This is a genomic window from Streptomyces sp. NPDC029044, from assembly GCF_040637495.1.
In the GTDB taxonomy this organism is placed as follows: domain Bacteria; phylum Actinomycetota; class Actinomycetes; order Streptomycetales; family Streptomycetaceae; genus Streptomyces.
Genome location: NZ_JBEZWN010000004.1, coordinates 167,631 through 225,301, shown reverse-complemented (window position 1 = coordinate 225,301; position 57,671 = coordinate 167,631). Strand labels below are relative to the sequence as shown.

The window sequence follows — 57,671 nt, the reverse complement described above, 5'->3', positions numbered from 1 at the left end:
GAGGCGGGCCACGTACTGGCGGCGCAGGATCTCGGCGGCCGACAAATAGCAGCCCGGCGGGTGGATCTCGCCCGCGATCATCTGCCGCGGTTCCTGCAGGTAGTAGAGGTCGCGCGGGCCGCGGTCGACAAGGGTGAGGAGGTAGGCGTTGCCACTGGAGCGTCCGGCCCGGCCGACCCGCTGCACGTAGTTCGCGGGGCCCTTGGGCAGGGAGGCGAGCACCACTGCCGACAGGGCTCCGATGTCGATGCCGAGTTCGAGCGTGGGAGTGCAGGACAGCACATTGGGGTCGGTGTAGTGGGTGCCGCGCCGGAACTCGGCTTCGACGGTCTCCCGTTCCTTCCGCGTGAGGGCCCCGGTGTGCTCGGCGGTCACCACGGTGTAGGCACCGGTCTCCCGGTACAGGCGCCGGTAGTAGTCCTTGGTGTAGTCACGCAGGCGGGCCACCGACTCGCTGCCGGGCTCGGCGGCGCCTGCCAGCAGTTCTCCGGAGCACTGGTAGCGCGGGCAGGGCTGGCGGTGCCAGGCGTCCAGATGGTCGGGGTGGACTGTCTGCTGCCAGGAGCACACGGGGCAGCGCGCGTAGGCGTCGCCCACGATGTCGTCGGCGAGTTTGCGGACCCGGATGTGACCGGGCTGGAGGCCGTAGACCCGGGTCGCGCCGTCCCTGGCGGTGTGGACGCAGACAATGCCGGCCTCGGCCAGGCGGGGCAGCAGGACACGGACGAACTCGGCGGCCGCGTCGCGGGGCAGGCCCAGGCAGCGCGTGGTCCAGTCCTGGTACCAGTTCTGCGCCGAGCCGAGGGTGTCGAACTGTGTCCTGTCCTTGGCCCGGTCGAGGAGGAAGGCGGGTGCCGAGACACCGGGCGGGAAGGCGGGCATGCCCGACGGCCGTCCGCCCCATACCAGCCAGCGTCGCACTCCGGCCTCGTCGAGCCAGGGATCGAGCCAGCGGTGGCGTACGGCGCCCCGGATGCGCAGCCGCTCCAGGATGCCTCGGACGTAGCCGCGGAAGCGCTCCTCGTCCGGCACGGTGCCGTCCGCCAGGGCCACCAGGGCCGGGGTCCGCTGGAGCAGGTCCCGGACGGTCTCGGTGGCCTGCCCGGGATCGGGCAGGTCGACCTCGGCCGCGGCGGTGCGGGTCAGTTCCAGGGTGCGGCCCTGCCGGGAGCGCAGTCCGAATTCGAGTACGGCGGCGAGGGACAGCCGCTCGCCCACCAGCTCCCAGGTGGCGCGGCTGCCCTTGCTGCGGCCCGACAGGAGCAGGTCCACGCCGTGGATGTCGTGCAGGGCCGGGGGCGCGACGGCGGCGAGGACGTCACGGTCGACGACCTCGGCCAGGCAGTCCGCGACGATGTCGTTGAGCGGCCGCGCGGTGTCCTCGTCCAGTTGGTCGGCCAGCAGGGCGCGCAGGGAGAAGTCGTAGGCGCGGTTGGCGACGAAGCCCGCGCGGTGCGCGGCGTCCTGCACGGAGTCGTTGAACAGCAGCGTGCGCCGCTCCGGGCCGGGCGCCAGCTCGCCACCGGTGAACAGCTGGGTGATGGAGGCGGCGGCCAGGGGGGCGAGTCCCCGGCCGAGGAAGCGGATGGCGTTTCCGGTGGCGCAGTTGGGGCAGCGGTCGTCGGCGGCGGCCTGGTCGTTCATCAGGTCGACACGGACGAACGCGGCGTCCCTGAGCGCCTTGGCCGCGTGGACACCGTACGCGTCGGGCCGTTCGAAATCCTTGCCGGGGTCAATGGGCCGGATGCGGCCCTGTTCTCCGTCGAGAACGAAGACGGAGCCGCGCCGCCCCGTGTCCTCGGCGGGGTCGAAGGCGGACCGGTGGGCCTCGGCGACCGTGGCGGCGATCAGGGTGCGCACCAGCCGTTTGTCCCTGCTGAGGGACGCCTGGCGGATCTTCGCCGGGCTCATCTCCAGTTCGGCACGGTCGTGCTCGCGGGAGAGGGCGGCCCAGCCCGACCGCCCGCATTGCCGGCAGTGGACGGCGGGCAGGAAGACGTTCGCCGGCGGTACGGCGGAGTCGAGGGCCACCGCTGCCTCGGGCCCGTCGGCCACCGGGCCGTCGCCCGCGCGGGCGGCCGCGGCTTGTTCCTCCCGGGGCCGGTCCTCGTCCCAGCGGAACTCCGGCCTCGGTCCGATGCCGCGCAGCACGCGCGAGACCGACCGCACCCAGTGGTGGATTTCCACCGTCAGCAGCGGCCGTGGCCGTTCCTCCGTACTGTCGGGGCCCTGCGCGACGGAGAGCAGGGCGATGAACCGGGACAGGGCCTGCGCGGCCTCCTCGGGCTGCTGCTGGACGGCCATGCCCCAGTGGTAGGCATAACGCGGCAGCGCGTCCATGATCTCGGTGCGGGTCTTGGGCCGCCCGTCGAGGATCTCGAGGACGGCCGAGGTGAGTCGGTGGGTGCGCAGGATCTCCCCGAGTTCGACGGGGGTCGGCGGGCGGTCGCGGTGCTCGTCGGGCCGCCGGGTGAAGGCGTCCACGAGGCGGTCCATGGCGTCGGGATCGCGCAGAGGGTCGCCGAGGGTGATGACGTCCTGCGGGGCCGGGAAGGGCAGCGTGAAGTCCGACTTCCCGGCGAACTGCTGGACGGTCATCCGGTCCTCGCCGATCACCGAGTCCGGGCCGAACGGCGTGCCGAAGACCTGGGCCGCCACATCGAGGATGGTGCCGCCGCCCTCCGCCGACGGGAGGTGCAGGGCCCCTGTGGTGGCGGGAGCGCTTTCGCCGAGCGTCGCGGAGGTGGCGATGGGGCACACGTCGCCGAGCGGACGGCCGGGCCGTGCCTTGCCCGTCGCGGCACCGAGCCGTCGCATCAGCATGGCGACGTCCGTGCCCTGGGCGCCGTCGTAGGTGTGGAACTCGTCGACCACGACATAGGCGAGGGCTTCGTCCTGCCAGAGCGGGATGTCCTCGGCGCGCTGGAGCAGGAGGTCCAGCATCTTGTAGTTGGTGATGATGATGTCGGGGCGCCCGCCGCGGATGCGTGCCCGGTCCGTCTGCACGTGTGTGTAGCCGATGGCGGGCTCGTCGCCGATGTAGAGGGCGGCCGACACCTGGGCCAGGCGCGGGTCCTTGAGCTGCTCGTTGAGCCGTTGCGCCTGGTCGGTGGCGAGCGCGTTCATCGGGTACAGCAGGATCGCCTTGACGCCGTCCTGACCGGCCGCCCGCGCGCGGCGGCAGTGGTCGAGCACGGGCACCAGGAAGGACTCGGTCTTGCCCGATCCGGTGCCGGTGGTGATCAGGGTCGGCCGGGCGGGCCCGCGCAGCGTGGACAGCCGCTGCCAGGCCCTGGCCTGGTGCCGGTAGGGGTCGAAGCCTTCGGGCACCCATTCCAGAGCCGACTTCCAGGCGTTGCCGGCCGGTTTGAAGGGCGTACGGATCCGCAGGTACGGGCCGCGGAAGATGCCGTCCCGCTCGTGCCGCAGGAAGTCCTCCAGCGCACGCCGTTCACCTTCGTCCGCGAGGGCGAACGTGGTGGTCAGGTACTGCGTGAGGCTGTCCCCGACCTGTTCGGCGGCGAGAGTGGGGCGCACCCGGTGGCTCCTTGTCCTGAACGACGGCTGATACGAAGTCTCCTACATGGCTACGCCATCTCACCCGGCGCGAACCAGCAGGTCGGCCGGGATGCCCGCGACCGGCGGGGGCTCCCGGTCCCCCTCGTACCCGAGGTGGACCTCTTCCCGTGCGCGGGTGAGGAGTACGTAGTACGTCATCCGCAGCGCGGCCGCTCCCGGGTCGCCGCTGTCGGTGTGGACATCGGGCACGAAGACGCTGTCGAACTCCAGGCCCTTGGCGCTGGCCCGGGTGATGACACGGATTCCGGGTCGCCCGAGGTCGAGCGTGCGGTGCCGGCCCTCGGCGGCGGCGCCGACGTACACCTGGGAGCGCAGCCGGGGTGCGGCGCGCTCCAGGTGTTCGTGCAGGGTGAGTTGCTGTCGTGTCGTGCGCAGGATGACACCGATGGAGCGCTGTGGATGCCGTTCCGCGTGTGCGACGAGCTGGGCCACCAAGGCGCGCTGGTCGGCGTACCGCCACAACCGGGGAACCGGGCCGGTGCGGGACGGCGGGGGCGGCGGGGTGGCTCCGGTGTGGAAGCGGGCGGCGAGGGCCGCGACGGGCCGGGTCGTGCGGTGGCCGGTCGTGAGCTCGTGGCGGGCGCAGTCCCGCAACGCCGTGCTGATTTCGTCGAGGGTGGACTGGGTGTCGGTGATGCGCTGGCACTCGTCGGCGAAGACGGTGACGGGAACACCGAGCAGATGGCATAGCCGGTAGAAGGGGCGGGGCAGGTCCTGACCCTCGTCCACGACGAGGGCGAACGGCTCGGCCGGTTCCTCTGCCGCGGCGAGGGCGAACAGTTCGGACCAGTCGAACCAGTCCTCGGCCGCCTGCGGGGCTCCTTCGCCGTTGCGGGCCCGGTGCCAGGCCTGGATCCACGCGTGCACGGTGGAGATGTCGACGTCCCCGTGGGCCGCCAGTGTCTGGCGCAGCAGGTTGGACCGGGTGAGCAGATGGACCCGTACGCCGGTGAGGGCGAGCAGGCCGGCGCGCTGGGCGGCGAGCACGCTCTTGCCGGAACCCGGCGGCCCGGTGACGAGATGGTGCCCGTCGAACGGCAGGTCACGCAGCAGGTCCTGCTGTTGCTCACTGAGGTCCAGGTACGTCAGCGTCACCGGTCGTCGTCCTCGATCTCCCGGACTGCGAGCTCCCGGGCCGCCGTGATGACGTCCTCGAAGTAGCCGGGCACGCCCGCCCCGCCGACGAGCAGCACCCGGTCGAGCAGCGCGTTGCCGGTCTCGCAGCTGGTCTCGGGCAGCAGACAACAGGCGTGGCAGGCCGCGCGGTTGAGGTTCGCGTATCCCTGCCCTGTGTGCTCCGCGCACAGCGGGTCGGCAGAGCACCAGGCGGCGGCCTCGGTCAGCCGCAGCAGGGTCTCGGCGAGCCGTGGCGGCTCGCCCTGGCGGACGAGGCCGCCAAGGGTGCCCTCGGCGTCCCCGGCGGCGGTGTAGATGAGAACGCCCGCCTGTGTGCCGCCGCCGGACCGGGCGTACACGCGCTCGCGCAGGGAGGCGGTGGAGTACCCGGACTCGAAGGAGAGCTGCCGGACCAGCAAGTGGGCGAGGGTGTGCAACAGGACGAACCGGGGCAACAGTTTGGGACCGGTGAGGGCTTCGAGCCGGTCCTTCTGGAAGGCCCGGTCGAGGTCGTCCCGCATCCCGCGCACCCGGTCGCGTACGTCGCGGTCCCGCTCCCACTCGGCCAGTCGGCGCTCGTCCAGGGCGAGGAAGACTCCTTCGCCGAACACTTCGACGGCGGGCAGCCACCGGGCCCGCCGACCGGTGTCGACCGGAACGAATCTGGCGGTCGGGGTGACCCGGCTGAAGCCCTGGAGGGCACGCACCTCGCGGAGCCGGTCGGCCACGACCACGCGCGCGACCTTGTCCCGCAGGTCGACCCATGGCGCCTCGGTCTCGTCCTCCAGCCCGAGCCCGGCATCCCGGATGACGAAGTCCCGGGTGGGTTCCGGCGCGGGAGCGATGAAGGCGGCCCACTCGTCGCTGCTCAGGTCCGGGTACACCACCTGGTGGGGGCTTTCGCCGGGCCCGTCGGCCGGGGCACCGGTCTCCTCCGCAAGCAGGGCGTCGAGAAGGGCGTCGTCGGCTCCGGTGTCCTCCGTGATCATCGACCGGATGACCGAGGCGCGCGGGCCGTCGGGCGTCCTGCACAGGGCGAGCCACATTTCATGCCGGCCCACTTCTTCGGCGAGTTCGCCGTCCGTGGCGGACTGTTCGCTCTCCGGGATGTCGAGGGCCGAGTGGACGACGGGGTAGTAGAGGTTTCCGGCGGTGCGCTGGACGATCTGTACGGGCCCGGGGCAGTCCTTGGCCGCTTCGCTCCGCCGCTGCCACGGGTTACGGCCGGTGCACCGCATCCGCTTGGCCCCGAGGACGTCGAGCAGATCCCGGGACGCGGCACGGCAGCCGTCGGCCGTGCACGCCACCGACAGGGCTTCCAGACCGGTCGCCCGTTCCTCGAAACGGAACCGCAAGTGGTCCCGGTCGGGGCAGGACTCCCGCTGTTCCGGGGTGAGTTCGGAGTGCGCCCAGTACCACCAGTCGACGTCACCGAGATGGCCGGACGGGCAGATCTGGACGAACCGCATCGGGGTGAGCTGCCGCTGTGGCGAGCAGTTGCGGCAGCGTGGCGGCTGTCCCGGCCGCTCGTCGGCCACCCTCCAGTGGGTCATCCGTCGGCACGCCGGACAGAACAGCCAGGCGGGGAAGCGGATGTACGGCGGTCCGGCGGCGTCCGGGATGTCCCAGGCGTCGTGCGGAGCGGGCGGCGCCGCCCGGAATCCGCTGACGCCGAGACGCGCGGCGAGCCGGGGCGAGGAGACGGGCTGATGGGCTCGGGGCCAGTCGCCGATGCCCGCGGCGACGAAGGACTCGCCCTGGACATCGAGGACGGCTCCGGTACCGAAGGGCACCACGGTCTGTGCCTGGCGCACCCGGCGGCGGCTCATGCGTCGGCTCCCTTCACGACGACCTGGCATTCCCGGTCGACGTTGCGCATGGAATGCGGGGTCTCCCACAGGCCCCCGCCGCGGTCGAAGTCGCGCAGCAGGTTGTGCTGGCCCTTGCCCTGGGTGCGGTAGTGCAGGCGCTTGCCGTCGCTCTGCGCCTCCCGCGCCGCCTCCTGCCAGTCCTGGAACAGCCGGAAGAGGTCGTCGCGGACCCCGGGCGCCGCCTCCGGGTCGCTGCGCCAGACCCACTCCACCAGCCGTTCCGCCTGGGTACTCACGTCGGCGACCCGGTCGAGGACGTCACCGGCCGCGTCCTCGGCACTGAGCCCGAGGCCGTGCCGGACGAGCACCACGAGGGCCGCGTGCAGGGCACGTCTGCGGGAGGGCACGGACCAGGGCGTGACGGTGGTCGGCTCGACGTGCCGGTACAGGGCGGCGTGGTACGTGCCGAAGGTCTCGTAGTGCGAACGGTCGCGCGGCTTGGTGGCGTTGAGGAAGGTCACGACGAGTCCGGGCACGCCGTGCCGCCCCACCCGGCTGGTGGCCTGGATGTACTCGGCCGTGGCCTTGGGCTGGCCGAGCATCAGCATCAGGGCCAGGCGCTTCACGTCCACGCCCACGGACAGCATGTTGGTGCAGGGCAGCAGGGAAATCGCCGCCGGGTCGTCCCAGGGCTTCTCCAGCCGGTCGAGCACAAGGGGCTGTTCGCTGCGGTCCAGGCTGCTGGTGAGCTCCTGCACCTGCCCCTCGGTGAGCACCCGCCGCTCGGCGACCGGGCCGATACCGCCGAGCTGCGCGGGGATGTCGTCGGCCGCGGCGGTGACGGTGCGGCCCAGCTCGCGGAGGCTGTGGTGGTAGGCGACGAGGGTCCAGTAGTCGTCGCGGTGCTCCTCGGGCAGCTGCAACGGCCCCTGGAGGAGGGTGGCGGCGGTGGCGACGGTGGCGCGACCGGCCGTGTGTCCCTGTGCCATGACCCCGACGTACAGGCGGCCGGGCCGTTCGGTGTCGGGCTCGGCGAAGTAGGACGAGCGCGCGTCCAGGCCGGCGGGCGGGAAGAGCTGTACGGGCCGTCCGTACAGTCTGCGGACCTGTTCGCCGGAGCGGCGGATGGTCGCCGTGGAGGCGACGATCTTCGGACCCTGCTGAGCGGGTGAGCACAGTTGCAGGATGGCCGCCTCGTACAGGCCGACAGTGGTGCCGAGGGGGCCGGTGAGCAGGTGCAGCTCGTCCTGGATGACGAGATCGGGCGGCAGGACGCCGCCGCGCCCGAACAGCCGTCCGGCATCCCGTTCCCAGGCGAGCCGGGCGAACTTGTCGACCGTACCGAGGACGAACGTCGGGGGCCTGTCGTAGAGGTGGGCGTCGACGACGGCGACGGGGAGCTCGCCGTGGAAGGCGCAGTCGTCGCGGGGGCAGAAGAAGCGGAAGGAGGAGGCGCGCGCGTCGATGCCGTAGTCGGCCCGGTCCGGGGACTTGCGTTCGGGCACGATGCGGGTGCCGCACCAGGGGCAGCGGTCGAGGATGAAGCGGTCGTCCGGGGTGGCGGCGGCACGCACCTCGTCGAAGGCTTCCACGGCCGACTGGTACGAGTTCGGGGTCGTCGCCTCGCCGACCCACAGGCCGATGGAGAACGGCTCGCGCCCGAGCGCCACCGGATCGGCCCGCCTGAGGCGTTCCAGGGCGCACACGGTGGTCGCGGCGCGCTGGAACTGCTGTGTGGTCAGCAGCGACAGCGTGTACCGGCTCAGTACGGCGGTCCCGCCGCCGGAGGTGCCGCGCGGCCGGAGCCTGCGCAGGACCATCACGAAGGCGGCGAGCAGCAGATAAGCCTCCGTCTTGCCACCACCGGTCGGGAACCAGATCAGGTCGACCGTCTCCCGGTCGGTATGGGACGGGTCGGCCGCGCCTTCCACCGCCATGAGGAAGAAGGCGAGCTGGAAGGGCCGCCAGGAGGCTCCCGGGTCAGGAGCCGGGTCCAGTTGTACGGCGGCACCGCGGGCGTGCCGCTGTCCGGCCTGGTCGGGTTCGCTGTGCCGCATCTGGAGTCCCATGGCGGCGTTCGCGGCACGGAAGGCCCGTCGCAGGTCCTCGTTCTCGTCGGCGCACAGGGCCTGTACACCGGCTTCCATGCGCCGTACGGCGGTGGTGATCCGCTCCAGGATGCGCCGGGCGGCGGGCCGGACCGAGGAGGGTACGTCCGTGGTCCACTGGTTGTCGCACCACTCGCGGTAGCCGCCGACGAACTCGGCGAGTTCCTGCCGCAGTTGTGCGACGGGAAGGGTTTCGTCGGCGAGCCGCTCCAGCAGCAGTACAGGCGTCCTCGGCCCCGCCGCCCGCACTGCGGGCACCTCGGTCTGCGGCATCACCTCGGCGTGGACACGAGTCACCCGCCCGTCGCCCGTGCGTTCCTCCCGCACGGCGCAGCCGTGGCCGACCGCGTAGGTCTCGACGTGCCGGTACTGGAGGCGAAGTTCCTGCTCCTCCTCGTCGCGGCTGGCGAGCCGGACACCGGGGTAGGGAAGAACCTCCCCGTCCACGGGCTCGACGCCGAGCCCCACCTGGAACAGCATGCTGTCCCACTGCCGCTCACGCTCGGCGGCGCCGAGGGACCGGCGGGGTGCGCGGGCGGTGTTGACGAGGGCCACCGTCACCAGTCGTCCGTGGCCGAACGTCCGCCAGGTCACCCGGATCTCGCCACGTCCGTCGAAGACGAGGGCGCTCGGCTCCCCCGGTTTGAAGGAGTGCGCCTCGACGGGCAGCGGGATGCGCTGCCAGCGGCGTCGGCCGTGCTCGTCCCGCTCGGTGAGGTAGCGGGCGCCCTCGACCGTGACACGGAGTTCGGCGGCCGTGGTGAACAGGGACAGCCCGAAGGAAGAGGGAAGCCAGGAGTTCGCTTCGGGCACGGGGTCGTCCCGCTGGGCGGTGTCCTCTCGCTGCTCCTCCGCGCCCGGTGCGTCGAGCACCTCGGCGGAGAGCGTCAACTGTCGGTGCAGGTCGGCATCCTGGGGATACAGGGTGCCCATGAGGTACAACCGGTCGGGCGGGGAGGTCACCGTCTCGTGCTCGCCCCGGGCCGGCCCGACGAGCTGAGTGCGTACGAACGCGATGAGTTCTTCTCTGGGTCCCATGGCCCCCGCGTCCCCCATGCTGCCCCCTGATGACCGAACGTACCGGTCCGCAAGATCGTATCCGGCATATGCGGACCGGCGTCCAGCAGATTGGGAAATCGCTCACATCCAGCCACATGAGATGAACGCAGTGTTCCCGCAACCCGGGATCGATTGTCAGTGGCCTGTGCCACAGTCTCCTCATGACGGCGGACGCACCGGGCACCCGGGGGAACAGGGTGCGTGAACTGCGCGGCGCGATGACGGCATTGTTGGCCGACCTGCATGGCCGTGCATGTGGCGGCAGGGTGACGGCAGATGATTTCAGAGCCGTGACGGCGCCCCTGGGGCTGGATTCAGAGGGCCTGAAAAGGCTGGAAGTGGCTCTGGCACAGCAGGGATTGGTCGTGGAGCGGGCCGCCGCTCCCACCCGGGAAAGCGTGCGTGTCGTCCGGGTCCTGGGGCTCGCGCGCAAGTACGTCGCCGCGGGCATGGTTCCGGCGCCCGCGTTCGCCGGGCTGGTGTCGCTGTGCGGACTGGACAGCACGGAACAGGAATCGCTGACGGCGGCTCTGCACGGGGAGGGGGTGGTGATCGGTGCCATCCCGGCTCCCCGGCGAGCGGAGCCCGAGGAGGCTCCGGAGGAAGCCGGGACCGTCGCAGAGCCTGAGGCAGACGAACTCGGCGACAAGGGGGAGGTCCTCACGGACCTGGACTCCGCGATGGCCGCCGCGCGGGCCCGTATGAACGAGGACCGGTTCCGGCGCACCGCGTGGAAGACGTTGCTGACCGCCGAGGAGGAGGTCGGACTGAGTGTCCTCCTCAAGGGCGGGCCCGAGCGCATCGACCACAAACCGGAGGAGGCCGAGCTTGCGGCCCTCCCCGTCACCGACATTCGCCGCCGGGCCTACGAGACGCTGGTCATGCACAACCTCCGGTTGGTGCACAAGCTGGCCCAGCGGCTGGGGGGCCAGGGGCTCGACCACGAGGATCTGGTGCAGCACGGCGTGACCGGGGTGATGCACGCGGCCTGCCTGTTCGACCCGACCAAGGGATTCAAGTTCTCCACCTACGCGACCTGGTGGGCCCGGCAGGCACTGGAGCGGGCGCTGGGCAACGAGAGCCGGCTGATCCGTATCCCGATTCACCTGCACGAAAAGGTGCGCAAGGTCGCGATGGTCGAGGCACGGCTGGCAGCTCATGGACAGTCCCTCTCGGCGGGCGCGGTAGCCGTGGCTGCGAACCTCACCGTGGCCGAGGTCGACGCGGTACGCCGGATCAGCCGGCCGACGGACTCCCTGGACCGCGAGATCGGTGACGGGACGCATCTGGGCGAACTGGTGGCGACGCTGCATCTGGCCCCCACACCGGAGGAGGTGCTGTATCCCAAGTACTCACGGGCGCATGTGGAAGAGTTGCTGGCTCGCGCCGGCCTGACGGAGCGCGAGGCGGACGTCATGCGGCGGCGCAGCGGACTGGTGGGCGGGGAGCGGCAGACCCTGGACGACATCGGCCAGGAGCACGGCGTCACTCGGGAGCGCATCCGCCAGTTGGAAACCCGGGCACGGGACCGGTTGAAGACGGTGCTGGCGGGCGGAATACCAGAGCCTCGGGGCAGACGGGGGCGTAAGCGGGCCTCGCGGGCATGCGAGGAAGCGCCTCCCGCTCCCACTCCCCCGCCGTCACCGGCACCGCTCCCGGAGACCGCCCCAGCTGCCGTGACCCAAGCCAACCGTCCGAAGGTGCCGGAGGGTCAGGAGACGCTGTTCTGAGGAGCCGGCCTTCCGGCTGGGATCTTGTCGCCGATGTGCGCGATCCGCAGCTTGCCCTTCTCCTGTCTGATCAGGCGGAAGTGAATCCGCCCGGCTCCCGGGGTGAACCGGGCGTGCAGGTCGAAGGTGCGGGTCTCCCCGTCCAGGTCCTTGAACTGGCACGCCCGCTTGCGGTTCTCGCCCTCGGGCGTCACCTTGGCCGGCCACTCCGGTTCGGGCCTGTTCTTCGTGTCCCACGCGGCGGTCGCGGTGTTGAGCTGCTCGAGGCGTTGCCGTACGGGCACGATCCAGTGGGGATTCAAGTCGCTGAGCTGGGCTTCGACCGCGGGCAGGAACTCCAGGTGCGGGTAGAGATCGGCACGGCGCTCCCAGATCTGGCGGCCGCTGTCGGCTCTCGCCAGACGGGTCTTTCGGATCCAGTCGAGATGGTCGTCGACATGGGTCTTCACGGAGATGTTCCGGACTTCGACCGAGCCCTGCTCGAACTCCAGCGTTCCGTCGTCGAGTTCGACGAGTTCACTTCGTTCGAGGTCGATCAGGGCGGGAGTCCACTCGGGTGCCACCGCGAGGCTCACGGCGATGCCTTTCATGAAGTGCGCGGCCCCCAGCCCCAGGACCTTCTCACCCAGATGGCGGTACTCGAGATGGCCGTCGGCGTCGGGCGTCGGGAAAACGCTCTTGACCGGGGACCTGTTCTGCAGAGCCCGCAGGCGCCGCCACCGATCGCGGTTCTTCGGATCGTCGAGGAACCAGTCACCGATCGTGTATCCCTGGGCGATCTCCAGCGACTCCCTGGCGACCTCGCTCACCAGAGCCGTATCGTCCGGATCTTCTTTGACGACGGCACGAACAGCGTCGATGAAGTCGGCCATGGCCTCGCCCGCACGCCGGCGGTCGCAGGTCGTCGCCCACGACCGCTCATTCAGGAACAGCAGCGGCACGCTCTTCCTCCCCCTCTGTGTCGATGCCCCGTCAGTCCAGCAGCTGGTCGAGCGAGTTCTCCCACTCGTCGAAGAACCCCTGGGGCCACTGGGCGAGCATGCCGTCCTTGTCGATACCGGGTGTGATGACCTCGGCTCCCGAGCCGTTGCCGCGGAAGAAGTGGATGGCCGTGTCCTCTGGCCGTAGCGCCTCTTGCTTGACCGCGATCCGCACGCCGTTCAGAACATGGTCGCTGTGGGTCTCGACGACCAGTTGGGCGCCGGCAGCGGTGGCGGCGGAGATGAGGGCCGCCATCCTGGTCTGCCCCTTGGGGTGCAGATGAGCCTCGGGATTCTCCAGGAGGATCAAGCTGCCGGGGGTCGCGGTGAGGCAGGCGACCACGATGGGCAGGGCGTAGGTCAGGCCGAACCCGACGTTGGTGGGACGGCGGCGGCGGGTAGCGTTGATGCCGGCGGTGCCGCCGAAGCCGTAGGAGAGGCGGACGTAGTCGGTGCCCTCGATGGCGTCAGCTTGAAGGTTGACGCCGGGGCAGAGTTCCTGCATCCAGGCGACGGTCTGGTCGCGGAGCTGAGGTGAGGAGGCGTCGGGGTGGCGCAGGGGACCGTCGGGAACCTCCCTCTCGCCGTAGTGGCGGAGGAAGTTGACAGTGTGTTCGCCGCGTACGCCGAGGAAACCTCGGTCGATGGCAACCTGGCGGGAGCGCGGATAGGTGACGGCCGGGGTGATGCGGTCGGCGTGCAGGTACTGGAAAGGGCCGCGGAGGAACGGCCAGGATCCCGCCCCCGTCAGCAGCTCCATCACGTCCTCGTCGGGCTCCTCCGGGTCATAGCGGCCGACGAACCGGACCGGCGCCTCATGTGCTTCGACCACGAAACCGACCACGGGGGCAAAGGCACCGCTGCCCGTGAGTTCCTCCGCAGGGCCGAAGTCGTCGTGCAGAACGTCCCGCGCACTGCCCAGCTCCACCAGCTCACCGTTGAGGAGCAGTCCCCGTCCAGCGTTGTTGCTGGACTGAAGCAACAACGCGAGGGCCTGCAGAACGCTGCTTTTTCCGGACGAGTTCAGGCCGGTGAGCAGGGTCAGCGGGCCCAGCGGGAGTTCCAGGCGGCGGAACGCCTTGAAGTTGACCAGGGTGAGACGGGTGATCACTGTCGGCTGTCTCCAGGTTCAGGAGAGGAGGTCTTCGAAAAGTTCCTGTACGGCGTCGAATCGCTTCCGTACCTTCTTGGGGTCACCGGTGGCCACGGAGATGGACCGCTCGAACTCCGAGTCCTCCATGAGGTCCGCGAACGCCTCCAGCACGTCCAGCTGTACCAGCTTGGCGTGGTCATAGGAGTCGAGCCAGGCCAGGTTCACCGCGACGGTCTCGAACAGGGCCTTGTTGATCGGCGACTTGCGCTGCTGCCCTGTCCGGTACTTACGGAAGGCGTGTTGCCCGAAGATGCGCTCGGCCGCTGACATCGCGGTACGGAACTCCACCCGCAGGCGCTCTTCTTCCTCAGCGGGGAGGCGGTTGATGCGGTGCATGGCGTCCGCCAGAAAGGCGTCGAAGTCGCCGAGCCGGTAGTCGTCCGGCGAGGTCAGACGGAAGGCCAGGAAGCGCAGAGCCATCTCACGGTCGGCCATCCGGTCGCCGACCACGCTGCCGCCGGTGGCGTAGCGGAACTCGTCGGACTCAGCCAGCTCGGCGAGGAAGCTCCTGGCGCGGCCCGGGATCAGCGCGTGCCGGATCTCCTGCCGGGCCAAAGGCTCACCGCCGGTGTTAATGCGTGCGAAGACATTGAACATGACGGGCTCGGGCGTGCCGCGCCGGATGACATGGACGACGACCTCGGTCTCCCTCAGTCGGATCTGGAGCTTGCCGGAGAGATCGCCGAAGCCCGCCCCCGCGAAGTTACGGAGATACTCCAGTCCCTTCAGTTTCAACGGCGGAGCACCCACCGTCGTGGCGTCCATGAAGCGCGCGATCGAGGTCAGGCGCTGGATACCGTCCACGATGGTCCAGCTGCCGTCCTTCTGCTCGGCGGCGTAGAAGGACGGGATGGGGATGCGCAGGAGCAGCGACTCGATCAGGCGGCTCTGCTTCTCGTCCGTCCAGATGCCGGCCCGGCGCTGGAAGTCGGGGGCGAGGTCGATCATCTCGCTGCGGAGCCGGGAGAGCAGCAGGTCGACCGTGGACGTGCGGGTCTCGATGTCGATGCGTTCGGGGTCGAAGGGCGAGGTGATCTGGTCGACGCCCTCGTCGGTGTCCTCCCGCTCGACGTCGGTGGGCTGGCCGTCGGAGGTGGTCTCCCTGGCCGTGAGCATGAGGTCATCCAGGGTGGGGAAGCCGTCCTCTCCCGCCGCCTCCTGGTACCGCTCGTACACCGACCGCCGGTCCCGTGTACGCCCCTGGCTGCTGTCCTCCAGCCCGGCCATGTCGTCTCGTCGCCCTCGCCCTCGTGTGGTGCCCGGTCATCGCTCGGTCCTGGTCGTCTCTCACCCTACCGGCCGTGATACCGCGGTGACGGGTGAGTGCGCACCGCAGTGGGAGCAGGGCATGGACGTGGCGGGCGTCGGGCGGTTCAGCTGCTCCCCTGCGACCTGAAGATCGGTGACACCAGGGGCGGAGCCGCCGGCGAAGAATTCCTTGACGCGGTAGAGGGCCTCCCTGAACGGCGTAATGACGGACAGGCCCGCGAGCGCCAGCAGAACCGAGACCGCTCCCCCGCCGGGGAAGAGCACCGCCCCGGTGAGCAGGCCCACGGCCACCGCTACCTTGCCCGCGCCCGCGAGCAGGCGGCTCCGGAGTGGCTCGGCCGCGGTGGCCGCCGCGTCCGGTTCCGGTGCGTCCGCGAGAAACGTGGCGTCGATGATCACCAGGCTGTCCCGCTGCCCACGTGGACAGCAACTGTGCCGCAGGGCGTCGGCGACCAGCAGGGACAGGTCGCCGACGGCGGTGTCACGGTCCGTTCCCTCACCGAAGAGGTAGCGCTGGTCGGCGTCGGCGAGGGTGGCGATCAGCCGTTCCGTGGTCTGCCGGAGCCGTTCGCGGGCGGCGGGAGACATCCTGCGGGCGGTGTGCCGGGCCTGTGCGCGCAGCGCCTGGCAGAGGTGGCCGAAAACTCTGGTGTGGACGTCGAGGGCCGAGTCCTGGACGCGGCGGCCGTCCGGGATGAGCAGTAGCTCCAGGAAGCGGACGGCCTCCTCGGTGACGGTTCCCGCCGGGTCGGAGACCGTGGCCGCCCGCATGTCTGCGGCCATGAGCGCCATGGAAACGCCACCGAATGCGGCCATCGCCGCGCACATCCACAGGGGGGTGACCGTGGTCCGGGAGGGCGATGCCGTCCACACGAAGGGCAGCACGGCGGCCAGCAGGGGCACCACCTGAAGGAACACGGACACGAACCGGCCGACGACGATACGGCCCCGCCGGTCGACGAGTTCGCCCATCTCCGGCCGTGCCCCCGCCGGGACGCCCTGCCGCTCCAGCTCCGCCAGCAGCGCTGCCGAGCGCCTCTCCCACGCGCCTCGCCCGATGCGCCGCGCACCCGGTAACCGGTACACACCCGCCCCCAGCACGCGTGACCGGGACTGCCACAGCACGGCGATCCACACCGCCTCGAAAAAGGTCCACCAGCCCCAGAAGAACGAGACATACCCGAATTCCGTCCGCGTCATGGCGAGCAGCGTCCCAGACGGCACTGACAGTCAGACGAGGACGACTTCGCACCAGACGGTTTTCGTGTACGGGTCTCCGCAGGTCGTTCCCCAGTGGGTGGACAGGGTTTCGACGAGGAGGAGACCCCGGCCGGAGTCGTCGTCGGGGGAAGGCGGCGGGAGAGTGCCGGGCGTGGGCGGGCGGTGGTCGGGGCGCGCGTCGGTGAGTTCGATACGGAGCGTGGCGTCCTCGGGGTGGAAGGTGAGGCGGAGGCGGAAGTCGCGGCCTTTGACGCGTCCGTGCACGGCGGCGTTCGTGGCGAGTTCGGACACCAGGAGGGTGGCGATGTGGTTGGCCTTGGAGTCGTACGGCCAGCCCCAGGTGTGGAGTTGCTCGGCTGCCAGGTGACGGGCGAGGCGGGCGCCTCTCGGGGTGGCGGAGAGGCGGAGGGTGAAGTGGCGGGTGGGGGCGGGGTGCGGTGCCTTCGTGGGTGCAATGTCGGCGTTCATGTGACTCAGCGTGGTCGGCCGACTCTACTCTGAACAGCGACGGCGTCGGTACGCAGCGTCACTGTCCGGGAGCCGTCCGGCCATGTCCGGACGGTGTGGCGTTACGCGGCGAGCAGGCAGCGAGTTGGGTACGGGCGGCACGTGGAGGTGCGCGGGCGTGGGTGTGACGGGGCAGGGGACGCAGCAGAGCGGTGACGGGATGGAGCCGTACGGCGCCGATGACGAGGAGTCGGCGGCGGTGCTGCGGACCGTGGGCAAGATCCTCAAGACGTGCCGGGAGCGGAAGGGGCTCAGGCAGGCCGAGTTGGGGGCGGCCATCGGGTACAGCGAGGAGCAGGTCTCCTCGGTGGAGCGGGGGCGGCGGGCGCCGAGTGCGAAGCTCCTGGACGCGGCGGATCGGGTGTTGGACGCGGGTGGGTTGCTCGCCGGGTTGAAGAAGGACGTGGAGGAGGCTCGGTATCCGAAGAAGGTTCGGGATCTGGCTAAGTTGGAGGGGGAGGCGGTGGAGATCTGCGCCTATGACAACTCCGTCGTCAACGGGCTCGTGCAGACCGAGGAGTATCTAAAGGCGGTGTTCGGATCGCGGCGGCCGGCGTTCTCGGAAGAGGAGGTGGAGCGGCTTGTCGCTGCACGGCTGGCTCGGCAAGGGATCATCGACGGAAATGGGACGACCCCCGCCTTCAACTTCGTCCATGATGAGGCTGCCCTGCGTCGGCCGGTCGGAGGCAAGATGGTCCTGCGCCGACAGCTCGAACGGCTGTTGGAGATCGGGCAGATGCGAAACGTGGAGATCCAGGTGCTGCCCATGGACAGCGAGGACAACGCCGGTCTCGACGGCCCTTTCCATCTGCTGCGGCTGAAGGAGGGCACCACCGTGGGGCACAGCGACATCCAGCTCGTCAGCCGACTGATCTCGGACCGCAGGGAGGTCCAGATCCTCGAACTGCGCTATGGGATCATCCGAGCCCAGGCCCTCGCCCCGCGAGAGTCGCTGGCCTACATCGAGAAACTGCTTGGAGAGACATGAGCCTCAAGCCCTTGGCCGGTGACGGCGCCGACCTGGAGTGGTTCAAGAGCAGCCACAGCAACCCCGACGGAGCTGCCTGCGTCGAGGTCGCTCGCACCCCGGGCACCCTCCACGTACGGGACTCCAAGTGTGCGCACAGCCCTCAGCTCGCCTTCGGTGCGCAACAGTGGGCCGCCTTCGTCTCGTACGCCGCCGATCACTGACGTACGACATGCTGACGCCCCGCGTCTGGTCCCGTACCGGGCGCGGGGCGTCGGCCCATCCCGGTCAGATGGACGGCGGAGTCCACTTGCCCCGGTCGATGGCCTCCTGGAGCCGGGCCGAGAAGTAGGTGTGTGCCTCTCGCATCTCGGCCTCGCGGTTGGCCTTGTAGAAGGGGGGCGTGTAACCGTCCGGCGGGTCCTTGCGCTCGCCATCGAGGTGGGCGCGGAGTTGTTCGTAGTGGTCTTTGGTCTGGCCGTGGCCGTAGGTGTAGCGGTCGCCTGCGATACGTCGTCCCTTGGAGTCGAACCAGGTGACGGCGTCGAAATCCTGCATGATCGGGAAGCGGGCCTTGTACATGGCGACGAGTGAGTCAGCGTCCACGCCCAGCCATACGGCGACCAGGGCGTCCAACTCGACCAGAGCGGCACGGCGTGCGCGTTCGGTCCGCAGGGCGGTGCGTCGGGTCCACTCGGGACCTACCTCGTGCAGCGGCTCCAGCTGAGGCCAGGCCCGGGCCCAGGACTCGTAGGCGGGCCAGGTCGGGTCGTACAGCTCGGCCCAGAGCGCCGCGTAGTGTTTCGTCAGGCAGTTCAGACGCAGTGTGCGCAACAGCAGGGCCGACGCCAGGGGATGCTTCGCATCCGGTACAGGCATACGGCCGGCCGGGGCCACGTCAAGATGGCGCAAGCGCGTCGTACGCAGAAGGTAGTCCAAGGGGACGGATGCCCAGAAGCCTGCGGCGAGAGCGGTCAGATGGCTGTCACCCAGGTAAGCACTGCGCACCGCATGGATGTGCGCGGCGCCTGGAGGCACGATCGCCGGGTACAGGCTGCGCTCTGTGTCAGGCGCGATAAATTCCCGCCACGCCACCCGGTAGAACCTCGTGTACGCCCGAGTCGACCGTTCCACAAAGTACCGATCAACGTCATCGGCCCCGATCTCGTCCTCCGGCACTCCCCGAGCCTCCGCCAACACCCGCCGCGCCTCGGCAGCCGCCTCCTCCGACGCCCGCAGCCGCGCCAGTCCGCCCTTGTCGAGCCACTGGTCCTGCCTCGCCGCGTACTTCTCCGGCGTAGCCACGCGCACGTACTCCGTCTCCGGCACCGCGTCGTCGGGAATCGTCAGGTGGTTGAGGCCGAGCACCTCACCGCCGCCCTGACTGGGCTGCTTGAACATCGGGTTGGCAAGGCCCAGTTGGGGTCCCTTGAGGACGACGTCATCCCACTTCTCAGGCCGGAAGAGCGAACCGTCTTCCCTCGGGAGGTTGTAGTCGATGAGGCCGTCCCTCTTGGCCAGCGTCTCGTTGTAACCGGATGAGATCAGCGGCTTAAGCGAAGCCAGCCTCAGCGGGTAGTCCGCAAGTGCCCGAATGGCCTCCCCCTCCGCCACACTCACCGGCGACAGCAGTCTCCCCTGCTCAACCGGCTGCTCTTCATCACCGGTCAACCTCTGCCACTGCTCCAGCGTCCCCCGGTGCACCCGGATGATCCGCTTGAGATGTGGTCGCTCATCCCACGTCTCCCCGTACCGCACACCTGGATCAGGACCCGAGCCGTCGTGTTGCGCGGAGAGCCGTAGCGCGTCCACGGAGAACAGCCACGAGAGATGGTCGAAGCCGATCTCGCCCTCAGCCCCGTAGATGTGCAGCCCGAAGTGGCTGGACCGTCCAACAGGTGGTGGGAAGAAGCGATTGCCGGCATTGACGAAGTCGCCGTGTACGCGTAGTCGTTTGTAGGCAGCCGCTCTCAGCAACCCGTCTTTGTCACCGCTGAAGTGGGTGTCAGGGTGGATGAGGCCAACCGTGCCGTCGCGACCCGCGTGCGTCCATGTCTGGCACATGAACGCGCGGTACAGGTCGGGCCGTGTGCCACCAAGCACCGGGTACACCACCGGCGAGCCGAGCTGGCTCGACACGCCCATGATGGCAACGAGCTCGTTCAGGAAGTAGGCCCGAGCCTCGGCGTCCTGGAACAGCCCGGCAACCCGGTCCTTCCGTACCGCCGCACTCGGCTTCTCGGTGAGCATGAACCACGGATCACGCTCGGCGAGAACAGGGTCCTCCTTCCACTCCGGCCGCACCCACGGCGGATTCCCCACCTGCACATCGAACCCACCGGCCTCCCCGGCGAAGACATGCGCGAACTGCAACTCCCAGTGGAAGAACCCCATCCCCCCGTCCGCGCCCGCGTCATCCCGGTCCTCACTCCCGGCCACGTCCTCCACCGTGTCCAGCCACGGGAACCGCGCCTTCAACCGGAACGGCGAGTCCATCCCCATGAACCCGTCGAGCTTCACCTCGTACTCCCGCAGGGCCTCCAGACCCCCGAAGTCGGCCACCAGGGAGTCCGCCGGCACATCCTTCGCCCCGAGCGCGCACTCCAGGAAGTCGATCCAGTCGTCCAGCGTCGCGAGGGGAATGACCTCGCGCCGTTCCTTCGGCTTACCGGGTGTCTTCTTCCGCGTCGGCTTCTTGTGCTTCTTGTCCTCCGCCTCCGCGCCCGAAGCGGCCTCCTCCATATCCAGCTGTGGAGGAAGCCCGTCGTCGAAGAGGAGGTCCTTCACCCAGAGCTGATCCCCGGGCGCCGGGCCGTCGGCCGCCTCCACCGGCGCCTCCTGCGCCTCCGAGGCCCGATTCTCACCCCCGGCGTGGCCACCACCCTCGTGAGGCTCGGCCTCCGGACCGACCAGCTCCCCCACCCGGTCCAACGGCCAGAACCACAGCGCGCACCACACGTCCATGACGGTCTTCAGCCGCCAGTACGGCGTCCCCGGGCGCGTGAGGTCGTCGTACACGACCTCCTTCGGCACCGCGTGCTCGGGATGGTCCAGCCAGTCCGCGCCCCAGACGTCGATCTCGCGCGAGATCTCCCGCTCGGACTGGTTCAGCCGCTCGATGACCAGTTTCCACAGGAACTCGGCCCGCCGCGCGACCCCTTGAAGCCGTCGCCGCTGTGTCACCGTCTTCGGTGCGCGCTGGATGCCCGACCGCCACTTCTCCATCCGCTGGACGGCGGCCTTGTCCAGCTCCTCGGCGATCTTCTTGGACTTGGCGTCCCCGACGACCGCGCCCCACCCCAGCGCGGGCAGCAGGAAATGATGGACCGCACCCTCGGGCAACTCGCCTTGCCTGAAGGGGACTTCTCTGGGGGCGAGCGTATCCTTCTTCGACAGCCACTTGCCCTTGCCCAGCGCGTCCTTGTCGTAGATCTTCCGCCCCGCGCCGACCAGCGAGTTACCGCGCCGCAGGTGCAGACCGAACCACGGCGCCCGCATCCCGGGGTGCATGGTGTTGAGCCAGAGCGAGACCTCGGCCAGCTCCACCGCCGTCGCGTTGAGGTCGACGCCGTACGCGTTGTGCAGGGCGACGTAGGCCTTGACCTTCTGGAGTTCGGCCAGCCTCTGGTCGGGCTGGATCTGCACGCCGGTCTCGTCCTGGCGCCGTTTCAGGTACTCGGCGGCGACCTGGTCGATCGCTTCGTTGAGGAACGCGCCCGAGCCGAGGGCGGGCTCGCAGATCTTCCAGCCCAGCAGCTCGCGCGCCGACGTCACCTCGCCGTTCTGGTCGAGGCGGTGCTTCAGCGCCAGCTCGACCGTGACCTGGGTGAGGGACACGGGGGTGTAGTAGGAGGCTGTGTTCTCGCGGTCGCGACCCGCAAGCCGGTAGACGAAGGAACCCGGCGGGTACTCGGCCCGCTCGGTCAATCCCGTCTCGTCGTTCACCCGCTGGACGAACACCTCGTTCGGGTAGTCGTTGGCCCGCGACTCCGGGATCATCCAGCTGCCCTTCGACGCGTCGCCGCCCTTGGCGACCTCGAAGAGGGTCTCGCGCGCGATGAAGCCGGTGTAGGACATCAGGCCCTCGTACACGGCACCGAGCTGGTTGATGCCGAGCTGGGCGTAGGAGATGAAGCCGCCCCGCTCGCCCTTGCGGCCCTTGGTGAGCATCAGCCGGCGCAGCACCTTGTGCAGGGTGGCGTTGCGCAGCCGGGTGTCGAAGAACTCCGGTCCGCCGGACGGGTCGTCCTCGTCGTACAAGGGGTTGGGAACCTTCGGGCCGATCAGCTGGATCGCGCCCGGCTCGAACAGGTCCGACCGCAACGGCTCGAAGCGCAGGCCCACGTCCTCGCTGCGCCGGGCTCGCCGTTCCCGTTCGAATCGGCGTGCGCGCAGGGCGAGTTGTGCCTCCGTCAGGTCTTCGCCCGCCGCCGCCAGTGCGGCCGCCTCCGCCGCCTCCGCCTCGCGGTCCGCCGCCTCCGCCGCCCGGTCCTCCTCCTCGGTGCCGTACGGGCGGTGGCCCTGGTTGACCATGCGGGTGAGCAGGTCGATCGACTGGTACAGATGGAAGCCGTCGCGGGCCGTGGGGCCGACGAGGTCACGGACGGCCAGGTCGCCGAGGCGCTGGAGGCCGTAACCCGCACCGTACTCGGGGTAGTCCGAGGGGAGGATGCCCAGCTCCGGTCGGGCCTCGGCGTACAGCAGGAACAGGATCCGGTACAGGTAGCGCAGCGACTCGCGGGTCAGGCGGCGGGCGAGGCGCTGCGGGTCGTCGAGGTGGGCTGCCGTGCCGCCCTGTCCGGGCTCGGCCAGCCGGTCCAGGACGGCCTGGGCGATGAGCTCGACCGAGTCCTTGAGGCCCTCGCGAAGCTCCGTCGAGACGCCGACTGCGTGTTTGCCCGACTTGGAGACGAGGTCGTCGAGCGGGTTCGTGCCGCCGGTCTCCGGGACGCGGAGCGAGTCCGCGCCGAACAGGGCGGCGATGGTGTCGAGTTCGCCGCCGGGGCGGTCGTCCCGGCGTTCCAGCGCGGAGTCGAGGCTGACGGCGAGGTAGCGGCCCTCGCTCCAGGCGGTGCGGTCGGCGAGGACGACGACACCGCCGACCAGGATCAGGACGTAGCGGGGCGGTTCGTCGGCGGCGAAGAGGAAGCGGACCAGGGTGTCGGCGTCGGTCAGCGGCTCACCCTGCGGGATGTCGACCGGGTGCAGGAGGCGGCCGGGGCCCGCGGGGTCACGGGCGGCGTCAGGTTCGGCGGCCCAGCCGCAGGCGATCGCGACCAGGCCGGGTTCGGCGTGGGTGACCTCGATGTCGTAGGCGCGGCCCGCTCGTTCGACGGTGAGGGTCGCCGGAGTGGGGGTGTAACCGAGCGCCCGCAGCACGCGGTCGTGGAGTTCGGCGACGGTCTTCATCCAGCGCGGGTCGTCGTGCGTGCGCCACCCCGACTCGTCCTCGGGGGCGTCGATTTCCGCCTGAGCCCGCTCCGCGAAGTACGCCCGGTCCGCGAAGTACGGGGCGCGCAGGGCTCGCAGACCCTGGCGCGGGGTGAGGATGCGCGGCTCGTCCGCCGGCTTCTTGTTCTCCTCGGCCTCGTGTTCGGCCCAGCGGGCGAGCAGTCCGTCCTTCGCCTTGAGGTCCTTGGGGAGGACCTCCGCGAGGTAGTGGGCGGAGAAGTAGTCGCCGTGGTTGACCAGCGAGTCGTACGTCACGTCGAGGACCGTTTCTGCGGGTGGCTTCGAAGGGAGAGGGTCTGGTGCCGGTCAGGCGCCGCGATCGAGGACGGCCAGGACGCGCAGCAGCGGGCGGCCGGTGGCGGAGAGCTTGTCGGCCAGTTCCGTCTGGTGGCGGATGGTGTCCTCGACGACCCGGCCGGGCAGAAGGGACTGCTGCTGCCAGCGGCCGAGGCGGGCGCGGTAGTCGTCCAGCTGGGCACTGATCTGCTGGGTCCAGGCGTCCTTGCGTTCCTCCAGGTGCTCCCGGGCCGCCGCCACCGCGGCCGGGACCAGAGCCTGGAGGGCGGGGAGGTCGCGGGGCGGGGCCGGGTTGGCCATGTCGGGGCCCACGCCCGCCTCCGCCAGGGCGTCCGGCATCGGCACCACCTCGGGGGTGCCGGGCAGGCCTCGGACGGCCATCCACTCCACGACCGTGGGACGGCCGAGCTTGTTGGAGTAGATCCCCTGGACGAGGAAGGTCGGGCCGGTCGCTTTGGGGGTGAGGAGAACCGGTGCCTGCTGGCGGCCGAGCTGGACGAGGACCTTGTCCACCAGCCACTCCACCAAGGGGTGGATGTCGGTGAGGAAGCCGATGGCGGGCCAGCTGGATCCGGACCTGCCGCGGGCCTCGTCCAGGCTGTGCTGTCCGAGCCCGCGGTCGAAGGTGACCAGGAGGCGCTCCTTCAGCTTCTGCTCCCGCAGGTAGTCGGAGGGCAGGAGGTTCAGGCGGTGGAGGAGGTCGGGGGCCTTGGCGGTGGCGAGGCTCAGGTAGGGGGCCGGTTCGCCGCGCGGTCCGGTGTGGCGGTGCTCGGAGAGGTCGAGCGCGTCATGCGGGCGCTCGTCGTAGACCTCGTCGAGAGCCGCCCGTACGAACGCCTCCGTGTCACCGCCGAACAGCGACGGGACCTGCGCCCTGGGCACGGGACGGTGCTCGGGCAGGACGGACGGCTGGGTGAAGAGCGCGGTCAGCGGGTCGCCGGGGGTGGGTGAGGCGGCGAGGGACTCTTCGACCGTGCGGCCGGCGAGCAGGTCCTTGATCAGGCGGCGTTCCTCCTCCTCCGCACGGTAGAGGCCGGTCACCGCCTCTGCCGTGCCGTCGAGACGGTAGGCCTCTTCCTCCCGCTCGAGCAGCTTCTCGGCGACCGTACGGTCGTCCTTGGCGCCCTCGGTCGCGGAGTGCAGGATCAGCGCGCGGAAACGGGGGTTGTGCTTCTGGCCGTAGCGGTCGATGCGGCCGTTTCGCTGCTCGATGCGGATCAGCGACCAGGGGATGTCGTAGTGCACGAGGTCGTGGCACTGGCGGTGCAGGTTGACGCCTTCGGAGGCCACATCGCCGGTGACCAGGATGCGGACGGGGTCGTGGGCGAGACCGAAGGCCTCCACGACTGCCATCTGCTCCTTGTCCGACAGGCCTCCGTGCATGACCTTCACCGCCTGTCGCGCCTGCTGCTCGGTGAAGCCGAGGCGGGCGGGGACGACCTTGGCGAGCCACTTCAGCGTCTCGACGCGTTCGGAGAAGACGACGACCCGGGTGGCCGAGCCGGGCCGGACACCGATGTCGGTGAGCTGCTCCACCAGCGCGTCGAGCTTGGCGGAGTCACCTGGCGCGCCGGACTCCCCGATCGCCGAGGTCAACGACAACAGGCGCTCCAGGGCTTGGAGTTCGGAGACGATGCGGGCGGCCGCCGGGGTGCCGGGGGCCGTCTTCGCCGCCTTGTCGGTCAAGGTGTTCTTGCGGGTGGTGACCGTCTTGGCGAGTGCGCGGTGGGAGGAGAGGAAGGCCTTCAGGAGCGTGTAGGGGAAGAGGCGGTCCTCGGTGAGCGCCGTACGGCCGGACGTCGCGGTGCCGAACTCGGTGGAGGTGTCCGGCGCCGGGATCCAGTGCTCGGTGAGCTCCGCGAAGATCCGCTCCTCGGCGTCGGTCGCGGTGCAGGGCACGGAGACGGTGGGGTCCCGGTCGGCCCACTCCTTGCCGATCTGGTCGCGCACCTCGGGGTGGACCTTCGTACGGCGGATGAAGAGGTGACCGAGGTCGTTCTCGGCGTCGTAGTCGTTCGGGTCGGCGATCGCCGCCGGGTCGAGGAGGCTGATCAGCTCGGCGAAGGACTTCCCGTCGCCGTTGTGCGGGGTGGCGCTGGCCAGCAGCAGGGCGTCGGTGTTGGGGGCGAGGACGCGGGCCAGGGCGTTGCGCTGGCTGCCGCGGTTGATGAGGTTGTGGGATTCGTCGATGACCACCGCGTCCCAGTGGATCTTCTCCAGGTGGTGGCGGTACTGGCCGATGTTCTTGAGGGTGTCGACTGAGACGATGATCCGCTTGTAGTGGGTGAAGGGGTTGCGGCCGGCCGGGATCTCCCGCTGGATGCGCTGGATACCGACCGAGTCGAGGCGGATCAGCGGGATGGAGAAACGGGTCCACAGCTCGTGCTGGAACTGCTCCAGGACATGCTGCGGGGTGACGACGAGGATGCGCTCGCCCCGGCCGCGGCGGATCAGCTCGGCCAGGGTGAGACCGATTTCCAGGGTCTTGCCGAGGCCGACGACGTCGGCGATGAGCAGACGGGGGCGCAGGTTGGCGAGGGAGAGGGCCAGTTCGGCGGGGCGCTGCTGGTAGCTGAGCGGGTCGACGAGGAAGCGGTCGGCGAGCGCCAGGCCGCGCTCGGTCTGCGGGAGCGGCGTCTTGCGCAGCAGGGCTTCGAGGAAGAGACGGCTGCGTCGGAAGTGGTCGGTGGGGTCCTCGACCAGTTCGGTGTCCTCCGGGTCGAGGAGCCTGACCTCGTCGCCTGCCAGACACTCGATCTCGGTGAAGAAGACGGCCGTCTCGTCGCGGACGAACTCTGAGACACCGACCGCCTCGATCTTGGCGCCGTCCCGGCTCGGGGTCACGTTCTTCACCAGCCACTCCTCGTCCCGCACGAGGATCTGGGCTCCCGGCGGGAACCTGGACTCCGAGACGTCCGGCTGGTGGGTCACGCTGCTGCCTCCGCGTCCTGCGCACTGTCGTACGGGAAGTGGTCGAATACCGCGCAAGTCTTCCACGGCGGAAGCTGACCGTGCAGGGCGCTGCAGGAACCGAGCGCCCGGCCAGCCGCCGACACTCGGTTGTACCGCGGGGCCGTAGTGTGCCGTCGCTCGTCGGCGGCGCCGTCGTGGCTGGTCGTGCCGCAGCCACATTCCGACGCCGCCCCCGCTCCCTTCACGGCCGCTGCCGAGCCGCAGCGGCTCCGCCCGGCCTTGGGTGACCGGTGGTCAGCGGCCTCCCCCACGGGCCGGAACGAAGGCGGCCTCCTTGGCATAGGCGGAGCGCAGGGCCTCGGCGACATCGTGGGCCATGGCGGCGTCCGGGGTCCGGCCGCGGGGCGTCCGGGGCCGCGACACGACGGGGCGCGGAGTCGGCGGTGGCGGGACGGGGACATCCGCCTTCGCTGGAACGTCTGCGTCGTGGGTGTCCGGCTGTTGCTCCGCGGGCGGCGCTACCTGGTCGACGACCGTGGGCACGTACTCGGCGATCGGTCCCGGAGGCGGCACCAGTCGGCCGTCGGCATGTGGTGCCGTCCGAGCGATCAGCCGTTGCCGGGCCTGACGGGCGGAGACCCCGGAACCGTTGAGGACAGCCACCAGTGCGCCCGTGACGTCCGTGAGGGAAGGTCGGTCGGCCGGGTCGAAGGCGAGCATCGAGGACACGACGGGCATCAGTTCCACGGGCAGCCCCGTCAGGTCCGGGGCCTGCTGCGGATCGCCGATCCGGGCCGCGACCGCGAGCCAGTTGTCACCGTCGTACGGGTAGTGGCCGGTGGCGGCGAAGAGCAGCACCACGCCGAGGGCGTACACGTCCGCCGCCGGGGTCAGTTGGTGAGTGCCCTCCGCCTGCTCGGGCGGCATGCACAGAACGCTGCCGACCACGACACCCGTCGCGGTCAGTGTCGTACGGCGTTCCGCGAGCACCGCGAGTCCGAAGTCGATCACCTTGGGGCCGTCGGGGCCGAGCAGGATGTTCTGTGGCTTGAGGTCCCGGTGCAGGAGCTGCGCCTGGTGGACGGAGGTGAGTCCCTCGGCGAGCAGCGCGCCTAGGCTCGCGGTCTCGACCAGTGGGAGCGTGCCGTGGTCGCGGACGTGGCGCAGGAGGTCGGGGCCCGGGACGTAGTCGACGGCGAGCCAGGGCTGGTCGGCGAGCGGGTCGGCACCTGCGAAGGCGGCGACCCGGGGACCGAAGACTTTCCTGAGATTCTCCACTTCGAGGACGAACCTGCTGCGGGTCTCGGTGTCCAGAACGGACGCCTTGATGACCTTGACGGCGACCTGCTGTCCGGCGGGTGACTCACCGAGGTACACCCGGCCCATACCGCCGGAGCCGATATGGCCTCGCAGCGCAAAGCCCCCGATGTGAGTGGGGTCGTCACTCCTCAGCGGCTCCACGGCGTCCTCGCTCCCCCTCGGCGTCTGGCGCGCGACCCGCGCATTGTCCATGCTGGCCGTAGCTCTCCCCGGCGGTATGTGCCGCCACGCGGTGCAGACTACCCAACGATCCACATGAGGCGACGTCCCATCCGAGGACGCCCCACAACCTGGAGAAACACCGGCGTAGCCAGAAGGAGCCAACACGCCGCTCGCTCCGTCGTAGAGGGCCCTGGATCAGGCAGGCTCCCTCCACGGTTCCCGGTTCGTCGACGCCGCAAGGCATGGCTACCTTCGTGGCTACGTACGTCGACGCACGATCCCGTTTGAACCGGTGCGGACCAGGAGCCAGCGAGACCGGCCCGTACATAGAGAAAGCCTCTGACCTCCGTTTTTCACTGGTCAGAAGCCCTCAGCGGCAGACGAGCCGAGCTGTACGCCGGGTTCTGTTCCACTCAGGGAGCGATCACGCTCTGACCTGCATGTTTGCGGGGATCCGGCGGCTGATCCAGCCTTCTGGGACTTCTCAGGGACTTTCGGCCGAGTCCGTAAACCACGCCTCGATGGCGGACAGTCCCCGGGCGCCGGCCTGCGGCATGAAGTGCGTGTACGTCCGGAGCGTGAACGCTGGGTCGGAGTGCCCCATCCACTTCGCGAGCGAGACTATCGACTCACCAGCTTCGAGCATCACCGAGGCGTACGTATGGCGCAAGACGTGGAAGCCGTGCTCGCGGCTCGGCTCCCACACGCGCGACGGCTTCTCGCCCGGCTGCCGCTCGGGCAGCGGCGGTATGACTCCCACTTCGGCGAGCGCGGGCTTCCACGCCTTGGTGTTCCAGGTGGTGCGGTTGATCGCGCCGCGTCGGCCGGTGTACACGAGCAACGGGACGGTGACCTTCCGCCGGTCCTCGCGCGCGAGGTCAGGCTCCTCGGGGTCCAGCCACGGCAGGGTGACGTCGATTGGTTCGAAGCGTTCTTGGTGAGTGAGGAGTCGCTTCGCGAGCGTCTTCGGCAGCGGCACATCGCGTTCCTTACCGCCTTTGGGCGGACCGAAGTACAGCCGTGACTTGTACATGAGGATCTGCCGCTCCACGTGGACGAAGTCGCCACGGATATCACCTGGGCTGAAGCCGAACGTCTCACCCTGCCGAAGTCCGCATCCGACGCCGAGGTCGAGCGCGATCTGGTAGCGGTCGGCCAGCGCCTCCCGCACCGCGTCGACACGGTCCTGCTCCCAGGCGCGAGCCTTGCGCTCCGGCTTCTTCGGCGGCTTTATCGAGCTGTTGCCCTTGCACGGGTTGCGGTAGAGCCGCTTGTCCTCAACCGCGGCCTGCATGATCGCCTTGAGGTACACCCACGCGACATAGGCGGTGCTCGACGCCACCGCCCTCTGTACGTCGGCCGACCACTTGCGCAGCTCCGCGACGCCGATGTCCCTGAGCGCCAGATCTCCAAGCTGCGGCAGCACCTGCCCCCAGATCCTGTGCCTCATGCTTTCCAGCGTCTGGGCGGGGTGCATCTGGGAGGGCCACCAGTGCTTATCGACGTACTCACGAAGGCTGATCGCACCGTCCCGCGCGTCGACGAAATCCCCTCGACGTGTGTCGGTCTGTGCCTCGGCCAGCCACGCCTTGGTGTCCGCGACCGTATCGAAGGACCGGTCACGGACCCCCGGTATACCTTTGACGCGGTAACGCGTGCACTTGCCCCAGAGCGCAGTGCGTTCGCGCTTGCCCGTCTCCTTGTTCGGCCGCTTCTTGAGCCATCGGTCCTCGATGTAGCCCGCCATACGCGTCTCCTCCTTGGCTTGGGCGCGGTTCTCTCGGCGCCACCTGCGCCGCGATCAGACACACAGACGATCTCCGTGTGCACGAAATTCCGAGTGCTGCTGAACTCTTCTGACCCGTTTTCCCAGGTCAGACAGCCCGGCGACGCTCACGCTGCCGCCGGGCCCTGTTCAGCGGGTCGAGGGCCGGGTTCGACCGCGAGTCCGCCCGCTGCTGTTCGCTGAGCCACGCATCGAGCAGGTCCCGGCGGTACATGACCCTTCCGCCAGGGCCCATCCGGAAGCTGGGCGGCCCTTGCCGGCGGTGGCGCCAGACGTAGAGCGTGTTCACCGAGATGCCCATGTACATCGCGGCGTTCTGGACGTTAAGGAAGGCGGCCTCGATGACAGGTTCTGGCTTGTTGCGCATCTCGTATCTCCGGGTAAACGCTGCCGATGGAGGGGATCTCCCGTATTCACAGCCATCCACGCGGGAACGCGTGTGGGTAGCTGCTGGAAGCACCACGAGGATCCGGAGAACGGGAGATTTGGCGCGGCCGCCGCATCGGTGGTATCGGATGCGCGCCTTCGGGGGCCATCGCGCTGGCGGGCCTCGTACTTCCCATGGCGCACAGGGCCAGGTGGTCGAGGTACGGGACGGGAGCCCGAGCTGACGACACGCGACGGCCAAGACCGGTAGCCGAAGCGGCCAGGCGAGAGCGGCGCAGTCCACCCCTGGGGCAGAGGTCGGCAGCCCCGTTCACGGTCGAAGGGGACGGACGGACGGGGGCACCGATCGCTCCGAGCAGGAGCCCACCGGCCGCGTTCGATCAATTCAGGCAGTAAGTCGAATCGTTCGAGACAGACTTGACCAATTTGGGTTAGCGGCTTGTGACTTAGATCCACCTGAGCCCATGCTTCTCAGGTTCGGAGAAGCAGAAGACGTCCGGCCATGGCGTCGTGCCATGGCGGCTTCTGACTCGCGGACCTTGGAGACCCCGTGGACACCCCTGTCCTGCGGGCCGGTTCGGCATGTTCACCATCCCCGGCACGCGCCTGGGAGCTGATTCGGCTCCCCCGTTGTCAGTTCCCGAGCAACGGCATCTGCCTCATCAGGTCCTCTTGCAGCACCTCCCCCCTTCCGGCGGCACACGCCCAGCCTCTCGGGGAGGCGCCGTGACTACTCCCCCGTTCGAGCCGAGCATCGCCCAGCAGACAGCGCTCGTCGAGCACCTCGTGAGCGCGGTGGTCAGCGACGCGACCGGAGAGGCCCAAGGCGACGTATGCCTGGGCGAACCTCCCAGTGCCCGCTATTTCATGGAGAGCCTCGGCCCCCACACCGTCGAGCCGGGCGGCGCAGCTCCACGGTATGGACGCACCACTCCGGACAGCCTCGGGTTCGAGTTCGAGGCTGAGAACGCCAGCTCCGTCACGGTCAAGGCCAAAGCCTCCTTCTACTACTCGGCGCTGCCGACCCGGGTCCAGCAGCTGGAGTGGGCTGGCGAGCGCGAGGAGCCGTACCGGCTGGCTCCGTTGTTCAAGCGACTGGCCGTGGCAGTCGGGCCGGTGGAGATCGTCCTGGGGCAAGAGGCTGGTCTGCGGGAGACCCTGGAAGCCGAGTTTCGGAACGCCTTCGCGGAGGCCGTCGAGCTGGCTCTCCGCGACCCGCGGATCGACCGTCGCGTCGGGAGCGACCGCCGAGAGCGGCTGGTCCCTCTTGGCGCGATGAAGGACGACGAGGCCTTCGAACAGTGGCTGGCCCGGGAGGTGGGTGGGGACCCCGTGGTGCCGTCCCCCGCCGCGCGCGTCGTCGTCACGTCGAGGCCAGTTGCATCCGGCCGGCTCCGTGTGACGGCGACACTCCAGAACCTCGCCAAGGACCCCGTCGTGACCGTCCAAGGTCGGGGCAGCAACGCAGGCCGTACTCGCCGTGACGAGGCCAGGGACAACGCCTTGTTCCGCGCTGGCCTGGAAGTCGAGGGCGACCGCCTGCTGCCGATCACGATGGACCTCGGTGCCGACGCCTATCGCTACTCCGGGGAGCTCGGGGCGTACGCGAACAACTGCGGTGTCGAACCTCGGTGGCATGGCGGACGACTCGTGGCTGTGCGCAGTGTGCCCGTTCCACAACACGACACCCACCGCGCCGTGCCACGGACCAACGAACGATGGGGATACGCGGCGCTCGCGACCGACCCGCTCCCGGTTCTCGACGATCTCGCCGACGAGATGGAGGCGTACCTGGACTCGCCGGCCTGGAGCACGGCGGACCTCCAGGACAGGCCCGGACTGGCCGATCGGAAGGAGGCCGACCGACGGGCCGCCGCGCTTGAGGTCTCTCGGCTCCGCGACGGCATCGCGTGGTTGCGACGGGACGAGCGCCTGCTGGTGGCGTTCCAGCTCGCGAACGAGTCCATGACGGAGCTCAACCAGGGTCGTGAGCGGCCGAGTCGGGGATGGCGGCTGTTCCAGCTCGTGGCCATCGTCAGCCAGCTCAGTGCCCTGGCCTGGCGGGAGCACCCGCAGCACCTCTTCTCCCCCGGGCTCTGGGGTGACGATCAGGGCGTGGATCCGACAGAGGCAGCCACCGTCGTCTGGTACCCGACCGGAGGCGGCAAGACCGAGGCGTACCTCGGACTGGTGCTGGTGTGCATGTTCTACGACCGCGCCAGGGGCAAGAAGGTGGGGGTCTCGGCCTGGTGTCGCTTCCCCCTCAGGTTGCTCACCCTGCAGCAGACACAGCGGCAGCTCGACGTCGTCGCTGCCGCGGACACCGTCCGGGACCGGAACGCCGCCAGGCTCAAGGAGGTCGGCGGTGACCCCGGGTGGCCGTTCTTCATCGGGTTCTACGCCGGCGGTGGCAACACACCGAACTCCCTGACCGCCGACCGCACGCTCGACCGCCTTCGGTCGAGTGAGGCGGAGCGGCACGCGTTCCGGCTGGTGCACGACTGCCCCTACTGCGGTGAGCGGTCGGTGCACATCCCGCCGCCCGACCCTCAGCGCCTCAGGTTGGAACACGTCTGCGGCAACGAACGGTGCGGCAAAATCCTCCCGATCGTCGTGGTGGACACGGAGATCTACCGGTACCTCCCCACCGTCGTGGTCGGCACTCTGGACAAGCTTGCGAATATCGGACTGTCGGACCGGTTCGGCGCGCTCTTCGGGGACGTCGACTGCTGGTGCAAGCCCCACGGATTCGGTCGGGGCGGCAAGTGCCATGAGCGTCATGCCCCAGGCCATCCGAAGTCGCCTCCCAAGCCCTTGGGGACTCCTCTCTACGACCCCTCCCCGTCGTTGGAGATCATCGACGAACTCCACATGGTCAACGAGGAACTCGGCGCGTTCTCTGGGCATTACGAAGGGCTCCTGGCAGAGGTCCAGCGGACTCTGACAGCCCGGCAGCGCCCCGACGGACGTGGCGTCCGGATGAAGGTGGTCGCGACCACCGCGACCATCCGTGGCGAGGACCGCCAGAGCGAACACCTCTTCGGCCTGCGGTCGGTGGTGGTGCCTCTCCCCGGTCCCGACCTCGACGAGAGCTTCTACTGGCGTCTCGACCGAGAGCTTCCCCTGCGTCGCTTCGTCGGGGTCATGCCGACACGGGGTACGGCGGAGATGACACTGGTCAGGATCCTGACGTCCGCACACCGGGCTCTGTGGAAGCTCGACCAGCGCCGGGATCTTCCCCCGGCTCTCGAAGCCTGGCCGGAGGAGGAGCTCCGCGCAGTCGTCGACCTGTACCGCACGAGCCTGACGTATGCGACGACCCTCGTGGACTTCGGTCGTATCCGGCGCTCGCTGGACACCCAGGTCAACGAGGCTCTGCGCAGGGAGGGGTTCCCCGATCTCCGCGTAGCCGAGCTCAAGGGCGAGACGCGTCTGGACGAGGTGCGTGGTGTCCTGGACGACCTGGGCAGCACCAACGGCAGCACGGGCATGGTCGTCGCGACCAGCATGGTCAGCCACGGGGTCGACGTGGACCGGTTGAACCTCATGCTGTTCAACGGGATGCCCCGGTCCATGGCCGAGTACATCCAGGCGTCCTCGCGGGTCGGCCGTGCGTACCACGGCCTCGTTTTCATGCTCTTCAACCCGGTGAGGGAGCGGGACCGGTCTCACTACCGGTACCACGGCAAGTTCCACGAGTACCTTGACCGGATGGTCGAGCCGGTGGCCATCAACCGCTGGAGCCGGTTCGCCGTGCGCAGGACCCTCCCCGGGATACTGATGGGCCACCTCCTCCAGATCGGCAACCGGGACTGGTGGCGCGCTGGTAACGCGCCAGGGCACCTGCACGACCTCTCGAAGATGCAGGCCGCGCTCCGTGATCCTTCGATCGGAGGGCTCGAGGGCGTCCAGCTCACCGAACTGCTGGAGGCACTTCACACGGTCTTCCAGTCGGACCGCCCGGAGGGCCAGGAGCTCCACAGTGATCTCGAGGACATGGTGGAGCATGCACTGGCCAGCCTCCGCTCCGCCGGGGCCTCTGCTGGCCTCTCCGGTGGCAACAACCGCGGATACCGCGCCACAGGTGACTACCTGGGCCTCGAACACCGGCCCATGACGAGTCTTAGAGATGTCTCCGAGGGCATCCCGTTCCACATCGTGTCCGATGGCAGGAGGTCGTGATGGCGTTCAACCCGAGGAACGACGACATGGCCCGCGACCGGGGCCAGGTCCTCTACCGGTACCGTCCCGGTCAGACCTTCGACCACCGCGGCGGCTACACCGCCCAGGTGGTGCAGTTCGGAAGGGACGAGGAGTTCGACGGCCCTTCGCTCGACCGCGAGCACCTAGTCCAGGAAGCCATGCGGTTCGTACGCAGGTGGCGGGCCGCCGGTCGCGCGTTCGCCGCCGGCTCCGACCGAGCACCCGAGTTCCCCGGAGACGAGGACCGGCTTGCCGACCGCCATTACGAGGTCGTGGTCCCCGGCAAGGTCTTCTGCCGTATCTGGCCTCGGGTGGTGCGCTGTGCCAGTGGCGGGTGCGGACACGTCTGGTCGGCCAGTGACCCCCGGCCGGGAACGGACGACTGGCCGCCGGCCTGCCCCGCGTGCGGCAACGCCGTCGGCAACCGACAGCTCCAGTTCGTGTTCGCACACAGGTGCGGCGAGATGTCACCCATGTACCCGCCGAGCAAGTGCCCGAGGGGACACACCCGGTTCAGGCTGGACGACCGTGCGAGTCGGTTCCGTGACTTCCGCTGGGAGTGCATGACTTGCGGCTTCCCACTGGGTGTGCAGTGGAGTTGCAGCAACGCGTCCTGCAGCTACCCTGACAAGTTCATGCATCCCCTGCTCCACACGGCGGGAACAGCGCATGTCGGCCAAGGCCTGACGCTCGTGAACGTGACCACGACCGAAGAGGCCACCCGCCAGAGCAACCCCCTGTACACGGCCGCCGTGCTCGGCTGGTGGCTCGGTGAGATCACCGAGGATGAGTTCCGGCGACTCACGGACGGACACACGGTGGACGTTCCCGATGAGGTCGTCGAGAGCATCCGTGTGATGGAGGAGGCCGGCCTGCACGACCAGGCGCGTGCACTGCGGGCGCGCTTCATGCCCGTCGAGGTGGACCACCTGAAGGAGCGGGTGGGCAAGGCTCTCGGACTCGACACCGAGAGCGACGACGCCCGGGGGCTCGCCGCCGAGCTGCACACCTACCGTCGGGTCCTCAACCTGGATCGCTTGGGCGTCCCCCGCCTCCAGCGGGAGGCGCGCAACGCCGAGCGCCGCGCTCTCTACGAGCGCTACCCCGAGGTCCTTGCGACTGCCGGCCTCGGCCGGGACACCTGTCTGGTGAGCGATCTCCCGATCACCTACCTCGCGATCGGCTACAGCCGGACGGGTTTCAGCCCCGAGGAGGCGGACCTCGTGCCCTACCGCGGGCGCGCCTCACGGGGCACCCCCGAGAGGACCCTGCTCTATGCGCACCCCACACAGGCGGAGGCGCTGCTCTTCCCAGTGGACAGGGAACGGGTGAGCCGTTGGCTGGTGCGCAATGAGCTCGTGAGTAGACGCCTCCTCGACGACGCCGGCGGCGTCGCCCAGTGGCTGGTGCACCAGCTCGGTCCGAGTGACGGCAAGGCCCTCTCTCACGAGACCCGCCCGGCACCGGGACATCCCGACCTGCCCGTCCACGAGCTGTTCGGTCTGCTCCACTCCCTGTCGCATCAGCTCCTGCGGGCGCTGGCAGTCGACAGTGGGTACAGCGAGACCAGTCTGTCCGAGTACCTGTTCCCGTACGACCTGGCCTTCGCCATCTATCCCAACGGCGGAAGCGAGTTCAGCCTCGGTGCCATGCGGACCGTACTCGAGCAGAACCTCGACGCGGTCGTGAGCCGGGCCGTCGACAACGACTCCTGTCTGTACGACCCCAACTGCATGATCACGAACGAGGGCGCGGACCACGGTTGCCTCCAACTCCCCGAGACGGCCTGTCAGTCCTGGAACAGGAACCTTTCCCGGTGGCACCTGTTCGGTTCCCCGGACGGCTCGAAAGTCGGGTACTGGGACCCCACCCTGTGAATGCCCGGTGTGGGGAGGGTCCGTCCTCTTCCCTCCCCACACCGGCCCCGCCAGACGTCCCAGGGCCCGTCGAACGCCGATCGTCCACAAGTGGAGCATGAGTGAAACCCGAACTGGACCTGCTGGACACCATCGCCAGTGCTCGTGACCAGGTCCGCTCACTACGTGGCTGGAACTCCGGACCGGAGCGGATCTACGACCTTCTCCGGACGGCGACGAAACTCCGCGCGATGGAGATCAGCGCAGGAATGATGACGGACCTGCCGTGGGAGAGCGTCCTCGCCCAGCTCGTCGTCTGGCACCACTACTACCCCGTCGGCACGGGCACGTGCTCGGAGAAGGACGCAACCGAGATCGTCCTTGCCGCCGCGGCGGCCCAACGGCTGGACCTGGTGGAGACCGGCGTGCGGAGCGGGGCCTATCAGGTACGGATGACCAGGGGAAACTTCCGGATACGCCACCGCTGGAACGCATCGGCCGAGGTAGCCGACATGTTCCTCGAACGCGACGCACGTCCCACAGGGCTACCGGAGCTGTCCGAGACCGAGCGCCGATGGATCTCCACTCGACCTGTCGACTCCCGGACCAGCCCGCCACCAGAGGTCCTGCGCGCTGCCGTCCAGCGTGCCTCCACGACGATCGAGGCATACCGGCAGTCGGTGCCCGAAGGGCAGGTGCCTGATTCCTTTCCCCTGGGTGAAGGGATGACCGCCGGCGACATGATCAGCGTCCTGGCAGTGATCATGGGAATCGCTTCCCTGTGCGAGCAGACGGCGCACAGGCTCTCCCGGCTGGAGACGACGCTCTTCCACCTGACTGACACCCGGTTGATGGCCGTCCTCGCGGAAATGTGCCCGGACGTCTCGGAGGCGCACCACGCTCTGGTGGTGGAAAGACTCACCTACCGGACCGGGCGCTCGTGCAGGGCCTCTCCGCTGATCCGGCACGGTGATGTCCTCATCGTCTGCCCGCCCCTCGTAACTCCGAGGGCAGTGGATCCGCTCATGCTTCGCTCGGCCGCCCATGCCTCCGGGGGGTTCGGTCGCATAGGCAGGGAACAGGGCGAGCGCGCAGCAGCATGGGCGGCCTGGCTGCGCACGACACCCGGCACCATGGTCGCGGAACGGGTCCCGGTGGTCAGGACCGACGGCAGGTCTGCTGGTGATCTGGATGTGGTCGTCGTGGACCCGGGCAGGCGTCGTGGTCTGTGCCTCGAGATCAAGTGGCCGATCGAAGCGCTTTCCCTGCATGAGGTCATGAAGGTCGAGAATTGGGTCACCTCCGCCGCCCGGCAGCTGGACCGTGTGAGAGGAGAGTTGCGGGCGGCCACGGCCGCAGCCGAGCTGCCGGCCGGTTGGCCGCCGTTCGATGCGATCGACTGGACCTGGTGTGTCGGCACGCCCCAACAACTCGGTCTTCGCCCTCTCCCGGTACCGGACATGCACGCCACCTCTCTCCGCTATGTACAGGCCCTGGGAACCCCTCCCGACCTCGACGCCTTAGTAACAGCCCTGACAAGGCCCGACCTCCCTACCGAGGGGTTGCACTACAACGTGGTGAAGAGATCGCTTCCCGTGGGTCGGTGCCAAGTACACATGGATGCGCTCCAGGTGTCCCCAATAGTGGGTTGGCGCCCACAATTCCGGTAGAACGGCACCGCCCTCTGTCGCTTCACGAGCCGCAGCCCCTCTCCGCAGGACACGAAGAGGCGCATGGAACGTGCACGTGGCCTCGCGTCGGCAGGACACCCCACTCGACCACCCGCCCAGGGCCCGAACGGCATACGTGGATAATCGCAACCAGTATCAGAACCCGGAAACAGGCTGGATATTCGGCGTGACGTACGACATAGCAGCTCCGGAGCCGGCGGGCATGGTCGCCTCGCTCAGTTCGCTCGGGTACTCCTTGCCTGCCGCCATCGCGGATCTCGTCGACAACAGCGTCTCCGCTGGGGCGTCAACCATCGACGTCGAGTTCACCTGGGCCGGGCAGGACTCGTGGATCGCCGTTGCCGACGACGGTGCCGGGATGACCGCCGACGAGCTCGTGACCGCCATGACCGTGGCCGCGCGAGGCCCTGCGACGCCCCGAAGCGCAACGGACCTGGGCCGCTTCGGCGTCGGCCTCAAGTCGGCCTCTTTCTCCCAGGCCCGGCAGCTCACCGTCGCCACCGCCACCACCGGCGAATGGCACGTACGCACATGGGACCTCGACGTCGTCGAGAGGTCGGGCGAGTGGCGACTGCTACGCGGCGCGGACGCGACGACCAGCGAGTTGCTCGACCGGATCCGGGGTGAGGCGGACCACGGCACCGTCGTGTTGTGGCGGCGCCTCAACGGCTACCACGTCGACGCGGTGACGGTGGAGGACGAGCGGACACAGAAGCAGTTCTACGCGGAGGCAGCCCGCACGGAGTCCCACCTGGGCATGGTCTTCGGCAGGTTCCTCACCGGAAGCCGACGTCGCAACCTGCGTGTGTCGGGCAGCCCCGTCGAGCCCTGGGATCCGTTCCTGTCCCGTCACCCGTCCGTACAACCACTTCCGGTCGAGCGTCTGCGGTTGGGGGCGGGTTCCGTACGGGTGGAGGCGTTCGTCCTCCCCAGCGCCCAGAGGCTCGCGCCGGACGAGTACGAGAAGGCCGGCGGCCCGCGTGGGTGGCTCGACCAGCAGGGGTTCTACGTGTACCGCCGGGACCGTCTGATCCTTGCCGGTGACTGGCTTGGACAGCGCGGGTTGCGCCGGGAGGAGAAGTACAACCTGGCACGGATCGCCGTGGACATCCCCGCCGAGACGGATGTCGAATGGGGGGTCGACGTCCGGAAGTCCAGTGTCACCCCGCCCGTCGCACTGCGTTCTCATCTACGGCGCATCGCCCTGCAGGCCAGGAGAAGGGCCGCCGACGTGCTTCGACACCGGGGGCAGATCGCTGCGCGCACACACGGGGATCCGCTCGTGTACGCGTGGAACGTCCGCCGTGTCGACGACCAGGTCACCTGCAGGATCAACCGGGGCCACCCTCTCGTGAAGGCAGCTCTGCGCTCTGGTGGTGCCGGTTCGGATGACGTACGTGCCCTGATCCGTCTGCTTGAGGAGACGGTGCCGGTCACCGCCCTCCGCGTGATGCACGAGACGGACACCAGCGACGACCCCGAGCCCTTCGGGGGTCCCGGGCCAGCCGACGCCGAGGCCACGGAGGTCGCACAGCGCATCTACGAGGCACTGGTCTCAGACGGCCGCTCGCCTGCGGCCGCTCGCGAACGCCTCCGGACGATGCCCCCCTTCGACCAGATGCAGGGCTTCTGGAACGGGTGAGCCCGTTGTCAGTGCCCGCCCCTAGCCTGCCCCATGCCGTTCCCGCCCAGCCGGAGGTCTGCTGTGAGTTCCACCCCCGAGGACTCTCTCGAGTCCCTTGCCAAGGCCCGTCGCCTGGTTCTCGCACTACTGTCGCAGGACCGTCAGCCGACGCCGGACGAGGTGCAGAACGCGGTCACCGTCATCTTCGGGATGCTGGCCGGCCAGGGAGAGGTCCTCGACCGTGACCAGCTGGCCAAGGAGATCGAGGTCCTGACGGCGGTCTTCCAGGAGGGCTCCTCCGGGTTGGAGAGCGACAGCGGACACGAGCCCTGGTTGCCGGAAGCCAAGAACGACCGGGCCTGGGACTTCTGGGAACGCTACCGCCGTTACCTGGAGGACGTCCGCAACCTCCCGCCGCTCGTGGTCCGCCGACTGGACCAGAGCACGGACGAGGTCCTGAGCCAGCTCGAAGACCCGCGCCGTGTCGGCTCGTGGCGCCGGACGGGCCTGGTGATCGGACAGGTCCAGTCGGGCAAGACCGGCCAGTACATCGGGCTCGCCGCGAAGGCCGTGGACGCGGGGTACCAGTTCGTGGTGATCCTCGCTGGCATCCACAACGACCTTCGGAGCCAGACCCAGTTGCGTGTCGACGAGGGACTCTTGGGTTTCGACACCCAGCACCAGCAACGGTCCAACCAGAACGGTAAGTCCCGTCTCATGGGTGCCGGCAGGATGCCGGGTGCCAAGAAGCTCGACATCGCGTCCCCCACCAACAGCTCCGAGAAGGGCGACTTCGGCCGGCAGGCGGCCAACGCCGTCAACTTCCCGCTCGGCCGTTTTCCGGTCGTCCTCGTCGTCAAGAAGCACTGGAAGATCCTCGAATACCTGCGGACGTGGGTGACCGAGGTCCAGGGCACGGAGGACGAGAGCGGGAACAAGGTCGTACGCGACATCCCGCTGTTCGTCATCGACGACGAGGCGGACAACGCCTCCATCAACACCGAGCGCGATCCCGACGCGGATCCGACCAAGACCAACGGCGCGATCCGCGAGCTCATGAAGAGCTTCGAGAAGTCGGCGTACGTCGGGTACACCGCCACCCCGTTCGCCAACATCTACATCGATCCCGACGTTGACCACGCCGAACTCGGCGCCGACCTCTTTCCCGACAGCTTCATCCGCACCCTGCCCTCGCCAACCAACTACCTGGGCCCGGAGAGGGTGTTCGGTCTCCAGGTCGACAACGACGACGAAGAGGACGTGCCCCCGCTTCCGCTCGTCCGTGCCGTGAACGACGCCGAAAGCTGGATCCCGACCAAGCACAAATCCTCCTTCGTCCCCTCCGACGACCTTCCGCCGTCACTCCGGGAGGCGATCGCCTCGTTCGTCCTCGCCAGCGCTGCACGACGGGTGCGCGGACAGACGAAGGTGCACAACTCCATGCTGGTGCACGTCACCCGCTTCACGGCGGTCCAAGGGATCGTCCGCGACCAAGTAGACGACTACCTGCGGCTCCTCGTGGACTCGCTCCGTGACCGGTACGGACAGGCACCGCAGCGCATGGCCGAGTTCCGGGCCCTGTGGGAGCGGGACTTCGTCCCCACCACGGACCACTTCCCCGCGGACGAGGCCCGACGCGTCACCTGGGAGGACGTGTCGAGCCAGCTCATGCCCGCGCTACGGAAGATCGTGGTCAAGACGGTCAACGGCGCCTCCCGCGACGCACTCGACTACTACGAGCACCGCAGGACCGGTCTCTCGGTCATCGCGATCGGAGGCCAGAAGCTCTCCCGGGGTCTCACGCTGGAGGGGCTGACGGTCAGCTACTACCTGCGCACTTCCAGCACGTACGACACCCTGCTCCAGATGGGACGCTGGTTCGGATACCGGCCAGGGCACGAGGATCTCTGCCGCCTGTACACCACTCCCGATCTTCAAGCGAAGTACATCGAGGTGACTGCCGCGACCGACGAACTGCGTCGAGAGGTCGAGGAGATGGCAGCGTTGAACCTCAGTCCGAGGCACTTCGGTCTCAAGGTCCGCGCCTCCTCTCTGGGCCTCGCTGTCACGGCTGTCAACAAGATGCGCCAGGGTACAAAGGTCATGCTCAGCTACTCCGGGGAGGGGCCGGAGACGGTGATCTTCAACGTCTCCGACGGGATCCCGGAGCACAATCTCAAAGTACTCGGAGACTTCGTCCGGAGACTCGATGGGCTGGCCACTGGCGACCAGACGACGCCGGGGGCCAACGTGACGTGGAAGCAGGTGCCCTCCGACGCCATCGTGGACTTCCTCACGCGTTACGAGACCGACCGCATGGCCCAAAGGGTCCGCCCCCGATTCATCGCGAAGTACATCGAACAGTGCGTGGCCGTAGGTGAGCTCCCGCAGTGGACGGTTGTCCTGGTCGGCAAGCAGGCAGCCAAGGACCCGCAGGACATCTCCGGTTACAGCCTGGGGCCCGTGGAGCGCGCGGCGCTCAACGACGTCGACAACGACGGTCGGTACACGATCCGCCGACTGCTCAGCCCTCCCGACGAGTACCGCTTCGATCTTGATCCCGACCAGGTGGACGCCGCCCTGGAAGCGACCCAGAGGGCCGCAGCCATCAAGAAGCGGGAGAGGGTGCCCCAGTCGCCTTCGGGAGACCACGTCCGCTGGCAGCGCCGAGCGGACCAGGCACTGCTGCTCGTCTACCTGGTCGAGCGGCCGGCGACCGAGGACAGTCCTGCCCGGCCGCCCCTGGTCGGTTTCAAGGCGAGCTTTCCTCGCTCCGAGCACCAGTCCGACACCGAGTACGTGGTCAACGCCGTCTGGCAGAAGGAGGGCCTTGACGCCCTCGACGACGAGGAGGACGGGGAGTGACCGTCACCGAAGCCGAGTGGCGTGACCTGGAGGCACCCCAGGGGGCCCCGGGCAGGTCCCGTATCCGCCTGCACCCAGACGCCCCGTTGGACGTCTTCCTCTCCGTCTCCCACCCGGCGCAGCAGCGCATGCTCGTGCTCAGGGCCGACGCCCGCTCCGCCGACCACATCGTGCGCTCCGTGCGCCAGCTGCCTCGCGCTGCCGGGCTGGAGATGAACGTGAGCGCCGTGTCGCGTCTCGAGTACGAGCTCCAGGTGGTCCTCACCGCCGACGAGCTGCGCGAAGTGTTCAACCCGCTCGTCACCGACGTGGCTGACACGGTCCGAGAGGCCCCTGGGGCCGCAGCAGCCCTGACAGCAGCGGTGGAGAGGTTCGAGCGGTGGCAGGACCTCCTTCGCGCCGTCGGCAGAGACGGTCTCGGCCCTGAGGCCCGTCGTGGACTTGTCGGCGAGCTCCTGGTGCTGCGCGACCACATCCTGCCCGTCGTCGGACCGGCCGAGGCCGTCGACGCGTGGACGGGGCCAAGCGGAACCAACCAGGACTTCCAGCTACCCGGAGTCGCCGTCGAGGCGAAGGCCAGCACCGCCAAACGGCCCCGCAGCATCCGGATCGCCAGCGAGCGCCAGCTGGACGACGCCGGGACGCCTGCGCTCCTGTTGGCGTTGGCGATGCTCGACGAACGGCGGGGTGGATCAGGAGAGAGTCTGAACCGGCTGGTGGACCGCATACGCGAGCAGCTCACAAGCCCTGTCGTCCGAGCCGCCTTCGACGGTCGTCTCGTGCAGGCCGGCTATCTCCCCGGCCAGCGAGCCGCCTACGAGGAGCCTCGCTACACCGTTCGCGACCTGCGCTTCTGGCACGTGGGAGAGAATTTCCCGAGACTCGTCGAGACAGATCTTCCCGAGGGGGTCGGTGAGTGCTCGTACCACGTGAGCACCTCGGGACTTGACCACCACCGCGCCACGACCGACGAGGTGACCGCACTGATCGGGGGACCGCATGCCTGAGCTCGACCTGTCCCAGTACGCCCACGACGTCGTCGCGGACGTCCAGGCCACTGCCGACGCCGAGGGGACCACCACCCCGGAGGCGTTCACGCGGCGCGTGTTCGAGGACCTGGAACGGGCCGGCATCGTGTCCAACACGTTCACCGCCTACCACTCGGCCCACGGTCATCTCGTGCACGGATACGGCATCGGGGACTCCGGGGAGTGCCTCGACCTCTTCGTGACCGACTTCGACCTCGACCCGCTGGAGTCCAAACTCACGAAGGGGCAGGCAGAGACCGCGTTCAGGCGCCTGCTGACGTTCGTCCGCCGGTGTCGGGAGGGCCTGCGTCAGCACATCGACGAGTCCTTCGACGTGTACGACATGTGCGCAGCTGTGGAGAAGGCGCTCACCGAGGTACGGAGGATCCGGCTCTTCCTGCTCAGCAACCGCGTCGGCACGAGTACCTCCTTCCCGCCCACCGAGTTCGACGGCCTTCCCGTGACCCACGAGGTATGGGACTTGGCGCGGCTGCACCGCCACGAGACGTCCGGCAGCATCAGCGAGCCCATCGTGGTCTCGTTCGACCCTCCGCTGCCCTGCGTCTCGGCACCCAGCAGCGAGCCGGACCACTCGGTGACCATGGCAGTGATCCCCGGCCAGAGACTGGCCGAACTGTACGAGGAGTACGGGACCAGACTTCTGGAGTTGAACGTCCGGTCCTTCCTGCAGGCCCGCGGATCGGTCAACCGGGGAATCAGGGAGACCCTGCTGAACTCACCGGGCAGGTTCCTGGCGTACAACAACGGCATCACGGCGACCGCGTCCCAGGTCGACTTCGTGCACGGCCCGGACGGCACCCCCACGGGCATCTCCCGGGTGCACGGACTCCAGGTGGTGAACGGTGGTCAGACCACGGCCTCGTTGCACTATGCCTCGAGCCGGGACAAGGCCGACTTGTCTCACGTGGCCGTCCAGATGAAGCTGACGGAGGTCTCTCCCGAGCGGCTCTCGGAAATCGTCCCGATGATCTCCGAGTACTCCAACACCCAGAACCGCGTGACGCTCGTCGACTTCAGCTCGAACCACGCGTACCACGTGGCCGTCCAGCGGATCACCCGATCTCTGTGGGCGCCAGCGACGGACGGCAGTGGCCAGGAGACCCACTGGTTCTACGAGAGGGCGCGCGGCCAGTACACCGACGAGGTGGCCAAGGCCCGGACACCGGCGAAGCAGCGCGCCTTCAAGAAGCTCAACCCGACCAGTCGGAAGTTCACGAAGGCGGACCTCGCGAAGTACGTCAACTCCTGGAGTCTTCTCCCGTTCAGCGTCAGCCGCGGCGCGCAGAAGAACTTCGTCGCGTTCATGGACCGGATCGGTGAGGCGCCCCCTCGGGTCGACGTCCGCTACTGCCAGCGTGTGATCGCGATGGCGGTCCTCTTCAAGGCAGTCGACCGCGTCGCGGCGAACCATGAGGCGGGCAGCTACAAGAGCATGATCACGACCTACACCATGGCCCGTCTGGCGCTGGCCACGGAACAGCGCATCGATCTCGACAGGATCTGGCGTGAACAGAGGGTCTCGTCGGCCCTCGAAGCCGCGATCGACGATCTGTGTCCCCGGGTCATGCGGGTCGTCACCAAGCCACGTGAGGGCAACCACGTGGGCGAGTGGGCGAAGAAGCCCGCCTGCTGGGATGCCGTCTCCCGCGTGCCCTGGTCCGTGCCTGACGCTCTGAAGGCCGAGCTCCGTGATCACCCGCTGGACGACGAGGCCCTCGCGGGCGGAGCGGAAGGCGATCGCGGGGCGAGCGACGAGGTGACGTCGGTCCCAGCGGACGAGTGGTACGCCATCGAGCGATGGGCGAAGGAGACGCACAACCTGGATCCCTCGCAGCGGCAGCTCACGCAGTACGTCGGTCGGCGACTCGAGCTCGGGCAGGAGGTTCCCGAGCCGCAGGCGGCACAGGCGCTGCACGCGCGCAACGAGGCGTTGTCGCTCGGGTTCGTGCCTGGACCGTAGGTCCGACTCGTCCCAGCCCTCAGAGCTCCCCGCGCTCGAGCAGGTCCCTCATGGCGTCCTCGGCGCGGCGGAGCACGATCCGTCCGTCTCCGTCGCTGAAGGCCAGAAGGTCTGCCCCGGGTGCGATGCCCGCCTCCGCGAGCAGGCCGATGGGGAGTTCGACGCGGCCCTGATCGTCGACACGGAGTTCCGCAGGTTCACGAAGCATGGGACGAGTGTGGCACCCTCGCACTCGTAGGCCGACGACGGGCTGGGGCTGAGGTATGGCAGCACGTGAGGACACCACGGGAGCGGAGTGGGTCAGCACGGAGCTGAGCGGCCATCTGCGTGGTCGGCGCGCCCGCGACACGAAGCCGGAGGTGGCCCTCCGGCGTGCCGTGCACCGGCTCGGCCTCCGATTCCGTCTACAGCGCAAGGTGGCTGCCCGTTGCACGGCGGACTTCGTCCTGCCCAGGTACGACGTGGCGGTGTTCGTCGACGGGTGCTTCTGGCACGGATGTCCTGTGCACGGCCCGAAGACCTTCCGCGGCCCGAACGCCGCCTTGTGGGAGGCGAAGATCGAGACCAACAAGGAGCGCGACCGCCGGAACACCGCAGCAGCCGAGGCCGCTGGGTGGACCGTAGTCCGTGTCTGGGAGTGCGAGATCTGGGCGGACGTCGAGCGCGCCGCGCTCAGCGTCGCCCAGCTGTGCGAACGGGCTTCCGAGCCTGGGTCGGCACCGTCTCCCGTCCGTGGGTACCGGTCAACGCGTCCGTGAACAGGTCGCCCGAGACCCTCTCCCTGGCGACGCAGTACTTACTCAGGGGGCACACCTCGCAGAGCGGCTCCTTGGCCCGGCAGAAGCTGCTTCCGATGAGCCGGAGCGCCGCCATACGCAGAGGCGCGTCCTCGCCGGCTCCGACGAGCTTAACCAGATCCACTCGACCGTCGCTCAGCCTGTTCGTGCGATCCGAATCACTGCCGTGCAGACGGGCGGCGACTCGCAGCGCCCCCTGCCCGACCCACAGGAGGTCCTCGCCGACCAGCAGCCGGTACACCGTCGCCTCAGCCGGCTTCAGCTTCAACTGCTCGCGGACCTTCTCCTCGTCGGCCCAGACGCTCGACTGATCGATCACCGCGGTGAGCCGGGCGACCCGAACCTTCGCTGCCTCGGAGGGCGCCGCCGCAGTAAGCGTCTCGAGCGCGGCCTTGCTAAGGGACGTCTGTCCCCGCACGGCCTCAACCATTTCCGCCAGCTGCGCGGGCTGGATTCGGGTTCCGGACAGTATGGCTACGACGGCGGCCTGCAAGCCGGACATCTGCTTGCCCGGAAGCTGGTACCAGTCCTCCGACTCACGCCGCGCTTCGGCCCAGGCGGTCAGATCCCTTCGCACCGTGCGCCAGTGCGGCTGGAGTCCACCCTCGGTCGGCTGCTCGTCAACCACGGGCAGCAGGGCCTCCGCCGCAGCCTCGCCAAGAAGGGGCGGCACAGCGTTACCAATCTGGCGGAAGGCGTCACTGCGTGTGCCGGCGAAGCGGAACCTGTCCGGGAACGTCTGCACTCGCGCGGCCTCCCGCACGGTGAGGGTGCGCGGCTGGTCCTGGTCCGGGTGGATGTACCAGTAGCCGTCCTTGGCGATGTGTGCGGTGATCGACCTGCTGAGGTCCGCCCAGTCGAGCTTCTTGTACTTGTCCGTAAAGTGGTCGGCCTTGTAGCGCTGCAGTTCCGGGGTGATCTGCGAGTACAGGGTCTTGGAGTCCATGCTGGAGAAGATCTCCGCGTCGTCCCTCCGGACCCGTCGGGTCATGTGGTCCCACACCCGGTCCTTGCGCGCCCACTTACGCATGTCCTGAGCGAACTTGGAAAGCTCGGACGGTTCCTCGTACGGGAGTTCGCGCTGCCCGACACGCTCGGTGGGCACGACAGGCAGCACCGGCAGGTCCCCGATGGCGTCACGCAGCGTGGTCCGCTGATCGTGCTCCAGCTCCTGCCGCCACGAGAAGCGCTCGACGTCGTTCCTCGCGAGCAGGATCAGTCGCTTCCTGTGCTGCGGAACGCCGTACTTCCACGCGTCGACGAGACGGACCTGCGTCGCGTATCCGAGGTCCTCCAGCTGCTCCTCGATGGTGCGTACCACGAAGAAGTCGTCGCCGAGACCCATGTCCGGCACGTTCTCCATGAGGACTGCACGCGGCCGGAGGCGCTTCACGACGTCGAGGTAGGCGCTCCACAGCTCCTTGCGTCGATCATGGGGGTCGCGGCCGTGATGCTCCACGAGGCTGCGGATCTTGCTCCGGCCAGCCCTGCTGAACGGCTGGCATGGCGGGCCTCCGGCCACCAGATCGATCTTGGCGGGCGCCAGCATCTCGACGAGCCTGTCACGCTCGTCAGGATTACCCAGATCCATGTGGAGACTCATGCCCGGGAAGTTCGCAGCGTGCGTCTGGAGCGCGCGCTCGTCGAAGTCGACCGCGGCTGCGACCGTCCACCCGGCTCGCTCCAGTCCGAGGCTCAGTCCACCCGCTCCAGAGAAGAGGTCGACGGCCAGACGCTTGCCAGCGCCGAAGCCACCGAGCCACTTGCCGAAGTTCTCGGGCTTGCAGCTGTTCCTGTGACGCCTGAGCTCCAGACAGTCGCTCCGCTCCAGAGGCACCCCATAGTGCTGCCTGCGCACTGCGCCAACCTCCATCGGACGAGAAGAACGAGCACCAGGAGATCACACAACCTCTGGCAAGATCAAGAATCCGGCGTCCACCTCGGATGACTGGATCGATTAGGACGCCACAGGCGCCCCGAGAATATTACGCGGCACCCACCCCTGTACTGGAAAGCAACCCCCCAGTAACACTGGAGAGGGTCAACCATACGGACAAACACTGACAAGACCACCAGGGCTCTCGCCAGTCGAGATCCATGTCATCGCCTCCCCCGCGGGCTCGGCTCTCGCCCGAGGCGATGTCGGCGTCCTGCACTCGGCCAATCCCACGGTCGAGCTGCCTGCCCTTCCCGCTGCCCGCCGCGGAATACCCGCAGCCTCCCCTTGATTGCCCATCTATAAAGATGGCGGAGGGGGCACTGGTGGCCGAGCTGATGATGTTCCGGCACGACGCGGACGGACGGGACGTCGAGCTGGCCGGTTCGACGGTGGCGCTGGAGGTGGAGCTGCAGCGGCGGGTCGAGGCGGGCCTGGAGCAGATGCTGAGCGTCCGTTTCCTGGCATCGGAGTACCAGACTGGCCCCTGGCACCGCGGGCGGATCGACACCCTGGGGCTCGATGAGAACGGCAGCCCGGTGGTGATCGAATACAAAAAGGGCGCCGACAGCGGTGTCCTCTCGCAGGCCGTCTCCTACCTGTCGTGGCTGGACTCCGCCCGTCACGAGTTTGAGGCGCTGGTCGAGGAGAAGCTGGGTTCCGAGGCCGCCGAGTCGATCGACTGGCGAAACCCGCGGATGGTCTGCATAGCGGCCAGCTTCTCGCACCACGACCGGGTCGCGGTAGAGCGCCTGCGTGAGCGGGTCGACCTGGTGCGCTACCGCGTCTTCGACGGCGGGCTGCTGAGCTTGCTGCTGGTCGAGTCCGCCTCTGGGTCTCCCAGCCCCGCTCCGGCTCGGCGGCAGAGTCAACAAAGGGAGGTGGCGGCCGGTGCCGGCATCGGTTCGGTTCAGGCGCCCCCGGGCGCGGCTCCCGCTTGCCTGCAGGATCTGTACGCCGAGCTGGACGAGGCCCTTACCGCCTGGGGCGAGGTCGAGGTGGCTCAGCTTCGACACTACATCGCCTACCGCCGGATGGTGAACGTCGCCTCCGTCATCTTCCGTCCGAAGCACGAGGCGATCCTGGTCTACCTCAAGGTCGACCCGGACACGGTCGAGCTGGAGGAGGGTTTCTCTCGCGACATGCGCGGTATCGGCCACCTCGGGACCGGCGACCTGGAGGTGCGTATCGCCTCGGCAGCCGACCTGGAGAAGGCTGGGCCGCTGATCCGGCGGGCGTTCGAGGCGGCCTGACGCAAGAGGAAGGGCGGCTGGTGCGTCGGTTTCTCGATGCACCAGCCGCCCTCATCCGTCTGCGGTCCGTCGGCCCCGGTCCGTTCGCTCTCACGCTCATGCCTCCGGTCCTGCCAGGACGAAGTCGTCCTGGGTCAGTTCCGCTCGGAGCCTCGCCTCGGCGACGTCGGCGTAATGCGTGGAGAGCTCGACCCCCACGAACTGCCGGCCCTCGCGCAAGGCCGCGACGCCTGTGGAGCCGCTGCCGGTGAAGGGATCGAGGACGGTGCCGCCTTCGGGGCAGATCTGCACGAACTGCTGCATGATCTCGACCGGCTTCTGGGTGATGTGGACGCGGTCCTTGCGGGGCTGGGAGGCGATGAAGTGGCCGGGCAGGTAGAGGTCCCGGTCCTTTTGGAGGCTGCCCTTGACGCCCCAGACGATGAATTCGGCAGACTGCTTGAACCCGCCCTTGCGGGGCCGGCTGGCGGGCTTGATCCAGGGAATCGTGCCGCTCCAGGTCCAGCCCGCCATCTGCAGGGCGTCGGACGTGGTGGGCTCCTGGCGCCAGTCGGAGAAGACCATGGCGACGGAGTGCTCGGTCGCGGCCCGGTACGCCTCGGTGAGCAGTGCGGTCAGCCAGCTTCGATAGCTCCGCTGGTCGCGGTTCTCGCCGGGAAAGTTCTGCAGGTCGTGCGCCGATCCGGCCGTGACGTACTTGGCGCGGGCGGTGCGGCCGGTGCGGTCCGAGCTGGTGCGTCCGCCGGAGTTGTACGGGGGGTCGGTGATGACGGCGTTGACGCTCTCGTCCGGGAGGGTCTTCAGCACGGTGAGGGCGTCGCCTCGGTGCAGTGTGTAGCTCATGTGCGGGGCCTCTTTCAGGGCACGACGGGACTGGGCCCGCCCCGGACGGCGGTCAACGGCAACCGTTCGGAGCGAGATTGCGCCGGAGGTTAACCGCGTTTTCCGGCCGCACCTAACGAGCCTGTGCCGTGGTTCGGGCCCGGTTCGGCGGTCGTTTGGTGCGGCCGGAATCCCGGTCTACTGTCTCGCCACGTCATCGAGGCGGAGTCCGGCTCCATCCCTGCTGACCTGTGCTGATCCGTGTTTCCGCGTCCAAGAACGCGGGCCGGAAGGCGTGTTGACTACCCGTTCCCGAAGCCGTGAGGAGACCCGGTGCACCGCCTGAGATTACGAGCGCGGCTGGCTGCCGCGCATGACCTGAGACCGGCGTCCGGGAGCTACCAACTCCCCTGCCCCGGGCCCGCCCTGAGAGGCGGGATTCACATCGGCGCGGTGTCGACGGCTTTGCACGAGAAGTCGGCACCGCGCCTCCTACGAACCGCAAGGAGCCGCTGCGATGCAGCACGCCCTGATACGCCCACGCCCTGACCCAATTCCGTTGCCCGGTCGGGTTCTCCGCCCCGGCGAACGGCGGCGTCGATGAAGAAGACCACCGGAGCGGTCGTCGGTCTCTTCGCCTCCGGTCCGCTTCTGCTGGCTGTTCCGGTCCTCGCCGTCGGGGCCGGGACTGCTTCGGCCTCCTGCTCGACCGGCGGCCCACAGGCTGTGGATACCTCGGCCGTTGCCGCTCAGGTGAAGGCGATCCTGGACGGCGGCGGCAAGGGCACGGTCTCCGTGCCGGGCCTGGGAGACCCGGCCGAGCAGATCCCCAACGCCAAGACCATCCAGGCCACCGGCGTCGCGATGAACATCCCGACCCGGGGCCAGATCGTGGCCTTGGCGACCGCCCTGCAGGAGAGCGGCCTGCGAAACCTCACCTACGGCGACCGCGACTCACTGGGCTTGTTCCAGCAGCGACCGTCGCAGGGCTGGGGCACCGCGAACGAGATCCTCGACCCGGTGCACGCCTCGACGAAGTTCTACGAGGCGTTGGAAAAGGTCTCGGGCTGGCAGTCCCTGTCCATCACCCAGGCAGCCCAGGCGGTGCAGAGGTCCGGCTTCCCGGAGGCCTACGCGAAGTGGGAGCCCTTGGCCACCGCCTTGCAGCAGGCGATCGAGCCGCTGCTGTCGAAGGCTGGCGGCACGTCGCCGAGCCCTTCGCCCTCCGGCTCGGACAGCACGGCCAGTGCCGCGTCGAGTACCGCAGGCGGCTGTACGGCCGGCGGGGACGGCACCGACTTCGGAACCATCCCGCCCGGCGCGGTGCCGACCGGATACAAGATCCCGGCAGACGCTCCGCCCAAGGTCCAGACAGCGATCCGCTGGGCGCTCGGCCAGCTCGGCACCCCATACCAGTGGGGCGGGAGCTGCACCGACTCCCACGGGAGCGACCCCATGGGCCGCTGCGACTGCTCCTCCCTGATGCAGCAGGCGTACAGGGCCGCCGGGGTCACCCTCACGCGGACGACGTACACGCAGGTCAAGGAGGGCAAGCCGGTATCGGTCGACGCTCTCCAGCCCGGTGACCTCGTCTTCACCGAAGGGACTGCCAAAGTCCCGGAACACGTCGGGATGGTCGTCGGCCAGGGCCTGATCGTGCACGCCCCGCGCACCGGCGACGTGGTCCGCCTCGCGACCGTCGCGTCCTGGAAGCCGCAGATTCTCGCGGCCCGCCGAGTCGTCTGACCGGCGCTTCTCTCCCTCCCTCTCCTGCACTGGCGCTTCGCCCCCTCGGGCTTTGGCGTGCACTAAATCGAACTGGAGTTCACACTATGTACCTCGTCGACAAGGTCGTCCAGCTCGCCTACGACCCCGGGATCAAGCCGAACGAGGGCGGGCTGCCGGGTCTGTCGGTCCTCAAGCAGGTGATGGGCTCGATCAACCTCTTCGGGATCATCGCTGTGGTCGGCGCGCTCGCCGTCAGTGCGGGCGTGTGGGCCTGGGGTCACCACTCCGGCGGCCACCAGGCCGAGGCCAACGGCAAGAAGGGCGTGCTGGTCAGCGCTGGCGCGGCCCTCCTGCTGGGTGCCGCGAACGGTGTGGTGGCGTTCTTCAGCGCGCTGGGGAGCCAGGTCCGCTGATGTCTTCCCGCTCCACGAACCCCGGCGGCGCTTCTCGCGTGCGCCGCCGGGCGCTGCTCGGCACCGCTGTCCTGGTGGTGCTCGTCGCCCTCGCCGGCCTGGCCGCCTACCTCACCCGCGACGGCAGGACCTCCTCCAAGGTTCCCGCACCGCAGGCGAGTTCGGCTTCCCCGTCCTCGACCGCTTCTGCTTCCGCTTCGTCACGACCGCACGGCAGCCTCGGCGACCTGCCCGTTCCCCCGTCTACGCACGACCCGATCGCCTTCGGCAAGGCGGCAGCCGTGGCGCTGTGGTCGTACGACACCCGCGCCTACTCCCAGCGCGAGCTGCTGGCTGCCCTGCGCGGGTGGCTGACGAGCGAGAAGAAATACGCCGACACCGCCTCGGTCGACGCGCTCGTCCCCTCGCGCGCGCTGTGGAAGGAGATGGCCGCCAACGGCCAGTTCGCCACCGCCAAGGTGAACGAGGCGCACTTCCCCGACTCGTTCACCCAGGCCCTGCAGGCGGACCCCGGGGCGATCACCACCGCGTACGTCTACGCCGTGACGGTCTCCGGCAAACAGTCGATCGCCTGGAAAGGCTCGTTGCACGGCGGCGCCGAGAACCGCGTCACCACCCTCGCGGTCCAGTGCCGTCCCTCCCAGCCCTGTGCCCTGGCCGGTGTCCTGTCGGCCGTCGCTCCCTGACCCCCAACCCAGAAAGGAGGTATCGCCATGGGAGTCTGCGACTTTCCGCTGATGGACAAGGTCTGCGGCGCCGTCGACTTCGCCACCAACCCCGCCGGGACCGTCACCGACGGCATCGGGGCGTGGATCGCGAAGTCAGCGGGCGAGCTGGCCGCCAGCGCGGCCGATCTCGCCGCCAGGGCCGTCAACGAGACCACCGCCATCGATCTCAACGCCGGTTGGTTCCGGGACAACTACGAGCTGCTGTTTCCCATCGGTCTCGCCCTGACCGTCGGCACGTTCTGCATCCAGTTGATGCTCGCGGCCTGGCGACGGGACGAACGCGCACTCGCCCAAGCCGCGATCGGCACGATGACCGGCGTCCTCTTCTCCTTCTGCGCCGTCGCCTTCACCTCCGTCGCCATCACGGTGGTCGACGCCCTGTCCGACGGCCTGTTCCAAGCGGCCAACAGCTCAGTGGACGACGCGATCCGCCGCGTCATCAAGGTCAACCAGTTGGGGCCGATGTACGCCCTCGGCTGGACCATCCCGTCCCTGGTCGCCTTCGGCTGCGCGATCGGCGCGTTCATGTACTGGGGAGTGATGGTCGCCCGCAAGGTCGGCGTCCTGATCATGGTCGCCCTCGCCGTCTTCGCCGGAGCCGGTGGTGGCTGGGAGGTCGCCAAGCGCTGGCGGCGGGGTTGGATCGAGGCAACCGCCACCCTGGTCGTGTCAAAACTGCTGATGACCGTGGTCTTCCTGATCGGCGTCTCGGCCATGGGCAAGTCCGACGCCACGGACGGCATGGCCGCCCTCTCCGACGCGATGGCCGGCATCGTCGTGATGGTCCTGGTCCTGCTCTGCCCGTACGCCACCTACAAGTTCGTCCACTGGGCGAGTGACGGCGGCGGACACGACGACCTGCACCGTACCGGCGTCGCCGGCATGGCGGTCGCCGCAGGCGCGGCGAAGACCGCGGGCAGCCTCGCGATGCAGGCCAGCACCGGCACTCCCGCTCCGCAGGGGCCGAGCAAGGTCCCCGGCGCGGGCAGCGACGGTGTCGCCTCCGGCATCAACCCCACCGGCGGAAACCTGAGCAAGGAGGGCATCGACACCGGACCTCCGAAGCCGCAGACCCGCTTCCGGTACGGCGAGGACCCGAACGCCTCCGGCGACAAGGGCCGCGCCCTGATCCAGCGCCCCGGCATCCCCGCGCTGATCACACGGCCTGCCGACAGCGCAGCAGGAGGCTCCGAGGGCGCTCCCTCCGCCCCTCAACCCGCTGGCGCGTCGATTCCGGGCGGCAGCTTGACCCGCGTAGGTGCCGCTCCGCCTGGCGGTCCCGCCGCACCACCGCCGCCCTCCACCGGTCCGTCGGCGACCGGCTCCCCGACGCCGACGAGCTGGGTCTACCCCGACCAGCCGCCGTCGGAGTCCTGACCCACCACCCGGGGGCGGGCTGCTTCCTTCCAGCCCGCCCCCTGCCCCGACCACACAGGTGGAGTCCTGCGATGACCTCCAGAAGAGCGCCACGCCTCCGTCTCTTCCCGCCCGCTCCCACTGTCTGGAACCGCCATGTCTGACAACCGCCAGGCCGAAGCCACCACGGCCACAGTGAAGTTCCCGCACCGCAGCAGGCGCGGCATCCTGCTCGGCCTGACCGCCCCGCAGCTGATCGTCGTGAGCCTCACCGGCTTGCTCCTGCTCGCCGTGATCCTCGCCCGTGGCGTGGTCGGCGCTCTCGAACTCATCCCGCTGTGGGCCGCCATCGCCGTGCTCGTCTTCGTTCGCTACCGAGGCCGAGCCTTGGCCGACTGGGCGCCGATCGTCACCCGGTACGTGCTTCGCCGGATGCGGGGCCAGTTGATCTGGCTCGTCCGCCCCTCCCGCCGCCCGGTCCGCGAAGGACTCCTCCACCTGCCCGGTACCGCCGCCAGCTTGCGCGTGGTCACCGCACCCGACCGCCGGTACGGCGCCGTCCACAACCCCCACACAGGCACGCTGACCGCCGTCGTCAAGGTGTCCTCCCGCGCCTACGCTCTGCTCGACCCGGGCACCCAGAACGCCAACGTCAGCGGCTGGGGCCGTGCCCTCGCCGCGCTGGCCCGCACCGGCCAGGTCGCCCGGATCCAGGTGATCGAGCGCACCGTGCCGGACTCCGGCGACGCCCTCCGCCGGTACTGGGAGGAGCACGGCCAGCCCGACGCCCCGGTGGCCGGCCAGGTCTACAGCGAGCTGATCCAGAGCGCCGGCCCGGCCGCTGCTCCGCACGAGGCGTACGTCGCCATCTCACTGGACGCCAAGGCCGCCAGGCGCCTGATCAACCAGGCCGGGGGTGGTCTGACCGGGTCCTTCAGCGTCCTGGCGCAGTTGACCTCGACCTTCGACCAGGCCGCGCGCACCGCCGGGCTCAACCCCACCGGCTGGCTCACCGCCCGCGAGATCGCGGCAGTCGTACGAACGGCGTACGACCCCAAGGCCCTTTCCGCACTGGACCGTTGGTCCTCTTCCGGGCGCCCCGAGACCGACGCGGCCGCGGCCGGCCCGGTCGTGGTAGTCGAGAAGTCGGACCACATCGCGACCGACTCCGCCGTCCACTGCACGTACTGGGTGGAGAACTGGCCCCGCACCGAGACGTCAGCGGGCTTCCTGCACCAGCTGCTGTTCACCGCCGGAGTGCGGCGGACCCTGTCGCTGTCGTACGAGCCGAAGGGGCTGGACGCCGCCCTGCGTGATGTCCAGCGCAAGAAGGCCAGCGTGATCGCGGACGCCGCCGAGCGGGCGCGGCGCGGCCAAGTCGACTCCGAAGCGGACTCCATCGAGTACCAGGACATCAAGTCCCGTGAGCGCCAGCTCATCGCCGGCCACGCGGATGTCGCCCTGACCGGCCTGCTGACCGTCTCGGCCGACTCCGAAGAGGAACTTCGTTCCGCCTGCGCGGTCGTGGAGACCGCGGCGGTCGGCGCGCAGCTCGACCTCCGGCCGCTCACCTGGCAGCAGGCCGAAGCGTTCACCGTCGCCGCCGTGCCGCTCGCCCTCGCCGTCTGATGTCGGCCCTCCTCCCTTCCGAAAGAGCACCGCCATGTCCCGCACCGCCAGCCCGACCGCGCAGGACTTCGTGCCCTTCGCCACCGCCGCGCTCGACTTCCACCGCGCGCTCAACGTGCCAGGCGGTCCTCTCGTCACCACCCGCGCCGAACTGGACGCCCTGCACGCCCATCTCATCTCGTTGCACGGCCTGCTCGATGCCCACGCCGCCCGCACTGACCAGCTCGTGCCGATCGAGCGCGACCAGCTCAGCGCCGCCCGCACCCGGATCTGGCAGGCCGCCGACCACGTCCACGCCGCCTACCACGCGGCCCCCCGGCCCGGCTCCGGTGAGGTCCCCGACCGCGAGGCGTGCCAGGCCGGCCTGCCAGAAGGCGCACCGGAGCTGACCATCTGCCAGCGCCACCAGCGCACCGCGCACCTGGTCCGACGCCGTACCACCCCGGCCGACCTCCACGCTCCGTTCACCGGCCTCGTCCGCCACTGACCCCTGCCTTCCGTCTGGAGAATCGTTCATGCCCCGTACTCGCGCCAGCGCCTCCCCCTTGTTCGTTCCCCGCAAAGCATCGCGGGCCGAGCAGCGCGCCGCCCGAGCCGGTTTCGCCGAGGCCCGGCGCCAGGCCCGCCTCGCAGGGACCCCGCCCAAGCGCCGCGACGAGGAGACCCTCGACCCGGAGCTGCGGCCGACCTATCCGCCGTCCGGACGCCCCGGCCCGGCCTCGGCACGCGGTGGCAAGCTCAACCTGCCCGCCCACCGGATGACCACCGCCACCGTGTCCGGGGCCTACCCCTTCCTCGCCGAGGGCGGACTGGGCGCGGAGGGCATCTTCATCGGCCGCGACGTCCACGCGGAGGCCGCGTTCTGCTACGACCCGTTCTCGCTGTACAGCAGCGGCCGGGTCGAGGGCTTCACCAACCCCAACGCGGTCCTGGCCGGGATCATCGGCATGGGCAAGTCCGCGCTGGCCAAGTCCATAGCCACCCGGGCGATCGCCCACGGTTACCGGGTCTACGTGCCCTGCGACCCCAAGGGCGAGTGGACGGCCGTCGCACAGGCTCTCGGCGGCTACAGCATCGCGCTGGGGCCGGGGCTCCCGGGCAGGCTGAACCCCCTGGATGCCCCGGCCCGGCCCGCCTCGGTGAGCGAGGACGACTGGTCAACGGAGGTCCGCAAGCGCCGTCTCCTGCTCCTGGCCGGCCTCGCGCGCACCGTGCTGAAGCGCGATCTCCAGCCGATGGAACACACGGCCCTCGATCTCGCGCTGGACCTGGTCGTCACCGAAGCCGAGGCAGGCGGCACCGTGCCCCTGCTCGGCAAGATCGCGCACACCCTCGGCTCACCCGAGCACCTTGACCGGGCTCTCGGCGACCAGGCCGGGCGTATGGGGGCCGCAGCGCAGGACCTCGCGCATGCCCTGCGCCGCCTGGTCCACGGCGACTTGAGCGGCATGTTCGACGCGCCCTCGACCGTGGCCTTCGACCCGACCACCCCGATGCTGTCCATCGACCTCTCCCGCCTGGGCGGCTCGGGCGACGACACCGCGCTGGTCCTCGCGATGACCTGCGCGAGCGCCTGGATGGAGTCCGCGCTCGCCGACCCGGACGGCGGCCGACGCTGGGTAATCTACGACGAGGCGTGGCGCGTGATGAGGCACGTCGGCCTGCTGGAGCGCATGCAGAGCCAGTGGAAGCTCAGCCGAGGGCTCGGCATCGCCAACCTCATGGTCATCCACCGCCTCAGCGATCTACTGAGCGCGGGCGACGCCGGCTCACGCGGCCGGGTGCTGGCCGAGGGCCTCCTCGCCGACTGCAGCACCCGCATCATCTACCGCCAGGAGCCCGACCAGCTCGCCGCAGCCGCGTCGCTGCTCGGCCTGACCGGTATCGAAACCCAGGCTGTGTCCGCCCTGACCAAGGGCCGGGGCCTGTGGAAAGTCGCAGGTCG

The 57,671-nt window shown here is 69.2% G+C and carries 36 protein-coding genes (2 of these 36 cut by a window edge); 19 read left to right on the top strand and 17 right to left on the bottom strand.

Annotated features, from left to right (window positions below; translation table 11 throughout):
* The 4 genes in view from AB0E85_RS05910 to AB0E85_RS05895 are tightly spaced (at most 60 nt apart) and all read right to left on the bottom strand, a layout consistent with a single transcriptional unit that may run on beyond the window.
* A protein-coding gene (locus AB0E85_RS05910) for a DEAD/DEAH box helicase (protein ID WP_361922908.1) crosses the window boundary here: on the bottom strand, positions 1-3,537 show its 5' portion. It extends 3,126 nt beyond the left edge of the window; only the first 3,537 of its 6,663 coding nucleotides appear in the window; it begins with the start codon at positions 3,535-3,537; its stop codon lies off the left edge, out of view.
* A gap of 60 nt (positions 3,538-3,597) precedes the next feature.
* Complete coding sequence (locus tag AB0E85_RS05905) at positions 3,598-4,674, bottom strand: AAA family ATPase (RefSeq protein ID WP_361922905.1); 1,077 nt, start codon at positions 4,672-4,674, stop codon at positions 3,598-3,600.
* Positions 4,671-6,524: a DUF1998 domain-containing protein gene (locus AB0E85_RS05900; protein ID WP_361922903.1), complete on the bottom strand. Its 1,854-nt coding sequence runs from the start codon at positions 6,522-6,524 to the stop codon at positions 4,671-4,673. The genes AB0E85_RS05905 and AB0E85_RS05900 overlap by 4 nt, the downstream gene beginning before the upstream one ends.
* Positions 6,521-9,652 (bottom strand): helicase-related protein, encoded by a 3,132-nt coding sequence (locus AB0E85_RS05895; RefSeq protein ID WP_361922900.1) that lies wholly within the window; start codon positions 9,650-9,652, stop codon positions 6,521-6,523. Before AB0E85_RS05895 ends, AB0E85_RS05900 begins: the two co-directional genes overlap by 4 nt.
* Before the next feature lie 218 nt (positions 9,653-9,870).
* Here AB0E85_RS05895 and AB0E85_RS05890 point away from each other — a divergent pair, with 218 nt between their 5' ends.
* Positions 9,871-11,403 carry a sigma-70 family RNA polymerase sigma factor gene (locus AB0E85_RS05890; RefSeq protein WP_361922897.1) on the top strand — a complete coding sequence of 511 codons (1,533 nt, stop codon included), beginning with the start codon at positions 9,871-9,873 and terminating at the stop codon, positions 11,401-11,403.
* Here AB0E85_RS05890 and AB0E85_RS05885 read toward each other — a convergent pair.
* The 5 genes from AB0E85_RS05885 to AB0E85_RS05865 are packed head-to-tail and all read right to left on the bottom strand — an operon-like array spanning position 11,385 to position 16,494.
* Positions 11,385-12,344, bottom strand: a complete 960-nt coding sequence (locus tag AB0E85_RS05885; RefSeq protein WP_361922894.1) for a hypothetical protein — start codon at positions 12,342-12,344, stop codon at positions 11,385-11,387. The two genes, AB0E85_RS05890 and AB0E85_RS05885, sit on opposite strands and share 19 nt — an antisense overlap.
* Positions 12,345-12,375: 31 nt before the next feature.
* Positions 12,376-13,494 (bottom strand): DUF3696 domain-containing protein, encoded by a 1,119-nt coding sequence (locus AB0E85_RS05880; RefSeq protein ID WP_361922891.1) that lies wholly within the window; start codon positions 13,492-13,494, stop codon positions 12,376-12,378.
* Between the two features lie 18 nt (positions 13,495-13,512).
* Entirely contained in the window at positions 13,513-14,763 is a 1,251-nt protein-coding gene (locus AB0E85_RS05875; protein WP_361922888.1) for a DUF262 domain-containing protein, read from the bottom strand.
* Positions 14,764-14,823: 60 nt separating this feature from the next.
* A complete protein-coding gene (locus AB0E85_RS05870) occupies positions 14,824-16,005 on the bottom strand; it encodes a hypothetical protein (RefSeq protein ID WP_361922885.1) in 1,182 nt (393 codons plus the stop codon).
* Between the two features lie 30 nt (positions 16,006-16,035).
* Complete coding sequence (locus tag AB0E85_RS05865) at positions 16,036-16,494, bottom strand: ATP-binding protein (protein ID WP_361922882.1); 459 nt, start codon at positions 16,492-16,494, stop codon at positions 16,036-16,038.
* 199 nt (positions 16,495-16,693) lie between these two features.
* Between AB0E85_RS05865 and AB0E85_RS05860 the strand changes: the two genes are divergently transcribed.
* Positions 16,694-17,521, top strand: a complete 828-nt coding sequence (locus AB0E85_RS05860; RefSeq protein ID WP_361923103.1) for a helix-turn-helix transcriptional regulator — start codon at positions 16,694-16,696, stop codon at positions 17,519-17,521.
* The gene (locus tag AB0E85_RS05855) at positions 17,518-17,724 is read left to right on the top strand and encodes a DUF397 domain-containing protein (protein ID WP_361922879.1); all 207 of its coding nucleotides are present in this window, start codon (positions 17,518-17,520) and stop codon (positions 17,722-17,724) included. The genes AB0E85_RS05860 and AB0E85_RS05855 overlap by 4 nt, the downstream gene beginning before the upstream one ends.
* A 64-nt stretch (positions 17,725-17,788) precedes the next feature.
* On the opposite strand, the gene AB0E85_RS05850 is transcribed toward AB0E85_RS05855, so the two are convergent.
* The 5 genes from AB0E85_RS05850 to AB0E85_RS05830 all read right to left on the bottom strand — a co-directional run bounded on the left by AB0E85_RS05850 (position 17,789) and on the right by AB0E85_RS05830 (position 29,796).
* Positions 17,789-23,206 carry a hypothetical protein gene (locus AB0E85_RS05850; RefSeq protein ID WP_361922876.1) on the bottom strand — a complete coding sequence of 1,806 codons (5,418 nt, stop codon included), beginning with the start codon at positions 23,204-23,206 and terminating at the stop codon, positions 17,789-17,791.
* Positions 23,207-23,257: 51 nt separating this feature from the next.
* Positions 23,258-26,179 (bottom strand): SNF2-related protein, encoded by a 2,922-nt coding sequence (locus AB0E85_RS05845; RefSeq protein WP_361922874.1) that lies wholly within the window; start codon positions 26,177-26,179, stop codon positions 23,258-23,260.
* A gap of 276 nt (positions 26,180-26,455) precedes the next feature.
* Positions 26,456-27,673: a serine/threonine-protein kinase gene (locus tag AB0E85_RS05840; protein ID WP_361922871.1), complete on the bottom strand. Its 1,218-nt coding sequence runs from the start codon at positions 27,671-27,673 to the stop codon at positions 26,456-26,458.
* A gap of 454 nt (positions 27,674-28,127) precedes the next feature.
* Positions 28,128-29,390, bottom strand: a complete 1,263-nt coding sequence (locus tag AB0E85_RS05835) for a site-specific integrase (RefSeq protein WP_361922869.1) — start codon at positions 29,388-29,390, stop codon at positions 28,128-28,130.
* 127 nt (positions 29,391-29,517) lie between these two features.
* Positions 29,518-29,796: a helix-turn-helix domain-containing protein gene (locus AB0E85_RS05830; protein ID WP_361922866.1), complete on the bottom strand. Its 279-nt coding sequence runs from the start codon at positions 29,794-29,796 to the stop codon at positions 29,518-29,520.
* A 746-nt stretch (positions 29,797-30,542) separates the two neighbouring features.
* Between AB0E85_RS05830 and AB0E85_RS05825 the strand changes: the two genes are divergently transcribed.
* The 7 genes from AB0E85_RS05825 to AB0E85_RS05795 all read left to right on the top strand — a co-directional run bounded on the left by AB0E85_RS05825 (position 30,543) and on the right by AB0E85_RS05795 (position 45,064).
* Positions 30,543-33,998, top strand: coding sequence for a helicase-related protein (locus AB0E85_RS05825; RefSeq protein ID WP_361922863.1), 3,456 nt, complete (start codon positions 30,543-30,545; stop codon positions 33,996-33,998).
* Positions 33,998-35,896: a hypothetical protein gene (locus tag AB0E85_RS05820; protein ID WP_361922860.1), complete on the top strand. Its 1,899-nt coding sequence runs from the start codon at positions 33,998-34,000 to the stop codon at positions 35,894-35,896. The genes AB0E85_RS05825 and AB0E85_RS05820 overlap by 1 nt, the downstream gene beginning before the upstream one ends.
* A gap of 101 nt (positions 35,897-35,997) precedes the next feature.
* Positions 35,998-37,545, top strand: a complete 1,548-nt coding sequence (locus AB0E85_RS05815) for a hypothetical protein (RefSeq protein ID WP_361922857.1) — start codon at positions 35,998-36,000, stop codon at positions 37,543-37,545.
* 187 nt (positions 37,546-37,732) lie between these two features.
* Complete coding sequence (locus AB0E85_RS05810; protein WP_361923100.1) at positions 37,733-39,208, top strand: ATP-binding protein; 1,476 nt, start codon at positions 37,733-37,735, stop codon at positions 39,206-39,208.
* Between the two features lie 63 nt (positions 39,209-39,271).
* Entirely contained in the window at positions 39,272-42,055 is a 2,784-nt protein-coding gene (locus tag AB0E85_RS05805) for a Z1 domain-containing protein (RefSeq protein WP_361922854.1), read from the top strand.
* On the top strand, positions 42,052-43,062 hold the full coding sequence (locus AB0E85_RS05800) for a PD-(D/E)XK motif protein (protein ID WP_361922851.1): 1,011 nt from the start codon (positions 42,052-42,054) through the stop codon (positions 43,060-43,062). The genes AB0E85_RS05805 and AB0E85_RS05800 overlap by 4 nt, the downstream gene beginning before the upstream one ends.
* Positions 43,055-45,064: an AIPR family protein gene (locus AB0E85_RS05795; protein ID WP_361922848.1), complete on the top strand. Its 2,010-nt coding sequence runs from the start codon at positions 43,055-43,057 to the stop codon at positions 45,062-45,064. Before AB0E85_RS05800 ends, AB0E85_RS05795 begins: the two co-directional genes overlap by 8 nt.
* 19 nt (positions 45,065-45,083) lie before the next feature.
* On the opposite strand, the gene AB0E85_RS05790 is transcribed toward AB0E85_RS05795, so the two are convergent.
* Complete coding sequence (locus AB0E85_RS05790) at positions 45,084-45,272, bottom strand: AbrB/MazE/SpoVT family DNA-binding domain-containing protein (protein ID WP_037876646.1); 189 nt, start codon at positions 45,270-45,272, stop codon at positions 45,084-45,086.
* 55 nt (positions 45,273-45,327) lie between these two features.
* On the opposite strand from AB0E85_RS05790, the gene AB0E85_RS05785 reads away from it, so the two are divergent.
* A complete protein-coding gene (locus AB0E85_RS05785) occupies positions 45,328-45,822 on the top strand; it encodes a very short patch repair endonuclease (protein ID WP_361922845.1) in 495 nt (164 codons plus the stop codon).
* Here AB0E85_RS05785 and dcm read toward each other — a convergent pair.
* The gene (dcm, locus tag AB0E85_RS05780; RefSeq protein WP_361922842.1) at positions 45,737-47,719 is read right to left on the bottom strand and encodes a DNA (cytosine-5-)-methyltransferase; all 1,983 of its coding nucleotides are present in this window, start codon (positions 47,717-47,719) and stop codon (positions 45,737-45,739) included. The two genes, AB0E85_RS05785 and dcm, sit on opposite strands and share 86 nt — an antisense overlap.
* A 404-nt stretch (positions 47,720-48,123) precedes the next feature.
* On the opposite strand from dcm, the gene AB0E85_RS05775 reads away from it, so the two are divergent.
* On the top strand, positions 48,124-49,050 hold the full coding sequence (locus AB0E85_RS05775) for a DUF5655 domain-containing protein (RefSeq protein WP_361922839.1): 927 nt from the start codon (positions 48,124-48,126) through the stop codon (positions 49,048-49,050).
* Between the two features lie 96 nt (positions 49,051-49,146).
* Here the strand turns inward: AB0E85_RS05775 and AB0E85_RS05770 are convergent, their stop codons facing one another.
* A complete protein-coding gene (locus tag AB0E85_RS05770; RefSeq protein ID WP_361922836.1) occupies positions 49,147-49,893 on the bottom strand; it encodes a DNA methyltransferase in 747 nt (248 codons plus the stop codon).
* A gap of 579 nt (positions 49,894-50,472) precedes the next feature.
* Here AB0E85_RS05770 and AB0E85_RS05765 point away from each other — a divergent pair.
* The 7 genes from AB0E85_RS05765 to AB0E85_RS05735 all read left to right on the top strand — a co-directional run.
* On the top strand, positions 50,473-51,618 hold the full coding sequence (locus AB0E85_RS05765) for a C40 family peptidase (protein ID WP_361922833.1): 1,146 nt from the start codon (positions 50,473-50,475) through the stop codon (positions 51,616-51,618).
* Positions 51,619-51,704: 86 nt separating this feature from the next.
* The gene (locus AB0E85_RS05760; RefSeq protein ID WP_145869580.1) at positions 51,705-52,013 is read left to right on the top strand and encodes a DUF6112 family protein; all 309 of its coding nucleotides are present in this window, start codon (positions 51,705-51,707) and stop codon (positions 52,011-52,013) included.
* Entirely contained in the window at positions 52,013-52,699 is a 687-nt protein-coding gene (locus AB0E85_RS05755; RefSeq protein WP_361922830.1) for a hypothetical protein, read from the top strand. Before AB0E85_RS05760 ends, AB0E85_RS05755 begins: the two co-directional genes overlap by 1 nt.
* 27 nt (positions 52,700-52,726) lie before the next feature.
* Positions 52,727-54,118 (top strand): ATP-binding protein, encoded by a 1,392-nt coding sequence (locus tag AB0E85_RS05750; protein WP_361922827.1) that lies wholly within the window; start codon positions 52,727-52,729, stop codon positions 54,116-54,118.
* 135 nt (positions 54,119-54,253) lie between these two features.
* Entirely contained in the window at positions 54,254-55,726 is a 1,473-nt protein-coding gene (locus tag AB0E85_RS05745) for an SCO6880 family protein (RefSeq protein ID WP_361922824.1), read from the top strand.
* A gap of 34 nt (positions 55,727-55,760) precedes the next feature.
* Entirely contained in the window at positions 55,761-56,213 is a 453-nt protein-coding gene (locus AB0E85_RS05740) for a DUF6238 family protein (protein ID WP_361922821.1), read from the top strand.
* A gap of 28 nt (positions 56,214-56,241) precedes the next feature.
* A protein-coding gene (locus AB0E85_RS05735) for an ATP-binding protein (RefSeq protein WP_361922818.1) crosses the window boundary here: on the top strand, positions 56,242-57,671 show its 5' portion. The gene runs 142 nt beyond the window's last position; 1,430 of the gene's 1,572 nt are visible here — the first part of the coding sequence; the start codon lies at positions 56,242-56,244; the stop codon falls past the right edge of the window.

Coding starts and splice junctions, on each gene's coding strand:
- AB0E85_RS05900 (WP_361922903.1), bottom strand. CDS start 6,524: ATGAGCCGCCGCCGGGTGCGCCAGGCACAGACCGTGGTGCCCTTCGGT.
- AB0E85_RS05895 (WP_361922900.1), bottom strand. CDS start 9,652: ATGGGACCCAGAGAAGAACTCATCGCGTTCGTACGCACTCAGCTCGTC.
- AB0E85_RS05875 (WP_361922888.1), bottom strand. CDS start 14,763: ATGGCCGGGCTGGAGGACAGCAGCCAGGGGCGTACACGGGACCGGCGG.
- AB0E85_RS05870 (WP_361922885.1), bottom strand. CDS start 16,005: ATGACGCGGACGGAATTCGGGTATGTCTCGTTCTTCTGGGGCTGGTGG.
- AB0E85_RS05865 (WP_361922882.1), bottom strand. CDS start 16,494: ATGAACGCCGACATTGCACCCACGAAGGCACCGCACCCCGCCCCCACC.
- AB0E85_RS05860 (WP_361923103.1), top strand. CDS start 16,694: ATGGAGCCGTACGGCGCCGATGACGAGGAGTCGGCGGCGGTGCTGCGG.
- AB0E85_RS05855 (WP_361922879.1), top strand. CDS start 17,518: ATGAGCCTCAAGCCCTTGGCCGGTGACGGCGCCGACCTGGAGTGGTTC.
- AB0E85_RS05840 (WP_361922871.1), bottom strand. CDS start 27,673: ATGGACAATGCGCGGGTCGCGCGCCAGACGCCGAGGGGGAGCGAGGAC.
- AB0E85_RS05835 (WP_361922869.1), bottom strand. CDS start 29,390: ATGGCGGGCTACATCGAGGACCGATGGCTCAAGAAGCGGCCGAACAAG.
- AB0E85_RS05830 (WP_361922866.1), bottom strand. CDS start 29,796: ATGCGCAACAAGCCAGAACCTGTCATCGAGGCCGCCTTCCTTAACGTC.
- AB0E85_RS05820 (WP_361922860.1), top strand. CDS start 33,998: ATGGCGTTCAACCCGAGGAACGACGACATGGCCCGCGACCGGGGCCAG.
- AB0E85_RS05795 (WP_361922848.1), top strand. CDS start 43,055: ATGCCTGAGCTCGACCTGTCCCAGTACGCCCACGACGTCGTCGCGGAC.
- AB0E85_RS05790 (WP_037876646.1), bottom strand. CDS start 45,272: ATGCTTCGTGAACCTGCGGAACTCCGTGTCGACGATCAGGGCCGCGTC.
- AB0E85_RS05785 (WP_361922845.1), top strand. CDS start 45,328: ATGGCAGCACGTGAGGACACCACGGGAGCGGAGTGGGTCAGCACGGAG.
- AB0E85_RS05770 (WP_361922836.1), bottom strand. CDS start 49,893: ATGAGCTACACACTGCACCGAGGCGACGCCCTCACCGTGCTGAAGACC.
- AB0E85_RS05765 (WP_361922833.1), top strand. CDS start 50,473: ATGAAGAAGACCACCGGAGCGGTCGTCGGTCTCTTCGCCTCCGGTCCG.
- AB0E85_RS05760 (WP_145869580.1), top strand. CDS start 51,705: ATGTACCTCGTCGACAAGGTCGTCCAGCTCGCCTACGACCCCGGGATC.
- AB0E85_RS05755 (WP_361922830.1), top strand. CDS start 52,013: ATGTCTTCCCGCTCCACGAACCCCGGCGGCGCTTCTCGCGTGCGCCGC.
- AB0E85_RS05750 (WP_361922827.1), top strand. CDS start 52,727: ATGGGAGTCTGCGACTTTCCGCTGATGGACAAGGTCTGCGGCGCCGTC.
- AB0E85_RS05745 (WP_361922824.1), top strand. CDS start 54,254: ATGTCTGACAACCGCCAGGCCGAAGCCACCACGGCCACAGTGAAGTTC.
- AB0E85_RS05740 (WP_361922821.1), top strand. CDS start 55,761: ATGTCCCGCACCGCCAGCCCGACCGCGCAGGACTTCGTGCCCTTCGCC.